The following is a 48943-nucleotide window of genomic DNA, read 5'->3' on the forward strand; positions in this document are numbered from 1 at the left end:
TTTGTAGCGATGGGCGTTAATGTATTTAGCGCTTCGATTAATTCAGGAGGACAAGATGGCTATGCCAGTCAAAGTGGGACTTCTATGGCGGCTCCTAATGCAACCGGCTCCATGTTTTTATTGCAGCAATTATACTCTAATAGAAATTCTGGTCGATTCATGCTTTCTTCTGCGCTGAAGGCTTTGACCATACACACTACCAAAGAAGCAGGCCCTGCTCCGGGACCAGATTATATGTACGGCTGGGGCTTGTTGGATGTGAATGCTGCTGCCAAAATAATTTTAAATGAAGACGGAAGTTCTTCTTTTATCAGAGAAGATATTTTGGGGAATAAAGAGGTTCAGGAATTTGAATTTGTTTCTGACGGTGTAACTCCTATTCGTGCGACTATTGCATGGACAGATCCCGCAGGTACACCACCAGGTACAGCTAATAATCCAACAAATCTGATGTTGGTCAATGATTTGGATTTGAGAATCTTCGATGAAGATGGAAAAGAATTTTTTCCATGGACATTAGATCCATCCCAAAGAGCAGGTGCAAGAGGGGATAGAACGAAAGATAATTTTCGGGACAATGTGGAGCAGGTGTATATTGAATCCCCACAAGCAAAGAAATATAGAGTGAGAATTTCTCATAAGGGAGATTTGAAATTCAATGTTCAGCAATATTCTCTAGTATTCACTGCTGGAGTAATTGATGGCTCTGATGAAACATTATACTGGATCGGTGGCACCTCAGGTGACTGGAACAACGGAGCAAATTGGTCCACTTCAGTAGATGGCCCAGCAGCAGGAAGGGCTCCAAAGGCATCTACCCGAGTAGTCTTTGAGGGTTCCAATTCGGGAAATACTACTGTCTCTTTGGATTCCAATGTAGATATCTTCAGTCTTAATTTCTTTGGAAATCAGATTGTAACTCTAGACTTAAAAGGAAATCAAATTGATGCTTCTGGAGGCCTGCGAATCAGTAATCAGATTACGACCATCAAAAATGGAGAAATTAACTTCTCTGCTGTCAACTCCAACTCTAAACTAGTTGAATTGAGTCAAGCTTCCTTTGAAAATGTTAAAATCAACTTCTTGGAAGGTAATTGGAAAGTGTTGTCCGGAGAGCTATTGGATGATATTATTATCGATAATGCAAAAGTGGAATTTGATTATAGTCAGGTTCGCGTGAATTCATTTGCAATCCTAGGTACAGGGGAGTTGAAAGGAAGCTTTGATACCTTTACTTTCAAAAAGGATTTCATTGTGGAAAGCTCCGGTACTATCAAGTCTGGTGTCAATACGGTTTTCTCTGGAACCGATGGGATCTTCAATAATTTAGCAACTCAAGCTGTCAAATCTTTATTTGCAAGTTCTGGTAAATTGACCATTTCTAGTGGTGGGATAGAGGAACTAGGTGCTTCCAGTGCAGAAATAATTTTGAACAAAGATCAGCTGTCAGTTGGAAGGCTAAATATTGGACCTGCATCAGTAATCAATTTAGGTGGAAGTTCCGAGCTAGTAATTACCGACACTATTTCTTCTACCGCAACCCTGACGCAAAAAGCAAAAATTCAAGCAACGGGTAAAGGAAAGGTTATTCACGATATTTATAGAAAATATTGTTTTGAGCACATTTCTGTTACTAATGTGGATATATCAGGTGATGCAATTATTAATTTGGGGATAGGAGCAGAGGTAAACAATTCTTCTGGATGGCTTCAGCAAAATTGTGGTGAGGTTCTATTTGCAAATTTCAAATCCACTTTTCCTTGTGTTGGAGCTGCTGTCAACTTTGAAAATCTAAGTGAAGGGAATATTTCCACTTTTTTATGGGATTTTGGTGGTTTGGGAGTGTCTAATTTGCAAAATCCGTTTTTTGTATTTGATAATGCAGGTGAATATTTGGTAAAACTTACCGTTTCAAATGCAGAAGGCTCTACAACCTTTGAAAGAAGTATTCAAATAGGCGAAAATACGCTTCAAAAGCCTGCTATTGTAGTAAATGGAATTACGCTTACCTCTCAAACGCCTGGCAGCTCGTATCAGTGGTATTTGAATGGAGAAAAAATACCAGGTGCAACAAGCAGGTCTTTGGAAGCTTCAGGAGATGGATCTTATCAAGTAGCGATTTTTGGAGAGGCATGTAATAGAGTATCTGATCCGGTAGTTATTTCAGCTATTCCTGACCAAGAGGTTGAATTAAGCAGGTTTGGTATTTTCGTAGGGCCAATTCCTTCCCAGGATCAACTGACAGTTACATTTACGAATAGCTATACAGGGCCTATTACGCTGTCAATTTTGGATATGGCTGGGAGGGTTTATAGAAGTGTTGAAATAGGAAAAAATACAGAGTCTGTGGAAGTCAACATGAATCTTCCTGCCAGTAATGGACTTTACATATTAAGAATAAAAACCAACAATTTAACTTTATACAAAAAAGTAATCAAACAATGAAGAAGTTTTTCGTAGTAGTTGCACTACTCATTTCAAACCTGTCATATGGGCAGATAAGCAATGTGGATCTGAATGGCTCACCGGCTCGTCTTTCCACTTATTCAGAAATAGATGGTTCTCCTTATTTATTTGAAGACTGGGCAAGAGCAGATATTTCACTATCCAATGCAGGATTGAAGGAAAATGTAGCTTATAAGTTCAATATTTATGAAAATGAGTTAGAGGTGATCAATGAGGCTGGAAATAAAATCTATTTGAACAAAGCCTATATTGAATATGCTATGTTGGAACGTCCGTCTATTATCATTGCGAATGGAAGTAATGAAGGGATGCTTACCAAGCTACTGTTTAAAAAAGGGTATGGAATGATTAGCGGAGTTAAGGATACTGATTTAGTCAATGTGATTGCAGAAGGAAAGAAGTATACCTTGGTCAGAAAGTTTCAGACAGATTTAGTAACACCGCCGAAGAATAGCTATTCTCCAACTCCAGGAAGAATGTTTGTGTTTGAGCAGAGTTTCTACCTGATTGATTCAAATAATGAGGTGAACTCGGTTAGAAACAGGACTAATAATATTGTGAAGTCTCTGGCTGATGATGATCAGGCTGAGGCAAAGCAAATCATCAAGGATAATAAGCTTGACTTAAGCAGGGAAGATCATATGGTGATCTTTTTTCAGAAGCTGAACCAAGAGGCCTAAAGCGAATTTAAAATGAGTTTAAACCCGGACGTAAGTCTGGGTTTTTTTTTGATTTTTTCTTTCAATAAATCAACAAAACCCAATGTTTCATTGAATCCAAATACTGTCAAAATTAATTGTAATAAATAAGTATTAGGTGGGTTATTTTAATTTCATATCTTTTAGATACCGCAGTGATTTTTCTAAATTTTATTCAATATTGGCTTTAAAAAAGTTAAGTTTTTTTTTGAAATAATTTTTCAAAATAAAATTTCGATAAATTCAAGAACTCTTTATTTTAATGAAATTAAGTTATTTAGAGTTTATTTTTTTACTTTTTAAAAGTTTATTTTCAATATAAAATATTTATATTATTTATATATAAGGCTTAAATATTATTGTTATATATTCTACGTAAGTTTTATTTATTGCATTTTTTTTTAAAAAAAATTGAATTTTTTTTATTTCCATTATGCAATTTGTTTTATTTAATTAAATTAATAAAAGTCCTAATAAAATATTTTTTGAAAAAATTAAAATTTTGTTAAAATATTTTAAAGCCAATAAAATTCTTTTTGAGATTATTTTTAGACATAATAACAATATAAAATATTGTAAAAATTTATTTTTATGTAATTTAATATAACTTTTTAATTAAATATATTATTAGCCTTTTGTAATGAACCTCTTTGTTAATTGAATATTTCGAAATATCATTGGAATTAAATTAAACCAAATTCTAACTTAATATGAGGAAAGTTTTACTTCTAGGACTCATGCTATTTTTGAGTAGTGCTATTGCATTCGCTCAAAGTCGTGTGATCACAGGTACAGTTACTTCTGCCGAGGACGGTATGGGTGTACCAGGAGCAACTATTCTCGTGAAAGGTACTCAGATAGGTGTTGCCACTGATATTGATGGCAAATACTCGATCAACGTTCCTTCCGGGAATAATGTGCTAGTTTATAGTTTCGTGGGTCTGTTGACTCAGGAGGTTTCGATTGGTAACAAGAGTATTATCGATGTTACTTTACAATCTGATGTAACTGCCTTGGGAGAGGTGATTGTTACAGGTTATGGTACTCAGCTAAAAAGAGAAGTAACTGGAGCGGTTTCATCTGTAAAAGGTGAGGCAATCCAGAACTTACCTATGCAGTCATTTGATAGAGCATTGCAAGGTAGGGCAGCTGGAGTTCAAGTAAGATCTTCTAACGGTCTTCCAGGCGGTGCAGTAAATATCCGTATTCGTGGTGTTGGTTCAATCAATGCAGGTAATGAGCCATTATTCATCGTGGATGGTGTTCAGTTGAATAACCAGTCAAATGCCTCTTTTACTCAATCTAACCCTCTAGCCTTCTTGAATCCAAATGACATTGAGTCAATGGAAATTTTAAAAGATGCGGCTTCAGCGGCTATTTATGGGTCACAGGCAGCAAACGGCGTAGTAATCATCACCACTAAAAGAGGTAAGCAGGGTAAAGCAAAATTTGAATTCAATGCTTTCTCTGGTGAAACTCAGCCGATGAAGTACTTAGATGTATTAGGTGGGGCAGAATGGTATCAAATGAGAAGGGATGCACATGTTAATTCTGGAGTAGCAAACCCAGAAGCGACAGCATTACTTAATATGGGTGCAAGACCATCAAATTGGCAGCAACTAACTGCTGCAGAGCTTAATGATATAGGTTTAGGTTTGCCTACCTATGATTGGCAAAGAGCAGTTATGGGAACAGGAAGATTACAGAACTACGAGATGTCGGTATCAGGGGGTGATGAAAAGACAACTTTCTTCTTATCAGGATCTTACAATTATCAGGAGTCTTCCTTCAAACCTGTTGACTTTGAGCGTGGAACTGTAAAGGTTGCCCTATCCCACCAGGCTAACAGTAAGTTAAACATTGAAACCAACATTAACTTATCTACATTCCAACAAAATGTTCCATTTGCAGTAGCTGGATCTTTTCTCGGAAGCCCTGCTTTCTCGGCATCTGCTATTTTGCCACATAACCCGATATATAACGAGGATGGAACCTTCAACACAAGTATTGGTGGTGTTCTAGGTCAGAATGTGGTCTTAGTAAATGAATATAACTCAGGTCTTCAAAGGACCAATACAGTAGTAGGTAATATTGTTGGTACCTACAAAATCCTAAATAATTTATCATTCAGGTCTCTATATGGTCTGGATTATAGATTACTACAAGGTGAAAGATACACTGATCCAAGAACCCCTGATGGGGCTGGTGTAAGAGGTAGAGCTTCTGCCCAACAAGATTGGAGAACAAGATTCATTACGACTCAAACCTTGAATTGGAATAAATCCTACAATGGAGTTCACAATCTTTCTGCTTTACTAGGGTTTGAATTTCTCTCTGAGACAAGAGAGGCTTTATCAGGTACTGGAATTGGATTCCCGACCTTCCAATTTAGAACAATCCAAACTGCTGCCACTCCGGAATCAATTACTGGTTTCTGGACTGGTTATAAGAGAATTGGTATGTTTGGATCAGTTAACTATGACTATAAGAAAAAATATCTTGCTACCCTAACAGCTAGATATGATGGGTCTTCTAGATTCGGAGCCAATAATCAATTTGGTCTTTTTCCATCAATCCGAGTAGGCTGGAGTATTGTTGAGGAAGAGTTTCTTAAGGAGTCGACAGCTGTTTCTGAATTAAAGTTAAGAGCTTCCTACGGTTTGACGGGTAATGACCAAATTGGAAACTTTGCAGCAAGAGGTCTTTATGGTGGAGCAGGAAATTACTCAGGAAATGCAGGTATCCGTCCATCGTCTCTGGCCAATCTTAATCTAGGATGGGAAACTAACGAAACCCTTAATTTAGGTGTTGATTACGGTTTCTTAAGTAACAGAATAACTGGTTCCATTGACGTATTCGATAGAAGAACAAACGACTTGTTGTTAGATCAACCTATCCTTTGGACTAATGGATTTGATAATATTGCTAACAACGTAGGTGAGTTGCAGAATAAGGGTATTGAATTTGAACTAACGACAGTGAATGTTGATACAAGAGGGTTCAGATGGAATACTACATTCAACTTTACAAAAATTAAAAACCAAGTTTTAAGTCTATACGATGGGTTAGAGTTTTTACCGGCAAATCCAGGTATTGCAGTGGGTCAGCCTATTGGTAACCCTGCTTTTGCAGGCGATGTAGCTCCAGGATCTTGGTTTGTGGCCGAATACGCAGGTGTTAACCCAGCTACCGGTAGACCAATGTGGTATGATATCAATAGAAATATCACATACCTTCCAATCGCAGCTGACCGTATTTATTACGGTTCCAACTTGGCTACTACTTATGGAGGTTTGAATAACTCTTTCTCATATAAAGGATTTGAGCTCACCGCTTTCTTTACCTATGAGTATGGTGCAATTGTTTCTGATGGACAGTACAACTTCTTGAGAGAAAATGGTACCAGACTTACCTTAAATGCATTGAGAGAAGTGAATGATAGATCTTGGACAACTCCTGGCCAAATTACAGATATCCCAAGAAATCTTACTACAAACGCAGGCAATGAACCAAGAGGTGCTGGAAGAAACTCTGGATCAGCAAACCTTTTAAAAGCTGATTTTATCCGCCTTTCTCAAGTAACTGTAGGATATACCTTTAATACAGCTTTAGTAAATAGAATTGGACTTTCAAGAGCAAGAGTGTATGCTCAAGGGTTGAATTTATGGACATATACTGATTATCCTGGTTATGACCCTGAATTTACTGGAGCTGGAACGGGTCAGATTCCTTTGACAAAGAATTATACTGTTGGTGTTCAAATCGGATTCTAATACCTAAATAGATGAAAAAAATATTTAATATTAACAAACTTGTACTTTCGTTTTCCCTAACAGCCGTGTTTTTGTTTGGGTCATGTGAAAGTGCACTTGAAGTGGAGCCTAGGCAATCTATCGATGCTAATGGTGCACTCAGTTCACCTGATGCTGTTGATGCAGCAATTAATTCGGTGTACGCGAGATTACGTTCTGTAAGGAATTACGGAAGAGATTTATTTGCCTTAGCTGATGCTTTGGCTGATGTAGGGCAAACTACTAGTAACTCAGGACGTTTGATCGGCGAAAATAATAATCAGCCAAATGCACATTTTCAAGCTGGTTTTTGGCAGAACTCCTACTTTGCAATCAATGAAGCAAATCTAATCATTGATGGCTTAGCAGGTGTGCAAGGAGCAAGTCAAGCTCAAAGGGATAGATGGGAAGGAGAAGCTAAATTTCTTCGGGCATTATATTATTTTGACCTGGTAAAAGTTTATTCTTATATCCCTACAGCTGTCTATCAGCCGGGAGTAATTGATCAGGGTGGTATTCCTTTGGTAACTCAAGGTGCAATTACATCAGACGCAGCATTTAACAGACAGCCTGCTAGAGCCTCAATTGATGCCGTTTATGATCAGATTTATTCAGACTTAGAGGACGCTAAAAGGTTGTTGACTTCCAGAGGAGTTCAGTACGCCTCTTCAGCAGCAGCATCAGCACTTCTTTCTAGAGTTGCTTTGTATAAAGGTGATTGGACTAAGGCAGTAGCAGAATCAACTCTTGCTTTGAATAGTAATGTTGGGTCTGTTTTGTCAGGAAACGCGTACGTAAGTGGCTGGAGATCTCCTGTTAATCCAGAGTCAATGTTTGAAGTAAGATTTGCTTTGGCGGAAGAATCAATTGGGGTAAATGAGTCATTGCAGTCGTCTTATACAGCACTTCTGAATTTAACGAATAAAAACTCTCAAGGAGGCTGGGGTGACTTTATTCCTAATGCTACTGTAAGAGGATTTTTCGGTTTGACTCAATTACAAATTGGAACTCCTGCAACAGATAATAATAATTGGGATGTTACTAGAAATTCCGATATACGCGCACAACTCTACACTACAGGCAACACTGTAAGGGGAGCAGGTCGTCAAATTGAATGTACCAAGTTTCTCTCCAAAAGTGGTTTTGCTTATGCTGATAACGTTCCTGTTATTAGAAAGTCAGAAATGCATTTAAATAGAGCAGAAGCAAATTACAGACTTGGAAATATTACTGAGGCCTTAGCGGAATTAAATACATTTAAAGGTTTGAGAGGGCTTTCAGCAGTTACTCTATCAGGGAACGCAATTTTGGAAGAAATCCTATTGGAAAGATTCAAAGAATTTGCTTTTGAAGGTCAAAGATTTTTCGATTTGAAACGAAATGGACGTGCTATTGTAAAAACCACTCCTAATGTTAACGTTCAATTCGACGATTTCAGAATTTTACCTCCAATTCCTCAAAGGGAAGTAGATGGGAACCCAAATCTTAACCAAAATAGAGGCTACTAAAATTGAAATTATGAAAAAGATACTATCATTATTATCCTTGCTCGTAGTTCTCGGATTCAGCTCTTGTATTGATCAGGAATATCCTCTATGGGATGGTTCTTTGGTAGAATTCCAGGATGCAGTTGTGAGAACTCCTGTGGCGGGTCAATCATATCCACGAATCACTGTGAATAATAAAGTAGGAACAGTTAGTCTTCAAGTTAACCTAGTTGCTCCTCAAAGATCCAGTGACGAAACAATCAATTATTCTGTGGTGCCAGAAGGTACTACTGCCGTTGCTGGAACAGACTACTCAGTATCAGGATCTTTAGTAATCCCAGCCAATTCAAGTACTGGAACCCTCACAGTAAATGTGGTTGATACTGGTTCACTAGGCGGATCCGTAGATTTGCTTTTGAGACTAGATGGAAATGCTTCAGTTTCTCCAAGTGAGAATTACAAGCAGGTTCAAATCAGAATAACTAGATAATCTAGAGAAATAATTATTTAAAAGACCGGGAATATTCCCCGGTCTTTTTTTTCTTAAAATAATCTAAAACTATGAAAATAATCAATTTGCTAATTGTTTGCTTTTTATTTCCTATTGTCACGTTTGCTCAATTATCAGTTTTGAGAGATTCTGGGACTGGTCAGCCTATTATTACAAATCCATACAAGGAAGTGAAGGGTACTCCTTACATAAGTGAATTCAATGAGGGAACGATTGTCTTATTGGGAGGGCAGTTAGTCGAAGGTCTTCAAATTGCCCTAAATGGTTACGAACAGACCTTGGAATACAAGTTGGATGGAAATTTATTTGCTTATTCGCCTGAAAACTTAAAAGGCTTCTTTTATCGTGATAAAGCTGGGAATTTGGTTCAATTCACTTCAGATTTTGAAATACCTTCTATATCAAAACAAAGATTTTTACAGGAGCTGGAAACTGGTAAATATCACCTTTTAAAATATCCATATAAGATTATGGCAGATGATGTTACAGCTGCCTACGGTTCCCAGTCGCTGAAAGTATTTCAAATGGAAGAGGAGTTTCTAATTGGAATAGATGGCAAAGCTTTTATCTTGAAAAAAAATACCAAAAACTTTCAAGAAATATTTGGAGAAGAAGAGGCTAAGGCCTTAAGAATTATCAAGGAGAATAAACTTTCTTTAAAATCAGAGGCAGATATAAGAAAGCTAGTACAACTCATGAATGAGAAATAAACATTGAATTGCCTACTTCAGTCCCTAGATTTTCTATCAGGGACTTTTTTTATACTTTTGTGCTCACATAAGGAGGAGCATGATTTACGTTTGCCGAAAAGAACATTTCAACGCCGCACATAAGCTTTGGAATCCCAAGTGGCCTGATGAGAAAAACTTTGAAGTCTTTGGACCTTGTGCCAATGTGAATTGGCATGGTCACAACTTCGAGTTGATCGTTACTGTGAAGGGATTGCCTGATCCGGAGACAGGCTTTGTGGTGGACCTGAAAGAGTTGAGCACCCTAATCAAAAAGTTGGTAATCGATAAGGTAGACCATAAAAACCTCAATATGGACGTGGACTTCATGGAAGGGAAAATGGCTAGTTGCGAAATTCTGGTAATGGAGTTCTGGAAAATCTTGGAACCTGCTGTTAAAGAAATAACCCCTAATGGAGGCTTGCATAAGCTTACGCTCTATGAAACTCCGAGGAATTTCGTGGAGTATTTCGGATAATCTTTTTCTTACCGCAGAGGACCTAGAGAATCTGAGATTTTTTAATTTCTCTAATTACACCTAATCATACCAGTTACCAAATTACCTTGATTTGCAATATTCTGGATTCTTAGACTATTCTCAGCAAAGGCAATCAAAGATCCTTTATAATGGCAGGCTGGTTTGTACAATACTTTCTTAAATTGAACCTAAGTCCATTTTTTTGGTCTATTTAAATGAAATTTGGAAATATCTGAGAGCAATTCAAAAACCCAAATGATTACTTATTTGAAATTAAGTGGATATAGAATAGGTTTATTGTTAAACTTCTATGTTTTGAAATTAGTCAACGTCTTATTTAGACTGAAATATTGATAATCCTCTGTGTCCTCTGTGGTGAAAAATAAAAAAATTTACATTATTTCCGGTGAGCGTTCGGGGGATTTACATGCCTCAAATTTGATTCAGGCTATGAAAGCCACCGATCCATCTATTCAGTTTAGAGGAATGGGTGGTTATTATTCTAAAGAAGCTGGCCTGGATTTAGCCGTGGATTATTCAGAAGTGGCTTTGATGGGCTTTATTGAGGTGGTTTTGGGTTTTAGAAAAGTAATTAAATACCTCAGTTTAATTAAAAAAGACTTATTCAATTACAAGCCCGATGTTTTAGTTTTGGTGGATTATGGTGGCTTCAACATGAAAATAGCCGAATTTGCAAAAGCCAATCATATCCCTGTTCACTATTATATTCCACCAAAAGTATGGGCTTGGAATCAAAAAAGAGCGCTAAAACTGAAAGCCTTTACTGATAAGGTTTATAGTATACTTCCATTCGAACCTGATTTTTTCAAAAAGTATGACATGGAAGTGAAATATGTGGGTAATCCTTTGTTGGATGAAATCAAAAAATTCAAAGCTCATGATTTTTTCTTTCAAAAAAATGAGCTTAGTTATGCTCCTATTATTGCACTACTACCGGGAAGCAGGACACAGGAAGTACTCGCCATGCTCAATAAGATGATAGCCCTGGTACCAAAGTTTCCCAACGCCCAGTTTGTAATTGCAGGTGTCGATGGTTTGAATCCAAGCCTCTATAAACCTGCTAAAGAAGCTGGAATCAAGCTTGTTTTTAATCAGACGTATAATCTTCTTTCCCATGCCACAGCCGCAGTGGTAAGCTCCGGTACCGCTACCTTGGAAACGGCTCTATTCAGAGTTCCTCAGATTGTAGTATACCGTACATCACCTATTTCTTACCACATTGCCAAAAGGCTTATTCGAATTCCATATATCTCTTTGGTCAATTTAATTGCGGATCAGACTGTAGTGAAAGAATTGATTCAGGATGATTTTTCTATTGAAAATCTGGAGAAGGAACTACTCTTGATTTTAGGAAATCCTATTTACAAGGGTCAAATGCTTCAGGGCTATGATTTGATCCGAGAGAGATTAGGAGATCAGGAGGCTTCCAAAACGGTAGCATCAAGTATTCTTCATGAATTGGAATCCGGTAAATAAGGAGCTATCGGTCAGCGGGAAAATAGAATAATTAAATGCTTCCTGTATTAATACTGGGTAATTATTTGGAAAAGGTTTAATTTATCCGAATAAATATCCCAAAAATGACCAAATTCAAATTCTTCTTCCTGTTCTTTTTTCTAGGACTTACTCAGTCCTTTGCTCAATCTGTTCCTGGAATTATTTCAGATCGAGTATCCAAATTGGATGCTATGCTGGATGAGGCAATAAAAAATCAACAGGTTCCTGGCCTGGTAGCCATGATTCTCAAAGACGGGAAAGTGGTCTATCATGAAGCAAAAGGTTTTGCGGATGTGCCAAGCAATAGGCTGATGAAAAAAGATGATATTTTTAGAATTGCCTCCCAAACAAAAGCTATTACGTCCACTGCGGTTATGATGCTTTGGGAGGAGGGGAAATTTAGATTGGATGATCCGATATCTATGTATATCCCTGAATTCAAAAATCCTCAGGTTCTTTCCAATTTTCGTTATGCTGATACAAGCTATACAACCAAGCCATCATCTAAAGAAATCACCATCCGACATCTTTTGACACATACTTCTGGCTTGGGTTATGGAGTGATAGACGGAGATGAACGCATGCGGATGATTTATTCTAAAGCTGGTATCACTGACTTATTTACCACAAAAAATATCAGTATTGAAGAGAGTGTGAAAAAGTTGGCAAAGCTTCCACTGCATCATGAGCCAGGAAGTAAATATACCTACAGCGAGGGACTGGATGTATTGGGATATTTTATTGAAGTTGTTTCCGGAATGCCGTTTGACCGATTTCTTCAAGAGCGAATTTTTGATCCTTTGGGAATGAAGGATACCCGATTTTACCTCTCTGATATTCAGGCTCCAAGATTGGTAACGGTACATACTTTTAACCAGGGCAAGTGGAACCCTTACCCAGTCACTTTTTATGATCCCGAATATCCCAGAAAAGGAGCTAAACGCTTTTTTTCAGGTGGAGCCGGCTTATCAAGTACGACAGCAGATTATGCTAAATTCCTTCAGATGTACCTCAATGGGGGAGTTTTAAATGGGAAAAGAATTTTGAGCTCTCACACGATTGAAACCATGATGAAAAACCAGGTTGGTGATTTGTGGAATGGAGATAAATTTTATGGGCTTGCATTTGGAGTTGTCACCGAACAAGGAGTTGCAACTGGGGGATTGGGTAGTGAAGGAACCTTCGATTGGGGAGGTTATTTTAATACCCAATACTTTGCAGATCCTCAGGAAAACATCATCGGATTGATCTTCAAACAAACTTCCGGAGCAGGTAATGGAGATCAGACTGGTTGGAAATTTAGGCAAATGGTATTCACCTTAATCGAGTAATTGAATAGCTGAAATTCTGTACTGTCTAAAATTTGAGAAGTTATAGATTGGTCAATTTCTGATGATTATGCTGTTTTCTCTTGCAAACTTTCTCCGTCCTTGTAATGGAGTTTTCTAAATACAAAAGCAGAGAAAATAGTCAATCCTCCTATAACCAAGAAGGTAAATCGGAAAGCATTGTGAATTTCGTGATCTATTAAACCAGCATCCCCTTCAAAAAGCTTCAAAACGATCAAGCCGAATGCTACCCCGAATCCTATTGCAAGTTGCTGATTAACCGACAATAGAGAGTTGCCACTACTGGTGTGATAAGGTCGCAAGTTGGCAATGGCGATGGAATTCATAGAAGTAAACTGGATAGAATTGAAAAATCCCAAAACTGCGATAATTGGAAGGTGCCAATAAATTGAGCTCTGAAGACTTGGAATTGCAAAGGCACAAATCAAAAGGCCAATTAAAAAGGTGTTGAACATCAATGTAGTTCTGTATCCAAGCTTTTGAAGAATTTTCATGACTACTGACTTACCTAACATGGCAGTTAAAGCCATTGGAGCAACAATCCAACCTGAGATCACTGCGGATTTTCCATAGGCTATCTGTATCATCAGAGGCAAAAGCAAAGGGACAGAACTGATTCCTAGTCTTGTCGCCAAGTTTCCAATAATTCCAACTCTAAAGGTTCGAACTTGGAATAAGTCCAATGGGAAAAGTGGAGTTTCTCTTTTTTTAGCATGCCGATAGTAAAAATAGAACAATAAAAAACCGAAGAATAAACCGACCAGAAGGGGAGTGGTCTGAACAGAATTCCCTAATAATTCCAAGGAAACGGAAAGGACAAAAGTGGCAGCTGCAAAAATCAAAAATCCCTTTAAATCAAAATCTGAAGGGCTGGAATAGTAATCCGGTAAATACTTGATGCTAAGGATAATTCCAGCCACTGCAATAGGAAGATTGATCAGGAAAATCCAATGCCAAGAGAGATAATCCACCATGTATCCACCTACCAAAGGACCTAAAATAGGTCCTATCAAAGCAGGAATGATGGCATAATTCATAGCTCTTACTACTGCGTTTTTTGGAAAAGCCTTAATTAAGGTCAGTCTACCCACTGGGGTCATCATGCTGCCTCCCACACCTTGTATCACTCTGGAAATGACTAATTGAGTAAGGCTTTGGGATAAGGAACAAAACAAAGAGCCCAAAGCAAACAAGGCTAATGAAAAAATGAATACTCTTTTGGTTCCAAAGCGATCTGCTACAAATCCACTAATTGGCATCAAAAGAGCCACTGTCAATACATAACTGATAATCGCATTTTGCATATTGAGAGGAGACTCGTTCAGATCCTCTGCAATGGCAGGTAATGATGTATTCAAGATAGTGGAATCCAACATCAGCATAAAAATGGCTGTTGCCAGAATGATTGGAAGTACTTTTTTTATTTGGGAATCAGAAAGAGCTTGCCCCATAAATTGAATGATATTCTATCTTTTTATCATTGATGAAAAATTCACCTTCCCTAATCGAAACAGGTTCATAATTGGATAGGTTCCTCTAAGATAAACCAAAAAAAAAGCGCAAAGGATTGGATTTCTTTGCGCTTCTAATTTTATAACTGATCAACTGCGACCTTGTAAGTGGGGTCTTCCATTACATTGACATCAATAATAGAATCAGCTTTATCAATTAATCGTCTACAGTCCGGGCTTAAATGTCTCAAGTGGACTCTTTTTCCGACTTTCAAATATCGTTCGGTAATTTTGTTGAGCGCTTCAATAGCAGACATATCTACAATTCTACTTTCTTTAAAGTCAATAATGACCTCTTCTGGATCATTGAGTACATCGAATTTATCATTGAAGGCTGAAATTGAACCGAAAAACAGTGGGCCATACATTTCATAGTGTTTTACGCCATTTTCATCAATTCGCTTTCTGGCACGAATTCTTTTAGCATTGTCCCAAGCAAAAAACAGAGCCGCCAAGATCACTCCAATCAATACGGCTAATGCCAAATTATGCAATACCGCAGTTACCAAAGTAACCAAGACCATCAAGAATACATCTGATTTAGGCATTTTGGTGAAGGTTCTCAAGCTTGCCCACTCAAATGTTCCAATAGATACCATGATCATTAGGCCTGTTAATGCTGCCATTGGTACCTGCTCAATTAGGCTGGATCCAAACATGATAAATACCAAAAGCATTATGGAAGCAACGATTCCTGATAGCCTCGCTCTTGCGCCTGATGAAACATTGATCAAACTCTGCCCGATCATAGCACAACCACCCATACCTGAGAAAAATCCGGAGAGAATATTGGCAGTTCCTTGAGCTACAGCTTCTTTATTTCCTCTTCCTCTCGTCTCAGTAATCTCATCTATGATATTCAAAGTCAATAAACTTTCAATCAATCCTACTCCTGCAACAATAGCTGCATAAGGAAAAATCAGCTGAAGGGTTTCCCAAGTGAAGGGAATGGATGGAATATGAAAAGGAGGGAAGCCACCTTTAATAGAGGCAATATCCCCCACTGTCTTCGTGTCAATATCTAAAAATGTTACGATCGCAAAGACTGATAAAATAGCGGTCAGGGATGCAGGAATAGCTTTTGTCAGTTTTGGGAGTCCCCAAATAATCAGCATAGTCAACAATACTAACCCCAATAGAATGTAAAGAGTAGAACCGCTCAACCAATTCCCATCTTCTCCTTTAAACTGATCCAATTGTGACATGAAAATAATGATTGCCAAACCATTGACAAATCCAAAAATCACTGGATGCGGCACCAGTCTCATCAATTTTCCAAGTCTTAGTGTACCCGCAGCGATCTGTAAAATACCGGCTAAAATGACTGTAGCAAATATATACTCCACTCCATGGGAAGCTGCCAAGGTTACCAATACAACTGCAATGGCTCCTGTTGCTCCAGAAATCATCCCTGGTCTACCTCCTAAAATGGAAGTGACCAATCCCATCATAAAAGCAGCATACAACCCGGTCAAGGGAGATAATCCTGCAATCAGGGCAAATGCCACTGCTTCAGGAATTAAAGCCATGGCTACCGTTAGCCCGGAAAGGATTTCAATTTTGTAATCTACTTTTTGAGAAAAGTCGAATAGGTTCAAATACTTCTTCATAAATAGGTTTGATTAGCAGGGTTTTAAAAGAAAATTTTTCTCTATTGCAACTGCCTTGGTTTGAAAGGAAGCGCAAAGGTACAAAAAATGAGTCAAACCAAATATTATTCTGAGAACAAGGTTGTTTCTAATGGGAGGAAACCTTTTTCCTCAACTCCTCTGCCAATTCCAAAGCGCAACCCCAAGCTACGGTAAAGCCAGCACCTCCATGTCCATAATTATGAAAAATTCTAGGATAATGGGGATCAAATTCAAATCGGACGGCACTTCTTTTTGGTCTTAATCCTACCAAAATTTCCAAAACTTTCGGAGGTGTACTGACTCCAAAAGCTTCTAGTCTTTTTAAAATGAGATCAGTATCTTTAGCGTCCTCGTTTTCATTCCAATCATTGTCATAATCAGTTCCACCAATGACAGCATCCTGACTTCTATTGATTATGTAAGAAAGAGCTCCTTTTTTGGTAGGATCAGCGAATGAGGAAACTTCCATTTTTTCAGTTCTAAGAATCTGACCTCTCATGGGATGCAGGTCCTGATCTTTACAGAGGGCTTTTGCACCTAAACCTGTACAGTTTATTACAAAAGATCCCAGTTGATTCATTTCCTCCAAACTATCAAAAGTACGCAGCTCAAACTCTCCTCCTGCATCACAGAATTTTTCAAAAAGATAAGGAAGATATAAAGGAGGTTCGGCAAGTGGTACATCGGCAATGAGTCCTTTTTCCATGCCTTTAGGAAGCTCTCTTTCTGTGGCCTCTCTCACCGTTCCGGGAGGTAAGTGCTTGACCCATTCTTCTTCCTTCAGGTCATTATAAGCATTCAAAAATGGAATCATGCTTACTCCCCTGGCAATGGAGGATTCTTTTAGGTAGCGTGCATAACTTACGCCTGCCCATTGATCAGTTTTGATTTTGGGTTCTATGGAATAGGGAAACCAAACAGCCCCGACTTTATTAGAAAGAGTCTGATCAAATTTTTTGTCAGCAAAGATTTTAACTAGAAATCCAGCTTCCTGCAATGCAATAGCGGAGGTCAAACCGATGATACCGGAACCAATTACCGAAACGCTATTTTTTGCTTGATATGGTGATTTCAATGGAAAAATTGAGCAATTGGTTAAATCAAGCTTGTCTTAGGATCTTCTCCATTTTCTTTCCTTTGGCTAATTCATCCACCAACTTATCCAAATATCTGACCTTTTGAGATAATGGATTTTCTATATTTTCCACTCTGATACCACAAATGACCCCTGTAATTAAATGAGCATTGGGATTTAAATTAGCCTGTTGAAAGAATTCCTGAAAATTGGCTTTTTCATTAATCAAGGTCTGAATTTTCTGATCATCGAATCCAGTCAACCATTGGATTACTTCCAGTAATTCTTCTTCAGTTCTTCCTTTCTTTTTCACTTTTGTGACATTATGTGGATAAACGGAAGAAAATGTCATTTCGGCAATTCTCTGATCTGTAGTTTTGCTCATCACTATCTACAATTAATTCATTCAATCTACCCTTTTTCTATTGTTTTTTGGTCAAAAATTTATTTTTTTAAACTTTAGTTACTTTGTAATAACAAATCGGCTTTTTAAAAATTTTTCATCATGCAAACAGATAGATTAATGGGAATAGTAGTCTCATTTTACCCAGACAAGAATTATGGATTCATTCAAACTCAAACTGAAGACACCTATTTTTTTTATCAATCAGAGCTAAATTATCAGGCAGACTTTGTTGAGGGCTTGATCCTCAAGCGTTACGAAGCGCTGATTGGAGACCTGGTAAGTTTTGTATTAAGGCCAAATTTTAGACCTGATGATCCACCTATTGCCACTGGTTTAGTTAGAATGATCAATTTTGACCGTCTTAAAATGATTGAAATGGCAACGAAGAAAGAATATTTGGTGGGGACTTTAAAAAAATTGGGGGATGAATTTTTTGTCAAGCATCGTGAAACAGGCGCATGGGTAAAAGTAACTGAAAATTCTTTATACAAAGACCCTAAATCCTGGATGGAAGACAGGATTCAATATTGGGTAAAGTTTAAAATCAATCGGCCAAAAGGAGAAGAAAAGGTCGTTGCCTATTTATTAGACATGCCCTTTAGAGGTAAAGTCAAAGATTTAATTTTAAAGATAGAAAACGGACAAAAAATTGAAGGAAAGGTCGTTCACAGGTCGAATGCAGGAATAACTGTCGTGATCAAAGATTTCTACATTAATGGAAATTTATCTATTAAATCAGCCTTGAATGATGAGGAAAAGGAATATTTCAATCAAGTGAAATTAGGCGATTTTATAAGTGCTTATCCAATTGATATTGATCTGGAAAAGGAATTAATAACGCTCGATTTTTTTAGAGCGAAAGCTGAACTCGAAGTAGAAAAAGTTGAAAAAAGGGAAATGGTTTTAGAGTTAAATCAAGGTTAATTAATCACTGCATTTATTTTTTCCCATAGTGCCTGATCAAAGCCTGAAAGGGCAAAGCTAGGCCTTGTAGGATCTGAGGCTCTTCCCATCCTTACAATGACCATTTTTTTGCTTGGAATCACGTAAATTCATTGATCTTCTGCCCCCATGGCGGCAAACATATCAGCTGGAGCATTAGGGATTAGTTGTCCCGGGAAAATATTTTGGCTACCCGGCAACATAGCCTGAGATTTACCATTAAGCCACCATAGATAGCCGTAAGCAGGATTAATCGTCTGTGAAGTTGAAGTGCTTTCTTTGAAATAATCCTCTTTAATTATTTGCTGATCAGCCCATTTCCCTTGATTCAGGGCTAAAAGTCCAAATCGCCCCATACTTCTGGTCGTGCTATGATAAATTGTAAAGACAATTCCGGTATTCCAAAAACCTTCCATTCCAATCTTACTCTCAAGCTTGGAATCAAAATAAGATTCAAAACTCTGGCCGCTTGTAGATGATACTACATCCATCAGTTTTTGAAATACATTGTGATAGGACCATCTTGTTCCTGCGTCAGCCAAATAAGTGAGATTAGATTTGATAATCAGTTCACTTTCATCATTGATTCCCGAAGTCATGGTCAATAGAGATCTGGGGGTAATCAAATTTTCCTTATTTAATGGCATATTAGTCCAGCCTTGTCCAAGATATAGGGAAACTGGTCTATAGATATCAATCAAGCCTTCTATTTGAGCGATTCCAGTGGTAGCTGTAACTAGTGTTTTCCCGGCGCTATTCCATTGCCACATGGTATTTGCGGTATGGCCATCAAAATATTCTTCCAATGCTATTTTTCCATTAACCAGAATGAGAAAGGATTTGGTGTTTTTTGTCCTTAGAAAATCCAGCAGAGACGGCAATTCACTTTGTTTCCAACCTAGTTCTGAATTATTGACTGTTTCCCAGCTTGATCCTTGGATGGGCGGGAAATACATCTCAGAAATAGATGGGCTAGGATCGACTTTTTCACAGGAAAAAATCAGAAAAGAAGTCAAAATCAAAAGTGGAAGTCTAATTTTCATAGTAGAAAATTTAATGATTTGACTCTGCCCAAAGCAAAAGGTTTAATCAATGACATTTGAGCTTTTTTGGACTCCTCTACAGTCTACTTGTCTCCAAAATATTTTATCAAATCACTCTCCGCCGCTATATATCCAAAAGAAGCAAAGGAATTGGTTTGAATGAGCTCTTCCATCATCATTTTGGTGGTTAGGGTATCTCCATTATATAAATACCAATTGGCCACTCCGTAGCGAATAGCATCATTGGAAGGATTTCCGCCAGGTCCTGCTTGAATCAAAGAATCCACAGGCAACCATCCCTTGTAAAGCGCACATAAATCTGCATAACTCTGGTTTTCGATTACTGTTGAATCAGCATGGATCGGAGCTAAAATTGAATCGGCTTTGCTCGGATTGCCCAAACGTTGCTGTATCATGTATAGCCAATGAGTACTGGAAACAATATTATCGTAAAGGTCACCACTTTTCCTGCAAAGTAGGTAGGCTTCATAGGCTTTCTCATAATCATGTTTGAGATAATAGGCCAACCCTAAATGATAATAGATATTTCCGTGTAAAGTACTTACAGGGATATTTTGTGCATTAGGCATACCATCTGGCTCAATTTCATTTTCTGTGCCTTGAATCAGAGTGGCTGCTTTTTCCAAATCTTCAATCGCTTTGTCAAATTCACGAATGCTGATATATCTATGGCCTCTATGTCTGTATAATTTGGGTTCATTGGGAAATTTTTCAATCCCTTTGGAATAAATCTCTATAGCCTGACCATACTGGCCCAAATAGGCTGTTCTTCTTCCATACCAAATCAAAGCTTCAACATCATCCGGGTTTGCTTCATAAGTAGCTTTTGCTTCCTTAAATTGATTTAGCATTTTTTCACTCGGGCTAGCAATAGTATAGGTTTTCCCGAGGGGAGTAGTAAATACGGAGTCAGGTTCTGAAAGTATCCAGTCTGATTCTTCTGATATGTCATTCTTTCTGCAGGATAAAAGGGAAAGGGTTATAGCTAAAAAGAAGAGAAAGCGTAGGTTGATCATGTTTTTTCGATAAAAGATTGAATGCTGCTATCAAGTTAGCTCTAATTGAGCTCGATTGAAAATACAGTTTTTGGTAGGCTCCATTCCTTTCAAAATCGATAAAGTATTATTCACCGTCATCACACACATTTGAGTATAGGTCGATTTGGTCAAACTGCCTACATGTGCTGTGATTAAAGTATTTGGGAGGGAAATTAAAGGTTCATTTTGAGAAGGGGGCTCTTCAGTCAAGACATCTGCTGCGAATCCCCCCAATTTTCCAGACTCCAAAGCATCGTTTAAGGCTTTTTGATCAATGATAGGTCCCCTTGCTGTATTGATAAGCAATGCTCCTTCTTTCATTTTTCCAATTGCTTCTGCATTGATTAGATTGGAAGTTTGAGGAGTTAGTGGCAAGTGTAAACTGAGTACATCCGAATTTTTCAAAACCTCTTCAAATGACAGCATAGGGTAGGGAACATCTTCTTTTTCTGCACTCCAATAACAAACCTGCATTCCCAAAGCGTCAGCTATACGGGCTACTTTTTTCCCAATATTGCCCATGCCCAAAATCCCTAAAGTTTTTCCGTTTAACTCATCTCCGGCATAGGTTCCCCGATCATTCCATCTGCCTTCTTTAACCATTGTAAAAGCGCTGTAAAGCTTTCTTTGCAAATTCAACATCAACGCAATGGTATGCTCTGCAATGGTGTTTGCATTGCTATTGGGGGCATTTACGACTTTGATTTTTCTCCGGGTAGCTTCTTCTACGTCAATGTTATCCAAACCAACACCACAGCGTGCTATGATTTGAAGCTGGGGTAATTGGTCCATCAATTCAGCTCTTACCTGGCCTTTCCCTCTGGTGATGATTGCCGAAACATTCCCATTTCCAATTGCTTCTTGAAGGGATTTTTCATCTAGAGCTAAAACCGTTTCAAATTCCTTTGTATCCAAAAGGATTTTCATAGCCTCTTCTGCTACGGTTTCCAAAAGCAAAATCACTGGCTTCATTTCTTCTTGTGATATAGCGTAGCATCCTTGGACTTGTATCCTCGGAAATCATTTCTTCCTGATACATAAATCCCAGCTTTGAAAAGTTCGTCTTCAAATATGTTAGGATCTATTTTAGTCTCAGGGGATGAGGAGAGTTCAATCAAGTTGCCGGATGGGTCACGAACAAACATCTGAATAGGGCCATCCGGAAGCTGTCTGACATTTCCCCAAGGCTTGATATCGATGATACCCAGTTCTTTCATTCTCCAAAAAATTGTATTGATATCATCTACTTGAAGACAAATATGTCCACGGAAGGAAAAAACATCTTCCCATTCTGTTAAGTGTAATTGTTGATCCTCATTGATCTTAAAGAAAGCTGTAGGATAGTCGAATAGGAAAGCGGGGATAGGTTCTAAGCCCAATTCATGCTCATAAAATTCGCAAGCCTCCTCTAAGTTGCTGACCACTAAGGCTACATGATTGATTTGTATTGCTTTTGCCATGGCTGCTATTGTTTAAATTCTTTCACAAAATCCCAATTTGGAGTCAATCCTAAACCGGGTTTGGTAGGTTTTGATAAATTTCCATCTTGGTCCACAGTGATTTGTTCTTTGACCAAGTCATACATCATGGGATTTCCTCCCAATGAAAACTCAATAACATTGGCTGAAGGAGAAGCAAAGGCTACGGACAGTCCCGCCATAAATGAAAAAGCCGAACCCCAGCAATGCGGTGCCAATTCCAATTGGTAGGTATGTGCGAGCTGTGAAACTCGCATTGCTTCAGTGATTCCGCCTATGATAGCACAATCCGGCTGAATGACATCCAGTGCTTTTTCAGCGATAAGGTCCCGAATATCAAAAGCTGTATATTCACTTTCTCCTGCTGCAATTGGAATGAAAGTAGAAGCCCTCACTTCAGCAGTACCGATTTTATTATCTGGACTGATGGGCTCTTCAAACCAATATAAATTGCAATTTTCCACACCTTTACAGAACTGCTTGGCTTCCGGAACACTGAAAGTGCCATGTGCATCAGCCATCAATTTGATATGATCCGGAAGTGCTTCTCTCGCAGCTTTGACACGCTTGATACTTTCTGCCACGGATTCATCCATGACTCCAACGCGCATTTTTACTCCTGAAAAGCCCTTAGAAGTATAGCTGTTCAACTGCTCGCCTATCTTTTCTGCATTAGCCCAACCGCCACTGGCGTAGGCAGGCATTTTATCTCTGCAACTGCCACCTAAAAGATCTACCACAGGAACACCCAGTATTTTTCCTTTTATATCCCAAAGCGCCGTGTCTATTCCACTCAAAGCAGAAATAGTCAAGCCTCTTCTTCCCAAAATCGGGAATTTTCTACCTCTGGATAGTGCATAATGATCTCTTGTGCCATTATACACAATCTCCCAAACCCGGGTGATCTCACTGGCATCTTTTCCAATTAAGATGGGTTTGAGCTCATTTTCAATGCAACTTACAATGCTCGCACAGGATCCCGAGGATCCAACCGCTGCTTTTGCTTCACCAAATCCCTGAAGTCCCGAATCAGTGGTGACTACCACCAAAGTCATATCAAAATTGGTCAGTAATCCATAATCAGAACGATGCTGCTTTTCTGTTGGGATTGGGCAACGAAGCCAAAATGCCTCAATATTTGTGATGATCATTTTAGATAAGGCTTAAGTTTTTCGGCAGATTTTTGAGTAAGCATGGTGTAAAATTCATCGGTAATTGCAGTGCTGCCATGGTCTTGTAAAAACTTCAATTGCTCTTTACTCAAACCTTCTGGAGCTTCGTCAATGGAATTTGGATAAGGATTGGCAGGAGTTCTATCAAGAGGTGCACAAAACTCCACTGAGATCACCTCATTATATCCAATCTCTGACAAAGTGTTCATGATTTTTTCCCAATTCAGTTTTCCCATACCGGGAGCCATTCGATTGTTATCTGCCACATGAAAGTTCACCAGTCTTTTTCCAACTTTTCGGATGGTCTCAAAAAGATCAATCTCTTCAATATTCATGTGAAAAGTATCCAAGCAAACCCCGCAATTTGGTCCTACAGCCTCAGCCAAAGCTAATGCCTGTTCTCCACGGTTGATAAAGTAAGTTTCAAAACGATTGATAGGCTCTATTCCTATTTTCAGACCATTTGCTTCGGTATAAGCGTAAATCTCTTTAACTCCTTCCACCGCCCATTGCCATTCTTCTTCGGGCCTTGCGTCTGGTACAATTTTTCCCACAGTAGCCGGAACCAGAGAGATTACCTTGCCTCCCAAGTCTTTGACCATTTTGGCCAAATCCAATACATATTGTACGGATTTTTTACGTTGATTGGGATCTTTGGCAAGTAGGTTTCTATCCTCTAACATGAGGGTTACAGAGCCCCAGCACTGAATATTGTATTTTTCCAGTAGGCTTTTGACTTCTTGGGTATCATATTGTTCCGGCGCTCCCTGAATCTCAAGATGAGTATAACCTAAAGCAGAAATACGCTTGAGGGTACTTTCCAGGGATTCTGCTCTCATCCAATTGTGAATGGCTAATTGCATACAAAAATTTCATTGATTAGTAATGCTTTAAGTTAATCGAAATTTTTCAAAAAGTATGCGGAGCCCCGCCTGCTAAGTCAAGCATTTAACAGGCGGTTGGATGAGGTGCTAAGTGGAGAATTTATTTCCAGTCCAGATAGTTTCTCCAGTTATGTTGCTCTTTGAAGCCTAATACTTCCTTGATTTTCTTGTTGGAAAATAAAGCCTCGTGTTCTTCCAAATCACGTTTAAGAGGAACTCCGGGGAAGAATCTTTCTGCTAATTCCTTACTTGGAATCACAGCTCCATTATGGTCATTGCCTGCGTTAAATACCTGAAAACCCAAGTTATCTTTCTGAATGCATAAGTCTACGATTTGTCCTAAATCCCTTGCATCTATGTAACAGAATGCATTTCTTCGGCGGACTTCAGGGTTTTTCAAATAGTGCGGAAAAAGCTCTTGATATTCATGAGGTTCAATAACATTTCCTATTCGCAATGCATAGATATCAAAACCTGATCTTCTCTGAAAAGCCCTTGCGGTTTTTTCATTGACCACTTTGGAAAGTCCGTAGCTATCCATGGGATTGATATCATATTCCTCATCCAATGGTAGATAATCAGGATCTGTTTTACCATCCGAAAAACAAATACCATAGGTGGTTTCAGAAGAGGCAATGATGATTTTTTTGATACCTAATTTTACTGCCGCCTCGATTACATTATAAGTACCTACCGTGTTGACCCTAAAAGTTTCATTATCTGGCTTTATTAATATCCTAGGAACCGCAGCAAAATGAACCACTGCTTCAAAGGGAGGAACTCCATTTCCTGATTCTAATTCATCCAAGCCTGCATAGGAACTCATGGCATTAAACATTTGTCCGGAATCTGTGATATCAGCATGAAGATTATCTACTCCAGGTATGTTGAGCGGGGTAAGGTCTACATTCAAAACCCGATAACCTTGATTGAGGAGATATGGGATTACATGCTTTCCGGCTTTCCCGGATCCTCCGCTGAAGAGTATTCTTTTTTGGGTCATGGTTTTCAAATTTGGTATAAAATCAATCTTGTTGATTTTGCAGGATTTTAACTATCCTATTATAGATAAGTTCAGTAATTGTCCAAGTATCCCCTCCGCTGGTGTTTACGAACTGAATTATTACGGCATCTAAATTTGGGTGAAATTTGGCAATGCTGGAATATCCGGGTAAAAGGCCTGTATGCTCGTAAGCATATAAAGAAGAATAGATTTCCTTTTCCTCTGAGGAAAAAAGACTTCCATCATTCAGTATTCTCAGAAATTTTCCAACATCTTCGATAGTTGCAATCATGGAACCTCCCGGATTGGTGAAGTCATTCATCTTAATATCTGGTTCGTAGCCAACAAAATATCCACTTACTACATCATCTGAATTAACCTCTCCAAGTAGACTAAATGTATTATTAAGGCCATTTGGCTCCAATAATTCTTCTCGAATAAATTGATGATGGCTATAGCCCAATACTTGGTCAATAATTTCTCCAATCAATAAATAATTGGTATTTGAGTAGCTATATTCCTCATTTGGAGCAAACTCTGAAGGTTTATTATATACAAACTTCAAAGCTTCATCATTTGGAGGAGGATTCCCCCAAGGATAGTCAGGATGATCACTGTAATTGGGGATGCCACTTCTGTGCTGAACCAACATTCTTAAACTTATTTTGTCGGAATTTTCAATTTTTCCGGCTAGTTCAGGTAGGTAATCCTGCAAGGATTTATCCAAAGATAACTTCTCATGATGCACCAATTTCGTGACGGCAGCTGCTATGTAGAGCTTGCTGATGCTGGCTATTTTAAAGTAATCCTGTGAATGTATAGGTTCTTTTTTCTCCCGATTTCTATATCCTGCCGAGTAAATTATTGGCTCTTTTTCAGACTGATCTATATAAACCATAATTCCATCCAAACCGAAATTGAGAGCATCATCGACTTGGTCTTGGATTGTTTCCGGTAATGGAGATAACCAAAGCCAAAGGATGGTCCATGGAACAAAAAAAATCAAGGAAGCTAATCCTAATAGAGGCATTCCTATCTGAAAAATACGTTTTACAGATTTCTTCATAAGCACTGAGTGCAAGATAGAAATGATAGGTAAAAAGGGAAAATATCAAGTGAATTATACCTAATGCTTGATTTTTCTACCGATTCACCTCGATCAACTGAAATCTCATAAAATCCTCTGATAATTCAGGGTTTTCAGGATGATCGGTAGATATCCAAATTCCTTCATTGGTTCCGAAAATGTATTGCCCGTTATATTGATTTGGCTCCAAAGTGATTTCTCCAACCTTTTTATAATCAGTATCCAGAAACACCAAGCCCCATTGAGAAGCTAAAAAGGTGGCATCTGCGGTGCTTTCCGGAATGTCTTCAAATTTCGCCACCCGAACGAGCAATTCTTGTTCTGGCAAATAAAATAGATCAGTGTAGATATCTACATTGTTGATCATCTTCATTATTTCATTCATGTCCTCAAACATGTTAGACATAGAAGAGGTGGTTGGCTCCTCTGGAAATTCGGAATGAGCTGCCGAATGAGCTTGAACTTCCCCATTTTTCACTTGGTATAAGTTTCGGAAATTCAAATTGATCACTGGCTCCTGATCAGGTCCGAGTGATAGGATAGGGAAGATTGCTTTGTTTAGATTATTTCCCACAAACTCCTCAGGGAAATAACTCACTGGGGTAAATGATCCAGCTAAACTATCAAATTTGAGAAGGTTCGGTATTTTGGTCAATTCCTCCGGGCTCAAAGAAGTCCATTCGAAAACCAAAGGAAAGGCTGCAAAATAAATTCCATCATTAGCGATAGTGAAAATATTGGAAAAGAGGCTCACTCCATCTTTCTCTAAATCTCCGGTATCCATTTGAATTTTTTGAAGAATTTTACCATTTCCGTCAATTTTAAAAAGGGTGTTTGTACCGGCAGTTAAATAGATTTCATCTAGGCTTTTTGCAAAGAATCCTGCTACAAACTTTCCGATCCCATTTGGTCCCTCTTGCTCAAGCTGGATTGTCTTGATTAGTGATCCATCTGCCTTGGAGTAGATGAGAACTTGAAATGATTTATAATCAAAAAAAAGGAGATATTGATCCTCGACTGATTGAAAGGCATGATTGAAGTGCCCAACCCCAATAGGTAGGGGGAGAGTCTTGATTGTATCAGTGATGTTTAATTGGAGCTCAGATTTTGATGCTGATTTATCAGCTGAATTACATCCAAAAAGGAGAGATAAAAGTCCGGAGAATAGAATTAGTTTCTTCATAAAATATCTTTAAACTATTAAGATAATAGAAGATTTAAGAAAAATTAGAAGGTTGGCTAATTTTTTGGTTTTAAGAAGGTAGAAATATTCTGAAGATGATTTGATTACACCCTTTAAACCAGTATGTAAATAACTCGGTGAATAATTAATCTAAGGGTGCAGTAAATTTGAGTTGACTTTATCCTGAAGAAGAATTTCAATCTATTAGGCAAGTTAAATATCGCCCTTTCAAGACTTCTGATTTAAAGATGGTTATAATCCTATTTCAGTTGAAATCTATCACCTCTGCTTTTGCAGAAATGGTTTTTTCTGGCATACGGTAAGTGAAAAAAGTTTCCTCTCCTGCCTTAAGAAATGGTATCTGCATTCCTGTAATATCTTGGGTTTTTGAATATTCTAAAGTGTCAATTTCAAGAATTGCTCGATCTGCGGAATAATATGTAATCTCGAAAGAAATTGTGTTGATATCCTGTTCCATGTTGTTTTCAACTGTAAATAGGATCAAGTTTCCTTGAAATTCTTTGAACTTAACTACTATTGGATCACTGCTACAGGAATGCAATGCTGTTCCTATGAAAAAACTAATTAGGATGATTCTTAACCTTGATTTCATTACCCTTTGATTTTGATAAACAATAGGAAAGAAAATAGTTGTTTTTTACTTAAATGTCAATTTTAGCAATTGCCTAATTTATTATGTGTTAAGGATTTAATATTGATGCTGAATAATTTTTGACTTTAATATTCGGTAACCGATTAACGGGAGCTTTTATTTTTTAACTAGAAAAAAATCCCCATACAGTGACAATGAGCAGAATGATACAAAAGAATAATACTCCAACCCAGGCAGGTTGGTGGTAGCGATGTTTCCAATTATTTCTGAAAGAAGGGATAATAAAAGCCAGTCCGACGAATATCAATCCAAATACAAAAGCACCAATGCAATTTTCTAAAATGCCTATCAGTCCCTGAACTGAAAAGAACCCGTGCTCAGCAGATTCTCCTGAATACTTTCTCACGATCCTCCATCCCAGATATTCCACTAGGCTCATCACTAGAAGAGTGATAACTCCCATCCAAATAAGGTGACTCTTGTATTTCAAAGGATTTGAATTTTATGGATAAAATTAAACTCAGTATTTTAATTCTATTTCAGAACCCTTACTACTCCAAGCAGATTAATCTCCAAACGCTTTTGGTTGCAATAAATCAAGTGCTATAGAAGCGGCACAGCGCAATTGAAAACTGCAATAATTGGATTGTTTTAAGTAGAACACTAAAGAGTCAACGCTGGTCCAAATAAAATCATCTGTTAAATTGAAGTCATTGATTTCTATCAATTGATACTCGCTGTCGTTTTGAAAAAATCTTCCCCCTTCATCGCATTGAATTATTTTTCTTTTTAACCTTCCATTGGTTATTGGTTTACTAGAATTTGGATTTTCAGGACTTGACATATAGGTTGGGTAAAATGCAAACTCAGTTGAGATTCCCCATTCATGATCTTTTTTGATTAAAAATTCAATACTATCACCCATTACTCTGTAGGCTAATTGAATTAAACCTTGGCTCGGTAATTTATATAAAGGTTGAGACCAAGCTTTTACTTCTCTATTTGTTGCTGAAAAATGAAAAAATCCGATCGTCGGAAGTGCTGGGTTTAATGCACTTATTCCATTTTTAGTAGTATTCCAATTTTCCAATTGATCTACAGGAATCATTTTGTAATTCCCTAATGTGTAATTATTAGGCTGATCAATTTCAATTTTTTTTCTATCCTTTTTATCCTCCATCAATAGGCTGTCCCAGTCAAAAACAGCTAAAAGAGATCTAAGGTCTGCGTTTAAAAAATTATCTTTTAATAAGACTCCCTTAATTGCTTTTAAAGAAGCCCAAACCATATTTTCTTTGGTTTCAATTAAATCTTCGGAGAGTAGGTAGTGATGAGTTTTACTTTTTTGGAAATATTTGGAACCTAGGTCATGCTGCATGGAGTGGGTAATAAGATTACATCCAGGTACAAAACTTGTAAAATACTCAATGTAGGCAGTTGCTTTCCCGCCATGAAGTCTCAGGTAATTTGCAGGTGTACTTTGGATAGTAGGGCCAAATTGAATTACTCCGGTATTTCCAGGTTCTACACGCGCTTGAAGTAAAACGTATATTTCATTTTGTTGTCTTGAAATTATCAAACCTGTTAATGCACTTTGGGGCTGATATAGCATTAATTTTTGATCATTCAGCCCGGTAGTGGTTTCCACACCTACAACTTGAAAAAAACCTTTAGACGAGTGAGATAATGCTCCGTCTGAAAAATTCCATTGATTTTGAGATTCAAAATCAATTTCCTTCAAATCAAACTCAGACCTTTCTTTCGTTTCATTTAAAAAATCGATTAAGGATTGTTTCGAATCAACAATGGTTAGGGGTCTTTGTATTTCTCGTTCCATTTAAAATAGATTTTATTGTTTCAAAGTTTAATCTTGGCGATTTCTCCCCATGATGGGGAATTTCATAAAATTGGTGACCACAACATCTTGCCAAAATAGGCTGAGCAGCTTTGTTAATGAGTCCACTACTAGCTTGCATTATAACGGTGGAGTTGCTTGGCATCCAAAACATGTTAAATAAATCTGCTCCTCTAATTCCAATCAATGTTTTTGAGCGATAATGTGCACTTATTTGTTCCTTTAAATTGTGGTCTCCAGAGGCAAAAATAAAAGGATTATAGGCTCTTTTTTCTAATTCCTGATATAGGGAATCGATACCTTGGAGTTGTCTTCTTTCAGAACCATAACCCTTAAGCCACCTTGTTTCAATAGATTTTTTTCCTAAGGTAGAGTTGGGAGGATCAGACCTTTTTAATATCAATGTATAAGCTCCACAAGTTTCTTTATCCGGTGAATCTGCCCAATCGATTAAGCTATTTCTTATGCTCATGATTTGGGACTCGTAAGCTTTTGGGAAGGTGCCAATAAGCTCTAAATAAACATCCCATCGAGGAATAATAATAGAATCTTTTTTTTCTAGAAATTCATGGAAAATAAATAATGAAGCTTTGGTGCCTCTGAGTTTTAATTCAAGTTTCAAAAGGCGCCTTTTTAGCTTTTCTCTGTAGGACTTCCAGTACTTTTTTGAAATCTCCAATTTCTTTTCAGATAGTTGTTTCATTTCGTAGGAAAATAAACTTTCCTTCAAAAATTCTTCAAGAATTCTATCCGTCATTGGGTTGCAACTATCGATAATCAGTTTTTTATCTTTTAAGTCGTCTGAGTTTTTCTCCAGCCAAACCAAAAACGGCAAAAAGAAGCCTAACATGTAATGCCAATAATTGCCTAGATCACCGCCCTTAGTAGGATCCGCTATTATCTTGATTTCCTTCATTTCACAAACAAAACCCAAACTCCAGCTTCTTTGGCCTTTTGATTAAAGTCCTGAACAGCACTATCAATTAATCTTTCTCCCTCAGCTTTCAAAGGCTTCCACTGCTCCATCAATCTGGAATATTCTGCCTTTGTTCCTTCATTTACTTTCGGGATACTGCTCTCTCCATGGTTAAGCATAAATAGGAAGTTTGCGGTAAACTTATTTGGGAAGTTCTCCACGTCATCATAAGCGGTGGATCTTCTCTGAATCATTTCTTCATCCCAGGCTTTTAGCTCTTTGAGAAGTACCTCTCCGGCAGACTTGATTTCTTGATACTCAGCTTTTCCTTCCAATCTTTTCAATAAGGAAGCAAGCTGGTCTTGATAGTCTTTAGCGGTGTTTACCATATTATGCATAGTGCTTACCTCAGCTTCCAATTTGCTCATCCACTCATGATAAGCTTGGTAATCAGCCGCAGTAAGTTTATAGGCAGGAATATCCTTTATTTCAGCTTGGGCTTCCGAGCTCACACCCATTCCGCTCAAGCGAATGGTATACATGCCCGGAATAGCTTTGTGCCCTCGATAACTTGACTCAATATAAACTCCCGGAATTCCAGGCATTGTCGGGTGACGCATATCCCAAACAAATCGATTCAATCCTTTTCTAGTGGAAATGGTGGGTTCCAACGGTGGTCCTCCAGCCCAGCTTTTTGCATCAGGAATTCTTTTTGAAGAAATTTTCCGAACCATATTGCCTTTTGCATCCAGAATTTCCAAGGTCAGCTCAGTAGAATCTGTCACCGATTCTGGCAGAGAATAATGGATGACCATTCCATTTGCAGGATTAATTCCTTCAAAGGGATGTGTGCCGGTAAATTCCTCCAAGTTTCCTCCATTCATACTGGAATACCAGTTTCCTAAAAGTGCATTTTCAGGAGTGTAGAGTGTGGGTTGATCTACCTTTTCTTTCACTTCCCTTACCACATTCAACTCGTCTAATATCCAGAATGAACGTCCTGAGGTTGCTACAATCAAATCATCATGCGCTACTTTCAAGTCAGTGATTGGGGTTACAGGTAAATTCAACTGAAATGAAGTCCAGTTTGCTCCTCCGTCTCTGGAAATGTAAACCCCTTGCTCTGTACCGGCATAAAGCAGACCTTTCTTTTTGCTGTCTTCTCGAACTACTCGTGTGAATGCTCCATATGGAATTCCTTTGGAAATATTGGTCCAGGTCTTTCCGTAATCTGTGGTTTTATAAATCGCCGGAGTGTAATCATTGAATTTATAGCGGGTAGTGGCGATATAGGCCGTAGCAGGATCATGGGGAGACACTTCAATAGCATTGATCAAAGTCTCCTGCAATCCCTTTGGAGTTACATTGATCCAAGTTTTTGCGCCATCTCTAGTAAGGTGCACCAGTCCGTCATCGCTTCCTGTCCAGATTACTCCAGCTTCATGTGGGCTTTCCATGACATAGGCAATCGTGCCATAATTTTCAGCTCCCACAGCTTCATTGGTATAGGGCACTCCCGGAGTGCCTTGCTTTTCCTTTTCATTCCTCGTCAAATCGGGAGATACTTCTGTCCAAGTTTGTCCCATATCCTGGGTCTTCAACAAGATCTGAGAAGCATGGTAAAAAGTATTGGGTTCATGCTGAGACCAGATAATAGGTGCGTTCCAATTGAAGCGGTATTTCATGTCTTTGGCATCCATCCCCAAGTATTGGATGGGAGCCGCCATGATATTGGTTGATCCTTGGGTTTCCATGTCCAAAACCTCGATAGTTCCCTGATAGCTTCCTCCTAATACATAGCGGGGATTATCCGGGTCGAAGGCTAAAAATGCGGATTCACCTCCTGCCGAATAGTTCCAGTTTTCACGCGAAATTCCACTTCTCCCCAAAGCCATACTGGAAATCACAACAGAAGTATTGTCCTGTTGACCTCCGTAAATTCTGTAAGGGAATTGATTGTCGGTATTGATCCTGTAAAACTGGGAGGTTGGCATATTATCTTGAGTGGACCAGGTTTTTCCTCCATCGAAGGAAATAGAACCTCCTCCATCATCAGCCAAAATCATGTTTTTGGAATTTTTGGGATTGAACCATAAATCATGGTAGTCTCCATGAGCCCCGTCTACTGCCTCAAAGCTTTTACCCCCATCGTAGGACATGAGCATGGGAGCACTTTGCACCCAAACCGTATTTTCATCATTGGGATCTGCGAAAACTTCAATGTAATACCAAGCGCGTTGCGTTAAACGATTGTCCTTATTGACCAGCTCCCAGCTTTCACCTGCATTATTGGAAACAAACAGCCCACCTAAGTCTTTGTAGGTGTCACTTTCAACCAAAGCATACACTTTATTGGAATTGGCTCTGGAAACAGAAACAGCCATTTTACCTTTTTCCTTTGGTAATCCATTTTCAATTTTTTTCCAGGTTTTTCCCGCATCTGTAGATTTATACATGCCTGAACCCGGTCCGCCTGAAATCACCTGCCAAGGTTTGCGTTGGTGCTCCCACATGGCGGCATAAAGCACCTCCGGGGTATTCATGTCCATGGAAAGTTCCACCGCTCCGGTTTTAGTATCTACAAAAAGTACTTTTTCCCAAGTCTCTCCGCCATTGACAGATTTATAAACCCCTCTCTCAGGGTTTGGTGCATTCAAAGCACCCTGAGCTGCCGCATAGACGATGTCTGGATTGCTTGGGTGAATTTGAATTCTGGAGATATGTTCTGTCTTTTCCAGTCCGAGTTTTTTCCAGGTTTTTCCGGCATCCGTGGATTTATATACTCCATCACCGTAAGAAGTCATGACTCCTCTGGGTGCATGTTCGCCCATTCCTACATAGACGATATTGGGATTGGATTCTGAAACGGCAATGGCTCCAACAGATCCTGTTGAAAAGTATCCGTCAGAAATATTGACCCAATGCTGACCAGCATCACTGGTTTTCCAGACACCACCACCCGTGGTTCCGAAATAATAGGTCAATGGATCACCGACTACCCCAGTGGCAGTAACTGAACGGCCACCCCGAAAAGGCCCTATATTTCGGTATTTGATGGGGATGGAAGAATCATAAATGCTTTGTGCAGGGCTTTCAAAAACTAAAAAGATCAATAAAACAAATAGATATTTTTTCATATTGGAATTGGTGGATTCAATCCAAAAGATAGAAAAAATATAGCTTTTCTAGTCTGTTGAAATAAAAGAGGCTATGGTAAGCCACATTTTTTTAGTGTTGGTCTTAAGGTTTCTTCGGAATTTCAAATTGAGAAATGACAATAATAGGGCTTAAAAGCAAGACTTTTGGTATTAATATAAGGTTGAAAAAACCATTTTGAAATTTAGTTAATAGAGAATTTGACTACTTGACGATGCTTCAGCAAGAGATTAACAATGACAGATTTAATGAAATTTCAAAAAATGTGAAATACTCCTAATTAGACTTTTTATACTTAGTATAGTGTTGCTAAAATGAGCATATCCTGCTTCAAATGAGTGTTTTGCTTTTTTCCTCTTTATTCTTTTGCCTTGAAGCAAAAGAATCAAAAATTCAAGACGCAGCAAAGCTCCAACAGCACAAGGCCGGACGCTGGCCCGCTGCTGCGTCAGCCCACCCGCCCTATTAAATTAAGTTTTGTGCTCCAAAAATGGTTTATACATGGGGAATGATCAGGCATATGCTATTGTTAAATGGCCCTTTCAGATACTTTTATACCCTCGAAGAATATTTATGACATCTTGATAGCAATCAATTCTTAGCATAATAAACGAAGTCGAAACCTATTCCTAAATATGGAAAACATTTCGACTTCGCTCAATTCAACAAATTAACCTTATGAGGCGGGCTCAATAACTTTATTCACTCTCTCTCAATTATTCCTAGAATTTCCTCTAGATGAACTTCCTCTTGTACTTCCTGAAGAAGATCTGTTGGAGGAAGACCTGGACTCTACTTTTGCTCCTGTACTTTTTGTATTGGAGCTAGGTCTTTGAACCCTTGAACCGGCAGGACTTGAGCTGCTTCTACTTGGAGCGCTTGAGCGTGTATTCACTTGCGGAGTACTTCTTCTCGAGGCATCAGGCCTTACTGACTCTTGTCTGCTAGGTGCTGGTTGAGTTCTCACATTGGATTGTCTACTAGGCTGAGTTCTGACATCAGACTGTCTGCTAGGTGCTGAAGGCCTTCTGACATCTGCCTCTCTAGAAGTATTTGGAGAATTACGAACTTCACCTTGTCTCGAAGGAGCAGGGGAGCTGCCTCTTCTATTTTCTTGATAAGGTCTCATCTCGAAGTTTGCATCTCTACCTCTGCTCGGCTCGGCAGTTCTTACCCTGCTATCATTCGAGCTTCTAGAAGGGCTACTTTCATAGCGGGAGTTTTGTCCTCCTCTAGAAGGGTAGGCAGATCTCTCATCTGATCGTATTTCTGAATTTCTTCCACCTGCATTTGCCGTACCTGCGCTTCTGGTGCTTCTCACCTGATCAGGACTTGATACTCTGGAGGGTCTTGCGTCCACAGTTCTGCCTCTTGAAGAAGCTTGCAGATCAGGCCTGTAGATATCTACTGAATTTCTGGATACAGAAGCTCTTCCTGGGTTACTGCTTTGTCTTACCTGATATACTGGAACTGTTCTTCTGATAGTTCTCTCTACCTCTCTTCTGCTAGGACCTGTGATATAGGTATTGTTATTATAAATTACCGTGTTATTGATGATTTTGGTTCGGTTGATAATCTTAACCCTATGATTGTATGGCGCATAGTATCGGTAAGAATATCTGTCATAAATCCTGTTGCAAGGCAAGAAAACCCAATGATAAGTAGGAATGTTGATCCTTACATTGACAGAAAAAGCCGGGCCTAATGGAGCCCAACCATAATAACCACCCCCACTTCTCCAACTTACCCAGGCCGGTCCCCAATCATAACCCGGTATCCAAGCCCAGCTTTGGAAGTAGTCATCGAAGTACCACCTTCCATAGTGAAATGGTGCCCAGCCCCAATCATAATAAGACACCCAGGTATTGCCATATTCAGTCATCACCCAATGGCCGTTGGTTCGGTAAGGATGAAAATCTCCCTGAACAGCAGGCAACCAAATGTATCCATGTCGAGCGTCTTTGATCCAGTCTCCATAAGGCTGTAATTCATCATAGAATACCTGAAATGAAACTCCATTCCAATCTTCTGCTTTGGAAGGTTGAGTGAATAAGATCCCTAAGAATACTATTCCAGCGAGTATGGACCGGTGCCAGTAATTTGAGAGTAGCTTTTTCATTTGTTTGTGGTTTAAAGTGGGAAATCTGGATGTTCCGGCTGGTTGGTTTTAATTTATAGATGCATCTTTCTCTGTAAAGGTTGCATTCTAATAGAAACTAAAATCAAGCCAATCTTTCGAACTTTCATGAAAATCCAAATGGTTTAATGGTATTATCGTAAAAAATTAATAGAAGGTTCGATGTTAATATTTCATTTTAATCAAAAATACTTTTAAAAAATATATACTTATTTAAAAAAATTAATTAATGATTATTTTTAGGAATAAAAGTTTTTCCAAAGCAAATAAGCTTCCTATAAAAACTAGCCTGAAAATGGGCATTTTATCAGAAATTGAGATTGATAGAAAAAATTGAAATTTTTTAGATTTTTTTTGAAGTCAACTGATCCATTGCCCAGTTTGCTTTGGAAGCGGTAATTCCTGTGCTTGGGCAGCTGCCTTTTCCAAGTAATTGCGATACAATGCTTTCTATAAGAGGTTGCTGAATATGCTTGGGTAGATCTACTTGATAGTGGTAAGGTTCTTTCCCGTCTTTAAAAACTGTGAACTCTCCTTTACCAAAGGTTTCCACTTTGATTTGACCTTTGCTTCCGTCTATGACGATTTCATCCTTTTCCGCTGACTTGGAACTGGTGAAGCACCAGTTTCCGGTTCCCAAAACTCCGTTTTCAAAGGCAAAAGACCCGACAACAATATCCTCAGCTTCATAGGCTTGCGCTTGGTTGCTACAAAGCCCATTGGCAAAAATGATATCTCCAAAAAAGAAAGCCAGCAGGTCCAATTGATGGGAAGCCAAATCAAAGAAGTAGCCACCTCCTGATATTTCCGGTTGAATTCTCCAGTTGTTTTCCAACTGAGCAATAATTTCAGGCTCAACCACCTGTTTCATATTGATATGAACAGTGCGTATATCTCCAATATGTTCTTCATTTAGTAACTCTTTGATTTTGACAAAATGAGGGAGCGCTCTTCGATAATAGGCAACAAATAAAGGCACCTCATGCTTTTCACATACCTGGATCATTTCCAGACATTCTGCATAATTTCTGGCCATGGGTTTTTCCACATACACCGGTTTTCCGGCCTCTGCAGCCAATTTGCATAGTTCCAGGTGTACATGTGGAGGTGTCGCTATGTAGACTGCATTGACTTTGGGATCATGAATCAGTTGTTGCGCATCCGTATACCAAGTATCTATTTCATGTCTTTGGGCATAATCCTTCACTTTTTCTTCTGATCTGCGCATGACAGCTACTATCTTGCTATTTGGGATTTTGTCCATGGCAGGAGCTGATTTGACCTCACATACATCTCCAACTCCGATAATTCCCCAGCGAACTTCCGAATGATTAAACTTCTTCATGCTTAAAAATAGGGGTAGAAAAGGCTATTTAAAAATCAAAAAGCGTTTGGGTTGTTTTATTTAAAGGCCACCTCGGCAATCTACGACGGCCAAGTCGTCCGTCAGGTAATACGTGCACCTTTTACACTGGCTTTTCGGGCCACGATGGAGGAAGAATACGCTCAAGAAGAAGAGCAACTTTTTGAACAGCTTCCGGAAACAAGGATACTCGACCACCGTCATAACAATACTGCGGGTGGAAACCGAGTGGCTTGGCTGAATGCCGAAAGGGGAAAAATGCTTGGTCCATCAAGAACGCAGGAGGTACAGGAAGGAGATAGCTTGACGCTTGAAGTGGATGTGATTTTCGACAAAAAGAGAAAGGGCATATTGCATCCTTCTGCACTGATCAAAAGTGGAAGTCAAACATTATGGAAAGATCGCTTGCTGGAAGGGGTACAAAACCTTAACTTTTCTCCTGAGATCAATCCGATGTTGATCTATGAGTTTACCCGATTGCTATTGGCAGAGATTGAATCCAAAAAGACCCCAGAAAGTTACCTGATGTATGCGCTATATGATCAGGACAGTGTGCTATATGATCGGGGCAAGGTCTTGGTCAGCAATGCCGCCGCCAATGAGCATGAGCAACTACGACAGACACTCAAGGTCAAAAAGAATGGATATCTGGAAACCTTCGTAGTCAACGAAACAGCTCAGAATATCTTTTTTGATAATCTAAAAGTGCAAAGTACAAGTCCGATCATCGTCCAGGAAAATGCCTACTATCCCTTTGGTATGACCATCGCAGGATTGGATTATAGCTATAATAATCATACGAATAGGTATCTCTATAACGGGAAGGAACTGATAGAGGATCTGAATCTTGGTCTATATGACTATGGGGCTCGGATGTACGACCCAGCAATAGGCAGGTGGATTTCTGTGGATCCTTTGGCAGAAGAACGAAGTTGGGTAAGCCCTTACAATTTTGTGCAGAATAATCCATTGAACAGGATTGACCCTGATGGGGCACTTGACAATCCGATTGTTAATTCACAGGGAGAGTTTCTGGGATATGATGAACTTGGTGCTGGTGGAGAAGCTATCGTTTATGATGGTGCATTTAAAGAAGGGATGAGCCAGGATGAAATTTTCAATAACGGAGGGCAGTTTGCAACTGATTTTTTCATAGGTAATAATTTTAATATGGGTGACGCCTTAGATTTCCAATCCAAGGCGAACCAATCTTTCAAGGACAAGAGAAATACAGAAGCATTATTAGCTACAGGAGATTTAATAGGTGATATTTCTACGGGATTGTCTTTTATGACTGGTGGAGCAGGAGGCGCAAGGGTAGCTGCAAGGAGTGGGCTTATGGCCAGGGGTGTGGGCAATCAAGCACTTACGGCCAGCCCAAGACTTTTTAAAGCAACAGAACAGACGAGTAGATCAGCGGTTAAGAGGATTGCCCAGAGTATGAGTCAGAGTGGTTGGCAAGGTGAGGCAATTCATGCATATAAATTAAAGGACGGAACATTTGCCATACTAAATGGACATCATAGGGTTCAAGCAGCTACAAGGGCAGGAATAGATGTTCAATATAAAGTATTGAATTTTACGGAAGCACAGTCGCTATATGGCTGGAAATCAGAAGCTGAAATTATAATGTCAATTATTAGATAATGAGTCAGGAGAGCTTAATAGAACTCATCAAGGAGTATTTACAAGATGTTGATATCTTTATGTCTTTACTCCGAAAGAAGATTGGGGACAATCATCCCCTTGCATCTGCCAGACATGGTTTGATTCCGAAAGAGGGTTTATTAGAGGGGATTAAGTATAATTTTCATGGTAAGGGGTGTAGGTTTGAGAAATCGGGCAGGACTGTAGAGTTTGACTTTGGTAGTGGCTTAAATCATGAAGGTTTTGATTTATGGAGGTTGGGCATTTATGCGCATAGTAGGGAAAGTGACTTCCCTCAATATCAAGATCAGAAGGTACTTAGTGATGATTTCAATTCAGCAATTCGGGAAGGGTTGATTTTTAAAAGTAAGGATGAGTTAGATTCTAATTTTTATTTGATACCCAATTTCAAAAAATAATTTAAAGCTCTGGGTCTCTAGAGCTTTTAAATTATAATGCAGCTACATTTTTCTGAAAGAAGTCTTTGAACTTCTTTTTGGTCAGGAAAGTATCGATCATTTTGAAGACCATATTTTTTTCTTCGGGTTCGAGTTCAGCAATAAGTTTTACCTGTTCCATCAGGCTTTTATCTTCAATGGTCACTTCATCGGGGATGTTGCCGTCAAAGTTGATCAGCTCATCAATGGTCATTCCGAAATATCTGGCGATTTTGTTCACCCCCTCTGGGTGTAGAAGGTGCTTGATTGGGGCTAGGTGTAGTTTGTAACTACACCTTTCTATACAAAAAAAATTTGTAATTTGCTGATATCGAAAAACATTGTTTTATGGGAGAGGCCTATCAGATAAGAGATCAAGAAATGCCCTATTTCCTTACTTTTCAGGTTGTAGGTTGGGCGGATGTTTTTACCAGAAAAGTATATCGTGATTTTATTTTGGAGAACCTATCATATTGTCGGTTGGAAAAGGGATTGTACTTGTATGGTTTTGTGATTATGAGCAATCATGTTCATTTAGTGGTTCAGCAAAAGGATGGGAAGCTTTCGGATTGGGTGCGGGATTTTAAAAAGTTCACCAGTAAAAAGCTATTGAAAATGATCCTTGAGAATCCGCAGGAAAGCAGGAGAGAATGGATGAAGATGATTTTTGAGTACCATGCTGAGTTTAATAAACGATCAGGCGATTTTCAGTTTTGGACCCATGACAATCATGCGATAGAACTGTATCGGCCTGAAATGATTGAGACTAGGATGAAGTATATTCATGAGAATCCAGTTAGGGCAGGAATTGTCGAAAAGGAGGAAGAATATTTATACTCGAGTGCTAGGAATTATTCTGGTTTGAAGGGTTTGATTGAAGTGGATTATTGGTAAATAAAGTAACTAAGCCAATTGCAAATTGGTAAGGATATTAGGGTGAAGTTGCAAACTTCACCCAGTCCTAACGATGATTTTACTACACCCAGTGGAGACATCCAGTGCGGGAGCGGCTTCTTACACGGTAAAAAAAGTCAAAGAAGATGAAAATAAGTAAAATATCAGGTGATAGGTTGAGGATTAGAAATCTGGCATCTTACATAGTGGTCGTAGTTTTGATAATTGTAGCCTCTGAAAAGTATGGATATGGGCCAGTTTTAAAAGGATTGGGCATATTTATTGGAATAGTGTTGTTTAACTTGGCTGTAGTTAGGTCTTATCAGGAAATTACGTTCTTTTTTAAAACAAAATCTTGGGGGATTTCATCTCTTGTTACTATACTTTTGATATTATTTGTAGTTGGTATCCCTTTTGTTTTTGTTACTTTTTTAAATAGCACATTTGTTATATTGGGATCTGTGCTTAGTGCCTGTGTATTAGGTATCTTACTAATATATGATATAGGAAGGAGGACGTTAGGTTAATGGGTAAGCGAACAAGTATCTCTATAACGGGAAGGAACTGATAGAGGATCTGAACCTTAACCTATACGACTACGGAGCTAGGATGTATGATGCGACTATTGGGAGATGGGGTGTTGTTGACCCCTTGGCAGCACAGTTCCCAAGCTGGTCGCCATATAGTTTTAGCTTCAATAACCCAATTCGATTCATCGACCCAGACGGTAGGGCACCTTGGGATGTAATTATTAAAGGTTCGGAAAGTCAAGCAGCTTTTAATGAATTGCAAGCCTCAGTACAAGGACAACTTAACCTATCAATGGATGCAAATGGCAAAGTTACCTATACTCAAAGTGGTGATGGCAAACTTTCTAAAGATGCTCAACAACTTGCCAATGCAATAGACAATAGCTCAATTGTTGTAAATGTGAATGCAGAAAATACTACTACAACATCATCCGGTGATTTATACATTGGCGGTGCATTTGCCGGGAATACTGTAACAAAAGGAGAAGGCGGAAATACCGTTGTAGCGGAACAGGAAGTAAACCCAGGTGTTTTAGGGAAGATGAGCACTGCCCACGGAAAGCCTGGAGCAGATATGCTACACGAAGTTACCGAGGCTTATCAAGGCGCATTAATCTCGCAGAAGAAAGGTGTGTCATCACCGGCTTCAAATCAAAAGGGCTCAGTTTACAATAAAGCTCATCAGAAAGCGACCAGGCAGTCGGGCCCAGTATTAGAAAGGATTTATGATGCATCGGGCAATGAAATGCAAATGTTGCCGGGGAATGTTTATCCGCCAGGTGTACAACGTGCTGACTGGTATGTCAAGGATAAGAAAGGTAATAAGGTTGTCATCCAAGAATTGAAATAGTTATGAAGATACTACTGTGCATCTGTTCGGTACTGACACTTCTTTCTTGCTCAACGCCAAAAGGAATAGCTCAAGGCCAAAAGGAAGAACCAGGTTACCTGATTAAGAAAATAAAGAGCAAGAACTCCTGGCATATCATATATGCCCAAAAACAGGACAGTCTTTATAAAATAGTTGTTGGGAAAGAAGGTCTATCGAGAGACAATTGCAAAAAGATAGTTGTCGGAAAGTATTATGACCTTGAATTGAAGTCGAGAAGAGAAAATGTACCTGTAATTAATGGCGTTAAGTTAAAACCTGTAAACTATCTTGATGTTAAAAGTCCTGCATATGATAAAGAAGGGGTTGAATGTTACTCGTATGATGAAAAGACTGAGATTTGCATTGAACCAAAAAAAGGCATCTATGACCTGTATTATACGGATGACCTGAAAGGGTTATGTTATTTAAAGTAGAATATAAAATCAAAAGCCCGGACTTACCGGGTTTTTGATTTTATAGAGCGGCCACGTTCTTTTGAAAGAAGTCCTTGAACTTCTTTTTGGTCAGGAAAGTATCAATCATTTTAAATACCATATTTTTTTCTTCAGGTTCGAGTTCAGCAATCAGTTTTACCTGTTCCATCAGGCTTTTATCTTCAATGGTCACTTCATCGGGGATGTTGCCGTCAAAGTTGACCAGTTCATCAATGGTCATTCCGAAATACCTGGCGATTTTGTTCACGGCATCCAAAGACAGATCCCTGTCGCCAGCCTCTACCCTTGAATAATTGGAGCGGTGCATATTGACCAGTTCGGCAATTTGCTGTTGCGTCAGTCCTTTTTCTTCCCGGATGCTCTTTATAGTCTTACCAATGTGCTTCATTGCTGTTCTTTTCTTGCAAAGTTATCAAAAACGCACTAATAACGCCAGTATGATATAAATTGATACACTTACTGTTGTCTAAATGATACTTTATTGATACTTTTGCCCTGTATCAAAAAAACACACATAAATTTTTGACTATGGAGATACAGGAAATCAAACAGCGGCTCACCCTTGCAATGCTCCTGCAGCATTACGGGCTGAAAGCCGACAAGCAGAACCGTTTAAAGTGCCCGTTCCACAACGACAAAACCCCGAGCCTGCAACTGTACTACAAAACCCAGACGGCCTATTGCTTCTCCACCAACTGCAATACCCACGGCAAGGCCATTGATGTAATCGACTTCATAATGTACTACGAGAAATGCAGCAAGCACGAAGCAATCAAGAAAGCGGAAAGCATCATCAACCCAACGACACAAGCCCCGCCCATCAGCAAGCAGGCGAACGAGAAAGCAATGTTTTTGGAGCGGATGTTTACCTACTTCAAAAATGCGGTGCATAACTCCAAACCGGCCCGGGAATACATAGAGAGCCGTAACCTTGACCATAAGCAACTCGAAATCGGTTACAATGCCGGGCAGTTCCACCACGGGGCAAGGAAAGATGAAAGCCTGATAAACGACTGTCTGAAATATGGGATATTGTTGGACTTGGGGCTGAAATCGAGAACAGGCGAAACCGCATACAAGCCTTTTGGTAAATGGTGCATTGTCTTTGCCCTAAGAAACCCAAACCACGAAATCACAGGGCTATACTTTAGAAGCACATTAAGCGACAAGGAGCAACGGCATTTTTATCTGCGGGACAGGAGCGGACTTTATCCAAGCTATCCCAAAGCGGACACCCAAAAACTGATATTGACCGAAAGCATCATTGATGCAGCCAGTTTGTTACAACAGGAAGAAATCAAAAGTAAGTATGAAATAGTAAGCCTGTACGGAACCAATGGGCTTACAGAAGAACACCAAACAGCCATCCGAAAGCTGAAACACCTAACGGAAATCATCTTCTTTTTGAATGGAGACGAACCGGGAAACAAGGCAGTGGCCAAGTATGGCCCAATGCTCAAAGCAGAATATCCCAACTTGAAAATAACCAGTGCAGCCGTTCCGGAGAATGAAGATGTAAACAGCCTTTTGCAAGGCCACAGCCCTGAAATCTTGACCCATTTAATAGAAACAAGAAAGGAAGTTGATTTTATTCTTTCATCTGAAGAATCCCCGAAGGGAACGGAAATAACTCAATTGTTATCAGATGAAAAAGAAAAATCAGAACAACCCAAAGCACCGATAAACGGACTTGATACCACGAACCCTTACAACCTCAAATACAAAGGCAATGAAGCCGCTTACCAAATCAAAGGCTTTAGGACAGACCAACCCGACAGCCTGAAAATCACGATACAGACCATAGCAGAAGCAAGCAGCATTACATTAAAACTCGACCTGTACGAATACAAGCAAGTAGAAAGCTCCTGCAAACTCATAGCGGGAAAATTAGGACTGCGGAAAGACGCCATAGAAGCCGATTTAATGCAACTCACAAGCCTTTTAGAACAGTACAGAGATAAACAACAGTTCAAAGCCAACGGAAGGCAGGAAAGCAAAATACAAGTGCCGGCAGCCACGGCCACAAAATGTATCGGGTTCCTGAAAGCTGAAAAACTCGTGCAACGAATAAACAAACTCATTGGGAAAGCAGGGATAACAGGAGAAGAAACCAACCGTATTTTACTGTTTGTAATCGCAAGCTCTTACAAAATGCCCGACACCCTGCACGCATTGATACAGGGCAGTTCAGGAAGCGGAAAGACCAGGCTGTTAAAAATCATCAGCTACCTGATGCCTGATGAAGATGTAAAGAGGTACACAAGGGTTACGGACAACAGTTTTTACAACCAGGACGAATATTTTTTTGTAAACAAGCTGATATGCTTCGAGGATCTGGACGGGCTGAAAGAAGATGCACAGCTTGCCGTAAGGGAATTACAGAGCAACGATATACTAAGGACATCCACCAGTATTAAAGATGCAAGCGGAAAAATAAGCGGTGGGGAAAGAACCGTAAGGGGTCCGATAGCCAGTTTAGCCTGTACCACCAAAGGAGAAATTTATGAAGACAACATCAGCCGTAGTTTTTTGATTGCGGTGGATGAAAGCAAAGAACAGACCCTAAGGGTCATTCATTATCAAAACCACTTAGCAGCAGGTTTGGTTGACAAAGAAGAACAAAAAAGGGTGACGACCTTCGTCCAGAACTGCATCCGCTTACTCAAGCCCTATGAAGTCATTAACCCTTACGCCAACAAAATACAATTACCCGAATCAGCCCACAAGATTAGACGCTTAAACGAACTCTATCAAAGCTTTGTAAAGCAAATCACCTTACTCAACCAATACCAGAGAAAACAGGACAAACAAGGGCGGTTAATCACTGAAACCGAAGACCTGCAGACCGCTTGTGAAATCCTCTTTGAAAGTATCGTGCTGAAAGTAGATGAATTAGACGGCTCACTAAGGCAGTTTTTTGAACGCTTAAAATCCCACTTGAAGGACAAAGAACAGGAATTTACCCAACGGGAAATCAGGCAAATGCTCAACATCAGCAAAGCCCAGTGCAGCCGATTTTTTAACCACCTGCAGGAGATGGAATACATCACGGCCAAGTACTCGGGAAACCAACGGAAAGTGTGCTACAAAGTGGATTATTGGGACAACTACGCCAAAGTAAGAACACAGATAAAGGATGATTTAATGAACCAAATCGCAGGACTATAAACCAAGAAAGGAACAATACGGAACAATAATGGAACAATCTTTTTAAAGTTAAGTGCTTTTAAATCAATGTTTTTAGGTTAGAAATACCCCGATTGTTCCCTGTTCCGAAAAGTGTGTATATATGGGAAGACCTTCAAACATCATAGTGGTAAGCGAAGATTACCGGAAATTGGCAGAACAGTTCTTTACCTATCAAAAGCGGTTGGGCTATACACGCAAGAGCAACAAAGCAAGGTTCAATTACCTGAACGAGTTTTTGGAGTGGTTGGAAAGGCAAGGACTGTTGAGCATTGCCCAAATCCAAGCCCCTGAAATCAACCGTTATTACAGTTACATCAGTTCACGGCCAAGTAAAAAAGACGGAGGGGCATTGAGCCAAAAAACAACCCATAGCCATATGCGGATTATCCGGGATCTGTTTGAAATGCTTTTAAGAAGCGGACAAATACAAACGAATCCCTGCAGTACGCTCAACTTTCCTTATCCCAAAGGCAGTGAAGAAAGAACCGTATTAGACCAGGACGAAATCAAACAGCTTTACCAGGCCACAGAAACCGCACAGGAGCGGGCAATATTAAGCCTTGCCTATGGATGTGGTTTAAGGGTTGGAGAGCTTGTAAAATGCAATGTAGAAGATATAAGGCTAAGGGAAAAGATACTGATAGTGCCGGAAGGAAAAGGCAACAAAAGGCGGGTTGTACCCCTGTCAAACGGAGTAGTGAATGACCTTGCAAATTATTTTTACAACGAAAGGGACGAGCTGACCAAAGGACGGGATTATAAGCTCAATCAAAACTCCTTTATGCTTCACTCCAGGGGCGGACGGATGCGAACACACACCTACAACAAATACCTGAAAGCCATTATTGAGAGAACCGGAAATGAAGCCATCAAAGAAAAGCAGATTACCATACACAGTTTACGGCACTCGATAGCCACCCATCTTTTAGAGCAGGGAATAGCAGTAGAACAAGTCAGGATGTTTTTAGGACACTCACAGCTTGAAACAACCCAAATCTATACCCACATCAGTAAAGAACAGTTAAAAGAGTTGATAAAATGAAACTGAAAGAGTTTTTAGAAAAAGAGTACAGCAGAACCAGTATAGACGGTTACGAAAATATGATTGACCGCTACATCTTGGCAATGGGAGACAAAGCAGAGAAAGGAACTTATACGGACGTTTTGGACTATATCGGACTTTTGCGGGAACAGGGCTTACACCCCAAAACACTAAGAAACAACCTGTTTGCCATCAAAATCTACTATCGGTATTTAGTGGCCACAGGAAAGCGGAACGACCACCCGTGTAGATATTTATACCTGAAAGACCAGATAAACCGAGCCATCCAAGTAGAAAGCCTTTACCCAAAGGAAGTATTGGAAGAACTTTACGAAACCCACCAAAGCAAAAAACCGGACAATCAGAACAGGGATAAAATCATCATTAGTCTGCTCATTTACCAGGCGTTGACAGTCCTTGAAATATCCCAACTCCAAACAAGCGATATCGACCTTGAAAACGGAACCATAAAAATCAAATCCAATGTAAAGAACAAAGGCAGGACATTGAGTTTAAAACCCAATCAAATACTGTTGTTCCACAACTATTTAAAGCACGATTACAAACGCTATCAAAGGAGACAGAAACCAAGTAAACGGAAGGATTATTTTTTGCTTGGTGACGAAGGTTTACAGCTATGGGCAGGCGGGATAAACCGAATGATCAATCGGGACAGGAACGAGCTTGAAAAGTTAATCCCGTTCAAAATAAGACAGTCCGTAATTGCTCATTTGCTCAAAGAAAACAATGACGTTAGAATAGTCCAGGAGTTTGCAGGACACAGAAGGGCAGCCAGTACGGAAGCCTACAAACAAACAGGATTAGAAGAACTTAAATCAGCAATCGAAAGACTGCATCCTTTACAATGAACGGACGAAAAAAGAAGCGGTAAAAATAAATGCCCCCTTCGTTCGGGATGATTTAATGACCCACCCGCCAACGCTCAAAAGGCCATTACAGACTTGGCTTGCAGTGCCCCCGTTTTTTTCTGTCATACTTTTTGTGGCTGTGTTGCCCACGCTAACAGGCACATTATTTTTTCATTTGAAAGAGTTGATTTTTTAAAGGTCAAATGAAAAAATAAAGAGCCTGTCCCAACGCAAAACACAGCAACAAAAAGACGCTTCACTCCAACCACCACCACCGTTCCGCTTATGCCAGAAAAAAACGGGGTAAGCTATTTAACATAAAATCGCTTCCATTATGGTACAGCCGCTCAAAGCCCACCGCACAAAACCAAAGCTGTACCATAATTCATTTTATGTTCAAGGGGACAAGCCCAAATAGCCACTGCAAGCCAGCCTGTAATCAGCCTTTTGCCCACGCTCCCCACCCGAAAAAGCGGTATCCCGAAACAAAGGGGGCATTTATTTTTTGTTTGTTTTATGCCACTCCCTCCGGTCAGACAATGGCAGAGCCTCCGGCAGGTAGGAAAGTATGCCTGAGCCGAGAAAAGCCAAAGGGTTGCCACCGCTCAGAGCCGACCCGAAACCCTTTGTCTTTACACGGCATACGGCAGAAAGGCAAGAGCGATAAAGAAGTTTTAAGGAGTTGATTTTTTAAAGGTAAAAACTTCTTTACCGCACTTGCTCCACACACCCCGCCACCCTTTTAGCGGTGTTCCCTGCGGTCACGAGTTGTTAGCCCCACCAGCCGCACGAACCGACCAAAAACACAACAAAAAGAAAAGCAAAGGAAAGTTCCGGGCTGACAAAAAAGCAAGGGTATATAAACGGCTCGTTCCTCACCGCCCTTGCTTTTTTGCATCCCTACACTTGAAAGGATGGCTTTCTTTTTTTTCTGTTTTTTTCTTTGTGGAAATGTTTATTAAAGGGGGTTAAAACTTGCTTTTAAGCTCTATTACCCATTGCTCAAAATCATCCCTCTTAGTAAACTCCAAAGGCTTTTGACCTTCTTCCATAATAACCTTTACCCGGTGACCTTCATCCAGTGAAGCTCTTACTGAATCAAATGCTCCTTCTGCAGCAACAGGACTGGCTGCAAGGGTGAAAGCATCCCAAATACTCTTGTAATCAAAATTGTGTGTCATATTTTTAAACTTTATTATAAATACTATGGAAAAACAAAAAAGACAGAAATTATCTATTTTTTTTTTCAAATGAATGCCACGCAGTGAACGGAACGGCTTCAAATCCCTGGCGGGGCTTTGTTCAGATGAAAGAAAAAAGTAAGGTGAAAATTATTATCTTTGTCGTTAATGGGTTGCCTGAAACTGACATATAACCAAGCTTTTGAAACCCCGCTAAAAGTCGTGTATAGGACGGCAGCAGTGGAGCAAAAAAGCGTACAGGGGTTTTTAAGTGTTGACCCCTTGGCAG

The 48943-nt window shown here is 39.3% G+C and carries 42 protein-coding genes and 1 pseudogene (1 of these 43 running past the window's edge); 20 read left to right on the forward strand and 23 right to left on the reverse strand.

The window, feature by feature from the left end; genetic code table 11:
- The 10 genes from B2906_RS14875 to B2906_RS14920 form a co-directional block, all read left to right on the forward strand.
- On the forward strand, positions 1 to 2445 hold the 3' portion of the coding sequence (locus B2906_RS14875; RefSeq protein WP_219956667.1) for a S8 family serine peptidase. Its footprint begins 1002 nt before the window's first position; the window shows 2445 of its 3447 coding nt (coding positions 1003-3447); its start codon lies off the left edge, out of view; the stop codon is at positions 2443 to 2445.
- Entirely contained in the window at positions 2442 to 3146 is a 705-nt protein-coding gene (locus B2906_RS14880; RefSeq protein WP_219956666.1) for a hypothetical protein, read from the forward strand. Before B2906_RS14875 ends, B2906_RS14880 begins: the two co-directional genes overlap by 4 nt.
- 728 nt (positions 3147 to 3874) lie before the next feature.
- Positions 3875 to 6937 carry a SusC/RagA family TonB-linked outer membrane protein gene (locus B2906_RS14885; RefSeq protein ID WP_286940748.1) on the forward strand — a complete coding sequence of 1021 codons (3063 nt, stop codon included), beginning with the start codon at positions 3875 to 3877 and terminating at the stop codon, positions 6935 to 6937.
- 11 nt (positions 6938 to 6948) lie between these two features.
- Positions 6949 to 8463 (forward strand): RagB/SusD family nutrient uptake outer membrane protein, encoded by a 1515-nt coding sequence (locus B2906_RS14890; protein WP_286940752.1) that lies wholly within the window; start codon positions 6949 to 6951, stop codon positions 8461 to 8463.
- Positions 8464 to 8473: 10 nt separating this feature from the next.
- A complete protein-coding gene (locus tag B2906_RS14895; protein ID WP_286940754.1) occupies positions 8474 to 8932 on the forward strand; it encodes a Calx-beta domain-containing protein in 459 nt (152 codons plus the stop codon).
- Positions 8933 to 9003: 71 nt separating this feature from the next.
- Positions 9004 to 9663 carry a hypothetical protein gene (locus tag B2906_RS14900; protein WP_286940755.1) on the forward strand — a complete coding sequence of 220 codons (660 nt, stop codon included), beginning with the start codon at positions 9004 to 9006 and terminating at the stop codon, positions 9661 to 9663.
- A gap of 79 nt (positions 9664 to 9742) precedes the next feature.
- Positions 9743 to 10159, forward strand: a complete 417-nt coding sequence (locus B2906_RS14905) for a 6-pyruvoyl trahydropterin synthase family protein (RefSeq protein WP_286940760.1) — start codon at positions 9743 to 9745, stop codon at positions 10157 to 10159.
- Between the two features lie 222 nt (positions 10160 to 10381).
- Positions 10382 to 10513, forward strand: coding sequence for a GxxExxY protein (locus tag B2906_RS14910; protein WP_286940768.1), 132 nt, complete (start codon positions 10382 to 10384; stop codon positions 10511 to 10513).
- Between the two features lie 18 nt (positions 10514 to 10531).
- Positions 10532 to 11656: a lipid-A-disaccharide synthase gene (gene lpxB / locus B2906_RS14915; RefSeq protein WP_286940770.1), complete on the forward strand. Its 1125-nt coding sequence runs from the start codon at positions 10532 to 10534 to the stop codon at positions 11654 to 11656.
- A gap of 104 nt (positions 11657 to 11760) precedes the next feature.
- Positions 11761 to 13008 (forward strand): serine hydrolase domain-containing protein, encoded by a 1248-nt coding sequence (locus tag B2906_RS14920; RefSeq protein WP_286940772.1) that lies wholly within the window; start codon positions 11761 to 11763, stop codon positions 13006 to 13008.
- Positions 13009 to 13073: 65 nt separating this feature from the next.
- Here the strand turns inward: B2906_RS14920 and B2906_RS14925 are convergent, their stop codons facing one another.
- The 4 genes from B2906_RS14925 to B2906_RS14940 form a co-directional block, all read right to left on the reverse strand.
- The gene (locus B2906_RS14925) at positions 13074 to 14477 is read right to left on the reverse strand and encodes an MFS transporter (protein ID WP_219956661.1); all 1404 of its coding nucleotides are present in this window, start codon (positions 14475 to 14477) and stop codon (positions 13074 to 13076) included.
- 140 nt (positions 14478 to 14617) lie between these two features.
- Positions 14618 to 16147: a SulP family inorganic anion transporter gene (locus tag B2906_RS14930; RefSeq protein WP_219956660.1), complete on the reverse strand. Its 1530-nt coding sequence runs from the start codon at positions 16145 to 16147 to the stop codon at positions 14618 to 14620.
- A 127-nt stretch (positions 16148 to 16274) separates the two neighbouring features.
- A complete protein-coding gene (locus tag B2906_RS14935; RefSeq protein WP_219956659.1) occupies positions 16275 to 17243 on the reverse strand; it encodes an FAD-dependent oxidoreductase in 969 nt (322 codons plus the stop codon).
- Positions 17244 to 17268: 25 nt separating this feature from the next.
- Complete coding sequence (locus B2906_RS14940) at positions 17269 to 17628, reverse strand: DUF2200 domain-containing protein (protein ID WP_219956658.1); 360 nt, start codon at positions 17626 to 17628, stop codon at positions 17269 to 17271.
- 120 nt (positions 17629 to 17748) lie between these two features.
- Here B2906_RS14940 and B2906_RS14945 point away from each other — a divergent pair, with 120 nt between their 5' ends.
- Entirely contained in the window at positions 17749 to 18573 is an 825-nt protein-coding gene (locus B2906_RS14945) for a hypothetical protein (RefSeq protein WP_219956657.1), read from the forward strand.
- Between the two features lie 128 nt (positions 18574 to 18701).
- Here B2906_RS14945 and B2906_RS14950 read toward each other — a convergent pair whose 3' ends face one another.
- The 16 genes from B2906_RS14950 to B2906_RS15025 all read right to left on the reverse strand — a co-directional run bounded on the left by B2906_RS14950 (position 18702) and on the right by B2906_RS15025 (position 37521).
- Positions 18702 to 19634 (reverse strand): serine hydrolase domain-containing protein, encoded by a 933-nt coding sequence (locus tag B2906_RS14950; RefSeq protein ID WP_219956656.1) that lies wholly within the window; start codon positions 19632 to 19634, stop codon positions 18702 to 18704.
- 83 nt (positions 19635 to 19717) lie between these two features.
- Positions 19718 to 20671 (reverse strand): tetratricopeptide repeat protein, encoded by a 954-nt coding sequence (locus tag B2906_RS14955; protein ID WP_219956655.1) that lies wholly within the window; start codon positions 20669 to 20671, stop codon positions 19718 to 19720.
- A gap of 30 nt (positions 20672 to 20701) precedes the next feature.
- A complete protein-coding gene (locus tag B2906_RS14960) occupies positions 20702 to 21664 on the reverse strand; it encodes a 2-hydroxyacid dehydrogenase (protein WP_219956654.1) in 963 nt (320 codons plus the stop codon).
- A complete protein-coding gene (locus tag B2906_RS14965; RefSeq protein ID WP_219956653.1) occupies positions 21661 to 22152 on the reverse strand; it encodes a VOC family protein in 492 nt (163 codons plus the stop codon). The genes B2906_RS14960 and B2906_RS14965 overlap by 4 nt, the downstream gene beginning before the upstream one ends.
- A gap of 5 nt (positions 22153 to 22157) precedes the next feature.
- Positions 22158 to 23321: a mandelate racemase/muconate lactonizing enzyme family protein gene (locus B2906_RS14970; protein WP_219956652.1), complete on the reverse strand. Its 1164-nt coding sequence runs from the start codon at positions 23319 to 23321 to the stop codon at positions 22158 to 22160.
- The gene (locus B2906_RS14975) at positions 23318 to 24205 is read right to left on the reverse strand and encodes a sugar phosphate isomerase/epimerase family protein (RefSeq protein WP_219956651.1); all 888 of its coding nucleotides are present in this window, start codon (positions 24203 to 24205) and stop codon (positions 23318 to 23320) included. The genes B2906_RS14970 and B2906_RS14975 overlap by 4 nt, the downstream gene beginning before the upstream one ends.
- A 121-nt stretch (positions 24206 to 24326) precedes the next feature.
- Complete coding sequence (locus B2906_RS14980; RefSeq protein ID WP_219956650.1) at positions 24327 to 25229, reverse strand: NAD-dependent epimerase/dehydratase family protein; 903 nt, start codon at positions 25227 to 25229, stop codon at positions 24327 to 24329.
- Positions 25230 to 25251: 22 nt separating this feature from the next.
- Positions 25252 to 26295, reverse strand: a complete 1044-nt coding sequence (locus B2906_RS14985) for a serine hydrolase domain-containing protein (protein WP_219956649.1) — start codon at positions 26293 to 26295, stop codon at positions 25252 to 25254.
- A gap of 76 nt (positions 26296 to 26371) precedes the next feature.
- Positions 26372 to 27499: a DUF4221 family protein gene (locus tag B2906_RS14990; RefSeq protein ID WP_286940782.1), complete on the reverse strand. Its 1128-nt coding sequence runs from the start codon at positions 27497 to 27499 to the stop codon at positions 26372 to 26374.
- 265 nt (positions 27500 to 27764) lie between these two features.
- Positions 27765 to 28112 (reverse strand): hypothetical protein, encoded by a 348-nt coding sequence (locus B2906_RS14995; protein WP_286940792.1) that lies wholly within the window; start codon positions 28110 to 28112, stop codon positions 27765 to 27767.
- Between the two features lie 163 nt (positions 28113 to 28275).
- Positions 28276 to 28602: a hypothetical protein gene (locus B2906_RS15000; protein ID WP_219956646.1), complete on the reverse strand. Its 327-nt coding sequence runs from the start codon at positions 28600 to 28602 to the stop codon at positions 28276 to 28278.
- A gap of 75 nt (positions 28603 to 28677) precedes the next feature.
- On the reverse strand, positions 28678 to 29949 hold the full coding sequence (locus tag B2906_RS15005) for an NDP-hexose 2,3-dehydratase family protein (protein WP_219956645.1): 1272 nt from the start codon (positions 29947 to 29949) through the stop codon (positions 28678 to 28680).
- On the reverse strand, positions 29912 to 30883 hold the full coding sequence (locus B2906_RS15010) for a glycosyltransferase 61 family protein (protein ID WP_286940811.1): 972 nt from the start codon (positions 30881 to 30883) through the stop codon (positions 29912 to 29914). Before B2906_RS15010 ends, B2906_RS15005 begins: the two co-directional genes overlap by 38 nt.
- On the reverse strand, positions 30880 to 34020 hold the full coding sequence (locus tag B2906_RS15015; protein ID WP_286940813.1) for a WD40/YVTN/BNR-like repeat-containing protein: 3141 nt from the start codon (positions 34018 to 34020) through the stop codon (positions 30880 to 30882). The genes B2906_RS15010 and B2906_RS15015 overlap by 4 nt, the downstream gene beginning before the upstream one ends.
- Positions 34021 to 34751: 731 nt before the next feature.
- Positions 34752 to 36158 carry a DUF6600 domain-containing protein gene (locus B2906_RS15020; protein WP_286940822.1) on the reverse strand — a complete coding sequence of 469 codons (1407 nt, stop codon included), beginning with the start codon at positions 36156 to 36158 and terminating at the stop codon, positions 34752 to 34754.
- Between the two features lie 361 nt (positions 36159 to 36519).
- Positions 36520 to 37521 carry a Gfo/Idh/MocA family protein gene (locus tag B2906_RS15025; protein ID WP_286940826.1) on the reverse strand — a complete coding sequence of 334 codons (1002 nt, stop codon included), beginning with the start codon at positions 37519 to 37521 and terminating at the stop codon, positions 36520 to 36522.
- A 51-nt stretch (positions 37522 to 37572) separates the two neighbouring features.
- On the opposite strand from B2906_RS15025, the gene B2906_RS15030 reads away from it, so the two are divergent.
- Both B2906_RS15030 and B2906_RS15035 read left to right on the forward strand, forming a co-directional pair.
- Entirely contained in the window at positions 37573 to 39186 is a 1614-nt protein-coding gene (locus B2906_RS15030) for an RHS repeat-associated core domain-containing protein (protein WP_286940837.1), read from the forward strand.
- Positions 39186 to 39605, forward strand: a complete 420-nt coding sequence (locus tag B2906_RS15035) for a DUF6896 domain-containing protein (RefSeq protein ID WP_219958106.1) — start codon at positions 39186 to 39188, stop codon at positions 39603 to 39605. The genes B2906_RS15030 and B2906_RS15035 overlap by 1 nt, the downstream gene beginning before the upstream one ends.
- A 31-nt stretch (positions 39606 to 39636) precedes the next feature.
- On the opposite strand, the gene B2906_RS15040 is transcribed toward B2906_RS15035, so the two are convergent.
- Entirely contained in the window at positions 39637 to 39864 is a 228-nt protein-coding gene (locus tag B2906_RS15040) for a transcriptional regulator (protein ID WP_255590496.1), read from the reverse strand.
- A 107-nt stretch (positions 39865 to 39971) separates the two neighbouring features.
- Here B2906_RS15040 and B2906_RS15045 point away from each other — a divergent pair, with 107 nt between their 5' ends.
- From B2906_RS15045 to B2906_RS15060, 4 genes and pseudogenes are all read left to right on the forward strand, one after another.
- Positions 39972 to 40517, forward strand: coding sequence for an REP-associated tyrosine transposase (locus B2906_RS15045; protein ID WP_219956607.1), 546 nt, complete (start codon positions 39972 to 39974; stop codon positions 40515 to 40517).
- A 146-nt stretch (positions 40518 to 40663) separates the two neighbouring features.
- The gene (locus tag B2906_RS15050; protein ID WP_286940876.1) at positions 40664 to 41044 is read left to right on the forward strand and encodes a hypothetical protein; all 381 of its coding nucleotides are present in this window, start codon (positions 40664 to 40666) and stop codon (positions 41042 to 41044) included.
- 22 nt (positions 41045 to 41066) lie between these two features.
- Positions 41067 to 41897: pseudogene (locus tag B2906_RS15055) on the forward strand (RHS repeat domain-containing protein); the annotation flags it as partial.
- Positions 41898 to 41899: 2 nt separating this feature from the next.
- On the forward strand, positions 41900 to 42352 hold the full coding sequence (locus B2906_RS15060; RefSeq protein ID WP_219956616.1) for a hypothetical protein: 453 nt from the start codon (positions 41900 to 41902) through the stop codon (positions 42350 to 42352).
- A 40-nt stretch (positions 42353 to 42392) separates the two neighbouring features.
- Here B2906_RS15060 and B2906_RS15065 read toward each other — a convergent pair whose 3' ends face one another.
- Positions 42393 to 42761 carry a helix-turn-helix domain-containing protein gene (locus B2906_RS15065; protein ID WP_219956615.1) on the reverse strand — a complete coding sequence of 123 codons (369 nt, stop codon included), beginning with the start codon at positions 42759 to 42761 and terminating at the stop codon, positions 42393 to 42395.
- Positions 42762 to 42901: 140 nt separating this feature from the next.
- On the opposite strand from B2906_RS15065, the gene B2906_RS15070 reads away from it, so the two are divergent.
- From B2906_RS15070 to B2906_RS15080, 3 genes are all read left to right on the forward strand, one after another.
- Complete coding sequence (locus B2906_RS15070; RefSeq protein WP_286940885.1) at positions 42902 to 45541, forward strand: CHC2 zinc finger domain-containing protein; 2640 nt, start codon at positions 42902 to 42904, stop codon at positions 45539 to 45541.
- 121 nt (positions 45542 to 45662) lie between these two features.
- Positions 45663 to 46604 carry a tyrosine-type recombinase/integrase gene (locus tag B2906_RS15075; RefSeq protein ID WP_286940903.1) on the forward strand — a complete coding sequence of 314 codons (942 nt, stop codon included), beginning with the start codon at positions 45663 to 45665 and terminating at the stop codon, positions 46602 to 46604.
- A complete protein-coding gene (locus B2906_RS15080; protein ID WP_219956612.1) occupies positions 46601 to 47473 on the forward strand; it encodes a tyrosine-type recombinase/integrase in 873 nt (290 codons plus the stop codon). Before B2906_RS15075 ends, B2906_RS15080 begins: the two co-directional genes overlap by 4 nt.
- Positions 47474 to 48441: 968 nt before the next feature.
- On the opposite strand, the gene B2906_RS15085 is transcribed toward B2906_RS15080, so the two are convergent.
- Entirely contained in the window at positions 48442 to 48654 is a 213-nt protein-coding gene (locus B2906_RS15085; RefSeq protein ID WP_219956611.1) for a hypothetical protein, read from the reverse strand.
- Positions 48655 to 48943: the final 289 nt, after the last annotated feature.

It is taken from the genome of Algoriphagus sp. UBA3586, assembly GCF_002376385.1.
Classification (GTDB): Bacteria; Bacteroidota; Bacteroidia; order Cytophagales; family Cyclobacteriaceae; genus Algoriphagus; species Algoriphagus ornithinivorans.

Bases quoted from the DNA above. Each gene is read 5' to 3' on its own strand.
- B2906_RS15015 (WP_286940813.1), bottom strand. From the start codon at position 34,020: ATGAAAAAATATCTATTTGTTTTATTGATCTTTTTAGTTTTTGAAAGC.
- B2906_RS14920 (WP_286940772.1), top strand. From the start codon at position 11,761: ATGACCAAATTCAAATTCTTCTTCCTGTTCTTTTTTCTAGGACTTACT.
- B2906_RS15085 (WP_219956611.1), bottom strand. From the start codon at position 48,654: ATGACACACAATTTTGATTACAAGAGTATTTGGGATGCTTTCACCCTT.
- B2906_RS14950 (WP_219956656.1), bottom strand. From the start codon at position 19,634: ATGAAAATTAGACTTCCACTTTTGATTTTGACTTCTTTTCTGATTTTT.
- B2906_RS14930 (WP_219956660.1), bottom strand. From the start codon at position 16,147: ATGAAGAAGTATTTGAACCTATTCGACTTTTCTCAAAAAGTAGATTAC.
- B2906_RS14975 (WP_219956651.1), bottom strand. From the start codon at position 24,205: ATGCAATTAGCCATTCACAATTGGATGAGAGCAGAATCCCTGGAAAGT.
- B2906_RS14940 (WP_219956658.1), bottom strand. From the start codon at position 17,628: ATGAGCAAAACTACAGATCAGAGAATTGCCGAAATGACATTTTCTTCC.
- B2906_RS14970 (WP_219956652.1), bottom strand. From the start codon at position 23,321: ATGATCATCACAAATATTGAGGCATTTTGGCTTCGTTGCCCAATCCCA.
- B2906_RS14955 (WP_219956655.1), bottom strand. From the start codon at position 20,671: ATGATCAACCTACGCTTTCTCTTCTTTTTAGCTATAACCCTTTCCCTT.
- B2906_RS14980 (WP_219956650.1), bottom strand. From the start codon at position 25,229: ATGACCCAAAAAAGAATACTCTTCAGCGGAGGATCCGGGAAAGCCGGA.
- B2906_RS14945 (WP_219956657.1), top strand. From the start codon at position 17,749: ATGCAAACAGATAGATTAATGGGAATAGTAGTCTCATTTTACCCAGAC.
- B2906_RS15065 (WP_219956615.1), bottom strand. From the start codon at position 42,761: ATGAAGCACATTGGTAAGACTATAAAGAGCATCCGGGAAGAAAAAGGA.
- B2906_RS15035 (WP_219958106.1), top strand. From the start codon at position 39,186: ATGAGTCAGGAGAGCTTAATAGAACTCATCAAGGAGTATTTACAAGAT.
- B2906_RS14985 (WP_219956649.1), bottom strand. From the start codon at position 26,295: ATGAAGAAATCTGTAAAACGTATTTTTCAGATAGGAATGCCTCTATTA.
- B2906_RS15025 (WP_286940826.1), bottom strand. From the start codon at position 37,521: ATGAAGAAGTTTAATCATTCGGAAGTTCGCTGGGGAATTATCGGAGTT.
- B2906_RS15070 (WP_286940885.1), top strand. From the start codon at position 42,902: ATGGAGATACAGGAAATCAAACAGCGGCTCACCCTTGCAATGCTCCTG.
- B2906_RS14995 (WP_286940792.1), bottom strand. From the start codon at position 28,112: ATGAAATCAAGGTTAAGAATCATCCTAATTAGTTTTTTCATAGGAACA.
- B2906_RS14880 (WP_219956666.1), top strand. From the start codon at position 2,442: ATGAAGAAGTTTTTCGTAGTAGTTGCACTACTCATTTCAAACCTGTCA.
- B2906_RS14905 (WP_286940760.1), top strand. From the start codon at position 9,743: ATGATTTACGTTTGCCGAAAAGAACATTTCAACGCCGCACATAAGCTT.
- B2906_RS15050 (WP_286940876.1), top strand. From the start codon at position 40,664: ATGAAAATAAGTAAAATATCAGGTGATAGGTTGAGGATTAGAAATCTG.
- B2906_RS14990 (WP_286940782.1), bottom strand. From the start codon at position 27,499: ATGAAGAAACTAATTCTATTCTCCGGACTTTTATCTCTCCTTTTTGGA.
- B2906_RS14895 (WP_286940754.1), top strand. From the start codon at position 8,474: ATGAAAAAGATACTATCATTATTATCCTTGCTCGTAGTTCTCGGATTC.
- B2906_RS15045 (WP_219956607.1), top strand. From the start codon at position 39,972: ATGGGAGAGGCCTATCAGATAAGAGATCAAGAAATGCCCTATTTCCTT.
- B2906_RS14900 (WP_286940755.1), top strand. From the start codon at position 9,004: ATGAAAATAATCAATTTGCTAATTGTTTGCTTTTTATTTCCTATTGTC.
- B2906_RS14925 (WP_219956661.1), bottom strand. From the start codon at position 14,477: ATGGGGCAAGCTCTTTCTGATTCCCAAATAAAAAAAGTACTTCCAATC.
- B2906_RS15075 (WP_286940903.1), top strand. From the start codon at position 45,663: ATGGGAAGACCTTCAAACATCATAGTGGTAAGCGAAGATTACCGGAAA.
- B2906_RS15005 (WP_219956645.1), bottom strand. From the start codon at position 29,949: ATGGAACGAGAAATACAAAGACCCCTAACCATTGTTGATTCGAAACAA.
- B2906_RS14965 (WP_219956653.1), bottom strand. From the start codon at position 22,152: ATGGCAAAAGCAATACAAATCAATCATGTAGCCTTAGTGGTCAGCAAC.
- B2906_RS14885 (WP_286940748.1), top strand. From the start codon at position 3,875: ATGAGGAAAGTTTTACTTCTAGGACTCATGCTATTTTTGAGTAGTGCT.
- B2906_RS15080 (WP_219956612.1), top strand. From the start codon at position 46,601: ATGAAACTGAAAGAGTTTTTAGAAAAAGAGTACAGCAGAACCAGTATA.
- B2906_RS15010 (WP_286940811.1), bottom strand. From the start codon at position 30,883: ATGAAGGAAATCAAGATAATAGCGGATCCTACTAAGGGCGGTGATCTA.
- B2906_RS14890 (WP_286940752.1), top strand. From the start codon at position 6,949: ATGAAAAAAATATTTAATATTAACAAACTTGTACTTTCGTTTTCCCTA.
- B2906_RS14960 (WP_219956654.1), bottom strand. From the start codon at position 21,664: ATGAAGCCAGTGATTTTGCTTTTGGAAACCGTAGCAGAAGAGGCTATG.
- B2906_RS15060 (WP_219956616.1), top strand. From the start codon at position 41,900: ATGAAGATACTACTGTGCATCTGTTCGGTACTGACACTTCTTTCTTGC.
- B2906_RS15020 (WP_286940822.1), bottom strand. From the start codon at position 36,158: ATGAAAAAGCTACTCTCAAATTACTGGCACCGGTCCATACTCGCTGGA.